Annotated in this window: 48 protein-coding genes and 1 pseudogene; 25 read left to right on the forward strand and 24 right to left on the reverse strand. The window is 73.5% G+C overall.

The window, feature by feature from the left end; translation table 11 throughout:
- Window positions 1-79 precede the first annotated feature (79 nt).
- Together AB0B58_RS38645 and AB0B58_RS38650 are read right to left on the reverse strand one after the other, a co-directional pair.
- Window positions 80-1,084: a right-handed parallel beta-helix repeat-containing protein gene (locus AB0B58_RS38645; protein ID WP_360234989.1), complete on the reverse strand. Its 1,005-nt coding sequence runs from the start codon at window positions 1,082-1,084 to the stop codon at window positions 80-82.
- A gap of 245 nt (window positions 1,085-1,329) precedes the next feature.
- Window positions 1,330-2,364 (reverse strand): arabinan endo-1,5-alpha-L-arabinosidase, encoded by a 1,035-nt coding sequence (locus tag AB0B58_RS38650; protein WP_360234992.1) that lies wholly within the window; start codon window positions 2,362-2,364, stop codon window positions 1,330-1,332.
- A gap of 296 nt (window positions 2,365-2,660) precedes the next feature.
- Between AB0B58_RS38650 and AB0B58_RS38655 the strand changes: the two are divergent.
- From AB0B58_RS38655 to AB0B58_RS38665, 3 genes and pseudogenes are all read left to right on the forward strand, one after another.
- Window positions 2,661-3,761: pseudogene (locus AB0B58_RS38655) on the forward strand (family 43 glycosylhydrolase); the annotation flags it as partial.
- Window positions 3,762-3,864: 103 nt separating this feature from the next.
- Window positions 3,865-3,987, forward strand: a complete 123-nt coding sequence (locus AB0B58_RS38660; RefSeq protein ID WP_360235187.1) for an RICIN domain-containing protein — start codon at window positions 3,865-3,867, stop codon at window positions 3,985-3,987.
- A 51-nt stretch (window positions 3,988-4,038) separates the two neighbouring features.
- Window positions 4,039-4,803: a class I SAM-dependent methyltransferase gene (locus AB0B58_RS38665; protein ID WP_360234995.1), complete on the forward strand. Its 765-nt coding sequence runs from the start codon at window positions 4,039-4,041 to the stop codon at window positions 4,801-4,803.
- A gap of 7 nt (window positions 4,804-4,810) precedes the next feature.
- Here AB0B58_RS38665 and AB0B58_RS38670 read toward each other — a convergent pair whose 3' ends face one another.
- The 4 genes from AB0B58_RS38670 to AB0B58_RS38685 form a co-directional block, all read right to left on the reverse strand.
- Complete coding sequence (locus tag AB0B58_RS38670) at window positions 4,811-5,032, reverse strand: hypothetical protein (protein WP_360234998.1); 222 nt, start codon at window positions 5,030-5,032, stop codon at window positions 4,811-4,813.
- A 117-nt stretch (window positions 5,033-5,149) separates the two neighbouring features.
- Window positions 5,150-5,887, reverse strand: coding sequence for a peptidylprolyl isomerase (locus AB0B58_RS38675; RefSeq protein ID WP_360235001.1), 738 nt, complete (start codon window positions 5,885-5,887; stop codon window positions 5,150-5,152).
- Window positions 5,888-5,969: 82 nt separating this feature from the next.
- Window positions 5,970-7,688, reverse strand: a complete 1,719-nt coding sequence (locus tag AB0B58_RS38680) for a substrate-binding domain-containing protein (protein WP_360235004.1) — start codon at window positions 7,686-7,688, stop codon at window positions 5,970-5,972.
- A gap of 263 nt (window positions 7,689-7,951) precedes the next feature.
- Window positions 7,952-8,260, reverse strand: coding sequence for an alpha-galactosidase (locus AB0B58_RS38685; protein WP_360235007.1), 309 nt, complete (start codon window positions 8,258-8,260; stop codon window positions 7,952-7,954).
- Window positions 8,261-8,436: 176 nt separating this feature from the next.
- Here AB0B58_RS38685 and AB0B58_RS38690 point away from each other — a divergent pair, with 176 nt between their 5' ends.
- Window positions 8,437-9,456, forward strand: coding sequence for a LacI family DNA-binding transcriptional regulator (locus AB0B58_RS38690; protein WP_360235010.1), 1,020 nt, complete (start codon window positions 8,437-8,439; stop codon window positions 9,454-9,456).
- A gap of 158 nt (window positions 9,457-9,614) precedes the next feature.
- Here the strand turns inward: AB0B58_RS38690 and AB0B58_RS38695 are convergent, their stop codons facing one another.
- Window positions 9,615-10,325, reverse strand: a complete 711-nt coding sequence (locus AB0B58_RS38695; RefSeq protein ID WP_360235013.1) for an AbfB domain-containing protein — start codon at window positions 10,323-10,325, stop codon at window positions 9,615-9,617.
- A gap of 409 nt (window positions 10,326-10,734) precedes the next feature.
- Between AB0B58_RS38695 and AB0B58_RS38700 the strand changes: the two genes are divergently transcribed.
- On the forward strand, window positions 10,735-11,733 hold the full coding sequence (locus AB0B58_RS38700) for a hypothetical protein (protein ID WP_360235016.1): 999 nt from the start codon (window positions 10,735-10,737) through the stop codon (window positions 11,731-11,733).
- Between the two features lie 76 nt (window positions 11,734-11,809).
- Here AB0B58_RS38700 and AB0B58_RS38705 read toward each other — a convergent pair whose 3' ends face one another.
- Entirely contained in the window at window positions 11,810-12,070 is a 261-nt protein-coding gene (locus AB0B58_RS38705) for a hypothetical protein (RefSeq protein ID WP_360235019.1), read from the reverse strand.
- 251 nt (window positions 12,071-12,321) lie between these two features.
- Between AB0B58_RS38705 and AB0B58_RS38710 the strand changes: the two genes are divergently transcribed.
- Window positions 12,322-14,343, forward strand: coding sequence for a bifunctional diguanylate cyclase/phosphodiesterase (locus AB0B58_RS38710; RefSeq protein ID WP_360235022.1), 2,022 nt, complete (start codon window positions 12,322-12,324; stop codon window positions 14,341-14,343).
- The gene (locus AB0B58_RS38715; protein ID WP_360235025.1) at window positions 14,340-15,266 is read left to right on the forward strand and encodes an ABC transporter substrate-binding protein; all 927 of its coding nucleotides are present in this window, start codon (window positions 14,340-14,342) and stop codon (window positions 15,264-15,266) included. The genes AB0B58_RS38710 and AB0B58_RS38715 overlap by 4 nt, the downstream gene beginning before the upstream one ends.
- 12 nt (window positions 15,267-15,278) lie before the next feature.
- Here the strand turns inward: AB0B58_RS38715 and AB0B58_RS38720 are convergent, their stop codons facing one another.
- The 3 genes from AB0B58_RS38720 to AB0B58_RS38730 all read right to left on the reverse strand — a co-directional run bounded on the left by AB0B58_RS38720 (window position 15,279) and on the right by AB0B58_RS38730 (window position 17,325).
- A complete protein-coding gene (locus AB0B58_RS38720; protein WP_360235028.1) occupies window positions 15,279-15,527 on the reverse strand; it encodes a hypothetical protein in 249 nt (82 codons plus the stop codon).
- A 180-nt stretch (window positions 15,528-15,707) separates the two neighbouring features.
- Window positions 15,708-16,592 (reverse strand): helix-turn-helix transcriptional regulator, encoded by an 885-nt coding sequence (locus AB0B58_RS38725; RefSeq protein ID WP_360235031.1) that lies wholly within the window; start codon window positions 16,590-16,592, stop codon window positions 15,708-15,710.
- Between the two features lie 142 nt (window positions 16,593-16,734).
- Window positions 16,735-17,325, reverse strand: a complete 591-nt coding sequence (locus tag AB0B58_RS38730) for a dihydrofolate reductase family protein (protein ID WP_360235034.1) — start codon at window positions 17,323-17,325, stop codon at window positions 16,735-16,737.
- Between the two features lie 107 nt (window positions 17,326-17,432).
- On the opposite strand from AB0B58_RS38730, the gene AB0B58_RS38735 reads away from it, so the two are divergent.
- Window positions 17,433-17,759, forward strand: a complete 327-nt coding sequence (locus tag AB0B58_RS38735; protein WP_360235037.1) for an STAS domain-containing protein — start codon at window positions 17,433-17,435, stop codon at window positions 17,757-17,759.
- Window positions 17,760-17,845: 86 nt separating this feature from the next.
- On the forward strand, window positions 17,846-18,469 hold the full coding sequence (locus AB0B58_RS38740) for a maleylpyruvate isomerase N-terminal domain-containing protein (protein WP_360235040.1): 624 nt from the start codon (window positions 17,846-17,848) through the stop codon (window positions 18,467-18,469).
- A gap of 31 nt (window positions 18,470-18,500) precedes the next feature.
- On the opposite strand, the gene AB0B58_RS38745 is transcribed toward AB0B58_RS38740, so the two are convergent.
- Window positions 18,501-19,475, reverse strand: a complete 975-nt coding sequence (locus tag AB0B58_RS38745; protein WP_360235043.1) for a lamin tail domain-containing protein — start codon at window positions 19,473-19,475, stop codon at window positions 18,501-18,503.
- A gap of 124 nt (window positions 19,476-19,599) precedes the next feature.
- Here AB0B58_RS38745 and AB0B58_RS38750 point away from each other — a divergent pair, with 124 nt between their 5' ends.
- A complete protein-coding gene (locus AB0B58_RS38750) occupies window positions 19,600-21,225 on the forward strand; it encodes a serine/threonine-protein kinase (protein ID WP_360235046.1) in 1,626 nt (541 codons plus the stop codon).
- On the opposite strand, the gene AB0B58_RS38755 is transcribed toward AB0B58_RS38750, so the two are convergent.
- The 6 genes from AB0B58_RS38755 to AB0B58_RS38780 form a co-directional block, all read right to left on the reverse strand.
- Complete coding sequence (locus tag AB0B58_RS38755) at window positions 21,107-21,841, reverse strand: ABC transporter ATP-binding protein (protein WP_360235049.1); 735 nt, start codon at window positions 21,839-21,841, stop codon at window positions 21,107-21,109. The genes AB0B58_RS38750 and AB0B58_RS38755 overlap by 119 nt on opposite strands.
- Complete coding sequence (locus tag AB0B58_RS38760) at window positions 21,838-23,637, reverse strand: branched-chain amino acid ABC transporter ATP-binding protein/permease (RefSeq protein WP_360235052.1); 1,800 nt, start codon at window positions 23,635-23,637, stop codon at window positions 21,838-21,840. Before AB0B58_RS38760 ends, AB0B58_RS38755 begins: the two co-directional genes overlap by 4 nt.
- The gene (locus AB0B58_RS38765; protein WP_360235055.1) at window positions 23,634-24,503 is read right to left on the reverse strand and encodes a branched-chain amino acid ABC transporter permease; all 870 of its coding nucleotides are present in this window, start codon (window positions 24,501-24,503) and stop codon (window positions 23,634-23,636) included. Before AB0B58_RS38765 ends, AB0B58_RS38760 begins: the two co-directional genes overlap by 4 nt.
- Before the next feature lie 62 nt (window positions 24,504-24,565).
- Window positions 24,566-25,708, reverse strand: a complete 1,143-nt coding sequence (locus AB0B58_RS38770; protein WP_360235058.1) for an ABC transporter substrate-binding protein — start codon at window positions 25,706-25,708, stop codon at window positions 24,566-24,568.
- Window positions 25,709-25,744: 36 nt separating this feature from the next.
- The gene (locus AB0B58_RS38775; protein WP_360235061.1) at window positions 25,745-27,487 is read right to left on the reverse strand and encodes a thiamine pyrophosphate-binding protein; all 1,743 of its coding nucleotides are present in this window, start codon (window positions 27,485-27,487) and stop codon (window positions 25,745-25,747) included.
- Window positions 27,484-28,989, reverse strand: coding sequence for an aldehyde dehydrogenase family protein (locus tag AB0B58_RS38780; protein ID WP_360235064.1), 1,506 nt, complete (start codon window positions 28,987-28,989; stop codon window positions 27,484-27,486). The genes AB0B58_RS38775 and AB0B58_RS38780 overlap by 4 nt, the downstream gene beginning before the upstream one ends.
- A 188-nt stretch (window positions 28,990-29,177) precedes the next feature.
- On the opposite strand from AB0B58_RS38780, the gene AB0B58_RS38785 reads away from it, so the two are divergent.
- From AB0B58_RS38785 to AB0B58_RS38795, 3 genes are read left to right on the forward strand one after another with little or no spacing between them, the layout of a single operon-like run.
- The gene (locus AB0B58_RS38785) at window positions 29,178-29,966 is read left to right on the forward strand and encodes an IclR family transcriptional regulator (protein WP_360235067.1); all 789 of its coding nucleotides are present in this window, start codon (window positions 29,178-29,180) and stop codon (window positions 29,964-29,966) included.
- Window positions 29,967-29,996: 30 nt separating this feature from the next.
- Entirely contained in the window at window positions 29,997-31,199 is a 1,203-nt protein-coding gene (locus AB0B58_RS38790; RefSeq protein WP_360235070.1) for a CoA transferase, read from the forward strand.
- The gene (locus tag AB0B58_RS38795) at window positions 31,196-31,981 is read left to right on the forward strand and encodes a citryl-CoA lyase (RefSeq protein WP_360235073.1); all 786 of its coding nucleotides are present in this window, start codon (window positions 31,196-31,198) and stop codon (window positions 31,979-31,981) included. Before AB0B58_RS38790 ends, AB0B58_RS38795 begins: the two co-directional genes overlap by 4 nt.
- A gap of 7 nt (window positions 31,982-31,988) precedes the next feature.
- Here the strand turns inward: AB0B58_RS38795 and AB0B58_RS38800 are convergent, their stop codons facing one another.
- Window positions 31,989-32,870 (reverse strand): shikimate dehydrogenase, encoded by an 882-nt coding sequence (locus AB0B58_RS38800; protein ID WP_360235076.1) that lies wholly within the window; start codon window positions 32,868-32,870, stop codon window positions 31,989-31,991.
- Window positions 32,871-32,990: 120 nt separating this feature from the next.
- Between AB0B58_RS38800 and AB0B58_RS38805 the strand changes: the two genes are divergently transcribed.
- A complete protein-coding gene (locus AB0B58_RS38805; protein ID WP_360235079.1) occupies window positions 32,991-33,647 on the forward strand; it encodes a TetR/AcrR family transcriptional regulator in 657 nt (218 codons plus the stop codon).
- Window positions 33,648-33,653: 6 nt separating this feature from the next.
- Here the strand turns inward: AB0B58_RS38805 and AB0B58_RS38810 are convergent, their stop codons facing one another.
- Window positions 33,654-33,935 (reverse strand): hypothetical protein, encoded by a 282-nt coding sequence (locus tag AB0B58_RS38810; protein ID WP_360235082.1) that lies wholly within the window; start codon window positions 33,933-33,935, stop codon window positions 33,654-33,656.
- A 194-nt stretch (window positions 33,936-34,129) separates the two neighbouring features.
- On the opposite strand from AB0B58_RS38810, the gene AB0B58_RS38815 reads away from it, so the two are divergent.
- Window positions 34,130-35,137, forward strand: a complete 1,008-nt coding sequence (locus AB0B58_RS38815) for a hypothetical protein (protein ID WP_360235085.1) — start codon at window positions 34,130-34,132, stop codon at window positions 35,135-35,137.
- Between the two features lie 2 nt (window positions 35,138-35,139).
- A complete protein-coding gene (locus AB0B58_RS38820; protein WP_360235088.1) occupies window positions 35,140-36,774 on the forward strand; it encodes an amidohydrolase in 1,635 nt (544 codons plus the stop codon).
- Window positions 36,775-36,853: 79 nt separating this feature from the next.
- Here AB0B58_RS38820 and AB0B58_RS38825 read toward each other — a convergent pair whose 3' ends face one another.
- The gene (locus AB0B58_RS38825) at window positions 36,854-37,852 is read right to left on the reverse strand and encodes a polysaccharide deacetylase family protein (protein ID WP_360235091.1); all 999 of its coding nucleotides are present in this window, start codon (window positions 37,850-37,852) and stop codon (window positions 36,854-36,856) included.
- A gap of 415 nt (window positions 37,853-38,267) precedes the next feature.
- On the opposite strand from AB0B58_RS38825, the gene AB0B58_RS38830 reads away from it, so the two are divergent.
- Genes AB0B58_RS38830 through AB0B58_RS38840 form a run of 3 tightly spaced genes read left to right on the forward strand, consistent with a single transcriptional unit; the run spans window position 38,268 to window position 41,091 of the window.
- Complete coding sequence (locus AB0B58_RS38830) at window positions 38,268-38,816, forward strand: RNA polymerase sigma factor (protein ID WP_360235094.1); 549 nt, start codon at window positions 38,268-38,270, stop codon at window positions 38,814-38,816.
- Window positions 38,813-39,862, forward strand: coding sequence for a hypothetical protein (locus AB0B58_RS38835; protein WP_360235097.1), 1,050 nt, complete (start codon window positions 38,813-38,815; stop codon window positions 39,860-39,862). Before AB0B58_RS38830 ends, AB0B58_RS38835 begins: the two co-directional genes overlap by 4 nt.
- A gap of 53 nt (window positions 39,863-39,915) precedes the next feature.
- On the forward strand, window positions 39,916-41,091 hold the full coding sequence (locus tag AB0B58_RS38840) for a glycosyltransferase 87 family protein (protein WP_360235100.1): 1,176 nt from the start codon (window positions 39,916-39,918) through the stop codon (window positions 41,089-41,091).
- A 9-nt stretch (window positions 41,092-41,100) separates the two neighbouring features.
- On the opposite strand, the gene AB0B58_RS38845 is transcribed toward AB0B58_RS38840, so the two are convergent.
- The gene (locus AB0B58_RS38845) at window positions 41,101-41,955 is read right to left on the reverse strand and encodes a P1 family peptidase (RefSeq protein WP_360235103.1); all 855 of its coding nucleotides are present in this window, start codon (window positions 41,953-41,955) and stop codon (window positions 41,101-41,103) included.
- 137 nt (window positions 41,956-42,092) lie between these two features.
- On the opposite strand from AB0B58_RS38845, the gene AB0B58_RS38850 reads away from it, so the two are divergent.
- From AB0B58_RS38850 to AB0B58_RS38860, 3 genes are read left to right on the forward strand one after another with little or no spacing between them, the layout of a single operon-like run.
- Entirely contained in the window at window positions 42,093-43,760 is a 1,668-nt protein-coding gene (locus AB0B58_RS38850; RefSeq protein ID WP_360235106.1) for a DUF4331 domain-containing protein, read from the forward strand.
- 56 nt (window positions 43,761-43,816) lie between these two features.
- Window positions 43,817-45,124 (forward strand): hypothetical protein, encoded by a 1,308-nt coding sequence (locus AB0B58_RS38855; RefSeq protein ID WP_360235109.1) that lies wholly within the window; start codon window positions 43,817-43,819, stop codon window positions 45,122-45,124.
- Window positions 45,121-46,596 (forward strand): sulfite exporter TauE/SafE family protein, encoded by a 1,476-nt coding sequence (locus AB0B58_RS38860; protein WP_360235112.1) that lies wholly within the window; start codon window positions 45,121-45,123, stop codon window positions 46,594-46,596. Before AB0B58_RS38855 ends, AB0B58_RS38860 begins: the two co-directional genes overlap by 4 nt.
- Before the next feature lie 18 nt (window positions 46,597-46,614).
- On the opposite strand, the gene AB0B58_RS38865 is transcribed toward AB0B58_RS38860, so the two are convergent.
- Window positions 46,615-46,899 (reverse strand): hypothetical protein, encoded by a 285-nt coding sequence (locus AB0B58_RS38865; RefSeq protein WP_360235115.1) that lies wholly within the window; start codon window positions 46,897-46,899, stop codon window positions 46,615-46,617.
- 149 nt (window positions 46,900-47,048) lie between these two features.
- On the opposite strand from AB0B58_RS38865, the gene AB0B58_RS38870 reads away from it, so the two are divergent.
- From AB0B58_RS38870 to AB0B58_RS38880, 3 genes are all read left to right on the forward strand, one after another.
- A complete protein-coding gene (locus tag AB0B58_RS38870) occupies window positions 47,049-48,434 on the forward strand; it encodes a transaminase (protein ID WP_360235118.1) in 1,386 nt (461 codons plus the stop codon).
- 24 nt (window positions 48,435-48,458) lie between these two features.
- Window positions 48,459-49,481, forward strand: coding sequence for a 5'-3' exonuclease H3TH domain-containing protein (locus AB0B58_RS38875; RefSeq protein WP_360235121.1), 1,023 nt, complete (start codon window positions 48,459-48,461; stop codon window positions 49,479-49,481).
- Between the two features lie 99 nt (window positions 49,482-49,580).
- On the forward strand, window positions 49,581-51,170 hold the full coding sequence (locus tag AB0B58_RS38880; protein WP_360235124.1) for a DUF6194 family protein: 1,590 nt from the start codon (window positions 49,581-49,583) through the stop codon (window positions 51,168-51,170).
- Between the two features lie 15 nt (window positions 51,171-51,185).
- Here AB0B58_RS38880 and AB0B58_RS38885 read toward each other — a convergent pair whose 3' ends face one another.
- Complete coding sequence (locus AB0B58_RS38885; protein ID WP_360235127.1) at window positions 51,186-51,323, reverse strand: hypothetical protein; 138 nt, start codon at window positions 51,321-51,323, stop codon at window positions 51,186-51,188.
- Window positions 51,324-51,427 lie beyond the last annotated feature (104 nt).

The raw sequence follows: 51,427 nt of genomic DNA on the forward strand, positions 1-51,427 counted from the left end.
ATGTCGGCCCAGGCGGCCACCGGCTCCGCGCCGTAGCTCCCGCGACAGCGCGGGGCGGGGGACCGGGCCGTCGACCGGATCAGAGCGAGATCCGGCCCGCACCCGCGTTCGCGGTCACGATCGACTTGACGCTGCTCGCGGCGTCCAGCGGGTAGGCGTACGGGATGCTCTTGACGCTGCCGCCGGTCTGGCCCGAGCCGGAGCCGACCAGCTGGTTGCCGCGGGCAACCAGCGTGCCGGGTCCGGAGTCGCCCTCGCCCAGGTGGAACGGGTCGGAGACGCTCTCGAAGGAGTTGTTCTCGACCAGCACGCCGGCACCCTCGGTGGAGGCGACGCCGTAGCCGGAGTTCCGGTAGTAGTAGTTGTTGTACACGTGCACCGGGTTGCCGAAGCGGACCCGCGGGTGACGCTGTGTCGACGCGTCGAACCAGTTGTGGTGGTAGGTCACCCGCAGGTGCCCGGTGTCCTGGCCGGCGTTGTCGTCGCTGTGGCCCAGCAGCATGGACTTGTCGTGGCTGAAGACGCGGTTCCACGACACGGTCACGAAGTCGGAGCCGCGCTTGATGTCCACCGCGCCGTCGTAGCCGTTGCTGAAGCTGTTGTGGTCGATCCAGATGTTGGTGGCCGACGTCTGCACGTTTATCGCGTCGTCATTCCAGTTCCGGAAGCTGAGATTGCGGATGATGACGTTGCGGTCGCCGTTGATGTTCAGCCCGCAGCCGACGATCGCGGCGCCGGAGTTGCCGATGATGGTCTTGTTGGACCGCACCCGCAGCATGCCGGAGCAGGAGATCGTGCCGGAGACCCGGATGACCGCCGCGGAGGTCGAGCCGACCGCCGAGGTCAGCGCCGAGGCGCTGGTGACCGTTGTCGTCGCGGCGCTGCCGCCGCCGGTGGTGCCGCCGTTCTGGGTGGCCCAGCCGACCAGCTGGTCGACGGCCGCGAGCGGGCTCACCGGTGCCGCGGCGGCGCCGGTCTCGGCGGCGGACGCCGCGTTGGTCGCGACGAGGCCGGCACCGGCGAGGGCGAGGGCGGTCGCGCCGGCGGAAGCGCCCAGCACGATGTGGCGCAACTTCTTGCGCATGGTTGTCTCCTTGGAATTCTGTGGTCACCGCGTGATGGATCGCGGCGCCCGAGGACGGTTGGGGTGCCGCCCGGACCGGCACCGGCAGCCCGCCGGCCGTCTGCCGGCGGAGCCGCGCTTCTGCAGGTGTTGCTGGCTCCCGCGCCCGCTTTGCCCGAAGCAAGCGCTTTCCTGTTACAGAACAACACAGACGGATGTCAATGTGAAGACAAATGTGTTTGCAGGTTATTTGCAGCGCCGCCCGGTCAGTAGACGAACGGCCAGCCGGCCTGGTCGTAGCCGATCAGGTTGATGCCGAGGTACGCCGCACCGCTGTTCGCGTAGTAGTGGTACACCAGCACCTCGCTGTCGGTGTCGGCGAAGACGGCCTGATGGCCGGGCCCGTGTATGCCGCCGTGGGTGGCGAGCAGCTGGGTGCCGCCGCCCGCCGTCATCGCCGTACCGTTGCGGTCCACGTAGGGCCCGGTGACGCCGGCCGACCGGCCGACCATGATCCGGTAGGTGCTGGACGCGCCCCGGCAGCAGAGGTCGAAGGAGACCCACAGGTAGTAGTACGAGCCGTGCCGGAAGATGTACGGCGCCTCGATCGCCCCGCCGTTGCGCCCGGCGATGGCCCGGATCGTGCCGTCGGAGCGCTTGCCGGTGGCCGGGTTGAGCGCGATGAGCTTGATCCCGGACCAGAACGACCCGAAGCTCAGGAACCACCGGCCCTGTGCGTCCACCACCAGGTTCGGGTCGATCGCGTTGTAGTCGTCCGCGGTGTTCGACTCGATGACCAGGCCCTGGCTGGTCCACGAGCCGGACGCGCCGGTGGTGCTGGTGGCCAGGAAGATGGCCGAGTGGTTCGAGCCGAACGTGGACGCCGAGTAGTACAGGTGATACCGGCCGTTGCGGTATGAGATGTCGGGCGCCCACAGGTTCCGGCCGCCCCCGGTGTACGGCAGCGTCCAGGCGGCGCCGCCCGGGAAGACCGCGCCGGCGTTGCGGAACGCCCTGCGGTCCGAAGAGGTCTTCAGCAGCAGGTTGTCGCCGGTGTAGGCGGCGAGGTATCCGCCGGCGGGGGTCTTCACGATGGACGGATCGTGCGCGCCGGTGTCACCGGTGATCACCCCCGGGTTCGGGTAGGCCGCCGGCGGGGTGGTCGGCGTGGCCGCGGCGGCGAGCGGCACGGCCGCGGCGGCGGACATGGACGCGACCGCGGCCACCGCGAGCAGGGCGGACGTTGCGACACCGACCCACAGGCCTCGTCGGCGGGTGCGGCCGGTCCAGACTCCGGACATGGGAACCTCCTGACGAATTGGTCGACATCAGTCGATGTCGAGCCGCAGTGTTAGCGGTCACAAGTTCTACGTCAAGGTTTCGCGGTTGTTTCGGGCGAATGATGTCAAGGTATTGACCCCCGTGAGTGTGAACGTTCACAATCGCCGCCATGAAGCGACCCTCGATCCTGTCTGCCGCGATGGCGCTGCTACTGAGCGCCATCGCGATCGTGGCACCGCCGTCGCAGGACCGGGCGGCGGCCGCCACCACGTTCACCAATCCCGTGGCCGCGGCGCCATACGGCGCCGACCCCTGGATGGGGTACTACAACGGCAACTACTACCTCGCCGCGACCACCTGGAACTCCCAGCTGGTGATCAAGAAGGCGGCGTCGGTCGCCGCGCTCGCCGGCGCGAGCGAGACGGTGGTCCACACCGGATCGGGCTCCGTCAACTGCTGCAACATGTGGGCGCCCTCGCTGCACCTGCTCGACGGCCCGAACGGCAGGCGCTGGTACTACTACTACTCGGCCGGCCCGCCCGCCTGCTGCGACGGGCAGCGCTCGTACGTGCTGGAGAGCAGCGGCACCGACCCGATGGGCCCCTACCATTTCGCCGCGCAGCTACAGGTGCAGTCCGGCAACGGCTGGGCCATCGACGGCAGCGTCGCGACAATCAACGGCGCGAACTACTACCTGTACTCGTCCTGGGTCGGCAACCTGCAGAGCCTGTTCATCGCCCCGATGAGCAACCCGTGGACCGTGAGCGCGTACGGCACCAGGATCTCCTCGCCGTCGTACTCGTGGGAGACGTCCGGGGGCAACACCCAGGAGGCGCCGTTCGTCCTGCAGCGCGGCGGCCGGACGTTCCTGACGTACTCGGCGAGCTCCTGCAACACGCCGGACTACAAGCTGGGCATGCTGACGCTGACCGGCGGCAACCCACTGAGCGCGGCATCGTGGACGAAGAAGAGCACCCCGATCTTCCAGCGCGCCGACGGCAACGGCGTCTACGGCCCCGGCGGCCAGGGCTTCTTCACCTCGCCGGACGGCTCGGAGACGTGGCTGGTCTACCACGCCAACGAGACCACCGGCCAGGGCTGCGGCGGCACCCGGACCACCCGGATCCAGAAGATCACCTGGAACTCGGACGGCACGCCGAACCTCGGCACCCCGGCGTCGCTCGGCAGCACGCTGACGGCGCCGGCCGGCGATCCGGGCGGCAGCGTCACGTTCCCGGCGACCGGCACCCGCTACCGCCTGATCAACCAGAACAGCGGCGCGGTGCTGGACGCGGTGAACTGCGGCACGGCCAACGGCACGGCCATCGACCAGTGGGCCTCGCTCGGCAACGCCTGCCAGCAGTGGACGTTCGCCAGGGCGGGCAGCGGCTACTACACGATCACCAACGCCAACAGCGGCACCGTGCTCGACTCGGTCAACTGCGGCGCCGCGGACGGCACCGCGCTCAACCTGTGGGCGCCAGCAGTGGAGCCTCACGCCGGTCAACGGCCGCTATCTGATCGCGAACCGGGCCAACGGCAAGGTCCTGGACGTGACGAACTGCGGCACGGCCAACGGCACCGCGGTCCGGCAGTGGGCGGCGCTGGGCAACACCTGCCAGGAATGGCGGATCACGCCGTAAGCGCCGTTCAGCTCTGGACCCCGGTCCCGAGGTGTAAGTACCGTGATGGACATGAATCATTACCTCGCCGACGTGGCCGAAGCGTGGCAAGAGAGCTGGAACCGGCAACAGGAGGCCTATCTGCCGGATCGGGAGCACCGCTTCGCGACAATGCTGGATGCGGTGGAAGCCATCGGGGTCGAGGGCCCGCCCCGGGTCCTCGACCTGGCCGGCGGCACGGGCACCATCGCCCTGCGCACGCTCGCCCGGTTCCCCCGCGCCGAGGTCACCGTCGTCGACCAGGACCCGGTGCTGCTCGCCCTGGCCGGTGCGGCGCTGGACGGCCGGGCGCAGATCGTCCCGGCCGACCTCGGCGACCCGTCCTGGACGACGGCGCTGCCGCACCGCCGCTACGACGCGGTGCTCACCGCGACGGCGCTGCACTGGCTGGCGCCCACCCGCCTGACGACGCTCTACGCCGAGATCCGGGACGTGCTGCGCCCCGGCGGGCTCTTCGCCAACGCCGACCACATGCCCGACGAGGGACTTCCCGCCCTGACGAAGCGACTGATCACCACAGCGGACACCCGCCGCGAGACGCGCTACGCGACGGGTGCCGCACTGTCCTGGCGCGACTGGTGGAGCCGAGTGGCGGCGGACCCGAGCCTCTCGCCGCTCTACGCCGAGCGGCAGCGGATCTACCCCGCCGAGCACGGCGGCGCGGAGTGGACCCCACCGGCGGCCTGGCACCTCGGCGCCCTGCGCGCCGCCGGCTTCGCCGAGACCGGCCTGCTCTGGCGCGGCGCGACCGACGCTACGGTCGCCGCCGTCCGCTGACGGCTTCTCAGCCGCTGCGGCGGTTGCCGTACTGCCGGGGGCTCTGCACCGAGCCCCGGCCGACCGGGCTCTGGCTCTTGCCGAACGACTCGGGGCCGGAGCCGCCCTTCTTGCCCTTGGCCCGACGGGCCGCCCGGTTCACGAAAACCTCGGCCTGCTGTTCTTCCCCGTGCTCAGCGTCGGGCTGCGCCCCGGCGGTGGCATCGGAACCTGCGGTGGACTCGGACATCGGTGTCTCCCTGATCGCTTGCCGCCGCGCGGATCGTCCCCGACCCGGGAAACGCGACGGCCCGCCCGCAAAGACGGTAGCGCAGAGCCGGCGGGTCCCGGTGCACCGTCGCCGTGATCAGAACCAGACTCGTGCCCTGCGGATCTCGGTGCGCCGCGCGGGCGGCCCGTCCAGTGGCGCCGGGTCGGCCTCGGTCGGCGTGACTCCCCCGGCGGCGACCCGGTCCACGGTACGCAGCCCGGCGGGCGTGACGCCGCCGAAGATGGAGTAGTTCGGGCGCAGCGCGGAGTCGCCGTACACGAGGAAGAACTGGCTGCCGTTGGTGTCCGGCCCGGCGTTGGCCATGGCCAGGACGCCCCGGGCGTACACCCGCCGGGCGCCGGTCGGATCCGTCGGCGCGGGCGGCAGGTCCGTCGGCAGTTCGTCGCGGTAGCGGTAACCCGGCCCGCCCTCACCGGTGCCGGACGGGTCGCCGCACTGCAGCACCAGCAGCGTGGGGTACGCCGTGAGCCGGTGGCAGATGGTCCGGTCGTAGAACCGGTGCCGGACGAGATGCACGAAGCTCTGCACGGTGCAGGGGGCGGCGGCGCGGTCCAGGACCAGCGGGATCGGCCCGAGGTTGGTGTGCAGCAGCACCGTCACGTGGCCGCGGCTGGGCGTGCGCCGGGGATCGCGGGGCAGCGGCACCGGCCGGGCGGCGGGCTCGTCGGGCGTGGGCGTGTAGGCGCACGGGCCGCTGGTCGGTTCGGTCGGGTCGGCTCCGGCCGCGGCGGCGGGTGCCGCACCGGCGAAACCGAGCGACCCGGCGACCAGCACCGCGGCGAGGACTCCCCGACACCAACGATCAATGACCATTTTCGTACCCCCGCAGGCTCGCCCGGTTGTCACCCAACGGTCTAATCGATATCAATCGATACGTCAAGGACCCGCGCCGCGGTCAGCGGGGCGCGGTGGTCCGCAGCGAGAGCGCGTCGAGGAAGACGGCGCCGATCTGGGCCGGGTCCTCGGCCACGAAGACACCGCCGCCGGTGACCTCGGTGATCTGCTCCAGGGGCGGCCGGTCGACCGCGCCGCCGATGCCGAGCACGATGACCTGTACCGGCCGGTCGGGGACCTTGACCTCCTCCAGCTGGCCGAGCAGGTCGCGCAGGGCGAGGTCGCCGGCGCCGATCCCGACGCCGTCGGTGAGGACGAGCACGGAGTTGACCCGTCCCGCCTGCCAGCCGTTCTGCACGGCGCGGTATCCGTCGAGGATGGTGCGGTACAGCCCGGCCTCGCCGCCGGCCGGCTCGATGCCGCCGAGCGCGGCCGCCACCGCACCGCGGTTGCTGGTCAGGGCGCGGATCCCCACGAGCTCGCGGCGTCCGCCGCCCGGCCCGCCGGCGGAGGCCCAGAGACCGACCGACCAGTCGTCGCTGAACAGGCCGAGCCCGCCGCGGGCGGCGGCGAGGGTCAGCCCCATGCGGGTGGCGTTGCGTGCCTCCGGCACTGGCGTGCGCATGCTGTCCGAGGCGTCGACGATCGCGAGGATCCGGGCCGGTGCCACGACGGCCGACCAGCCGGCGAGGGCCCGGTCGATGGTCGCGCCGTCGGCCTCCGAGGCCGCCGCCGTGCCGCTGTCCTCGGCCGCGCCCGTCTCGATCCGGTCCGGCGCCCCTTCGGGGGCGTCGAAGCCGGCGGGCGAGCTGCCGTCCGGTGCACGGAAACCGGCCTGGGCGAGCCGCCCGCGGAAGTCGCCGTCGGCGGTCAGCCTGCCGTAGAACTGGTGCGCGGCCTCGGCCTGATCCGTCGAGAGCTCGGGCATCACCGCGAACGGGTGGTCCAGCGGCACCGGCGACGGCTCGAGATAGAGCGCCGCGAGCGGGACCGGCGGCCTCGAGTCGTTGAACCTGACGACATCGCTCTCCGACATCGCGGCGAGGCTGAGGCCGGCGGCCAGCGAAGCGGCGTCGTCCGCCTGGGGAAGCTGGGCCATCAGGTCGTCGCGCAGCACCGAGGTGTCCGTGGCCAGGGCCCGGAGCAGGCCGTTGGTGGTGCCGGGGCGGCGCTGGTCGGCGGCGTTCGCGGCGGCGCCGAGCGCCAGCAGCCCGGACAGCGCGGCGGCGTCCCGCGCCGGGTCGACCGTCCCGGTCCGGGTAGTGGTGCTGGTGGTGATCAGGTTGAGCAGGTCGGCGTAGGCCGGTTGCCGGCGGGGCCAGCCGAGCTTCTCCGCGGTCGGCTCGGGCATCGCGATGACGACCGGGCTGAGCGCGATCGATCCCTCCTCGGTGAAGGCGAGGGAGGGCGCGGCCGAGCGCAGCCGCTGCAGCCAGGTGCCGGAGTCGGAGATCCAGACGTCCGGCACGTTCACGCCCGTCCGGCCCGCGCCGGTCAGGGCGGCCCGCTGCTTCGTGCTCAGCAGGGCGGTCACGTCCGCCGGGTCCGCGGCCTCCACGTCGATCCGCACGCAGACGCCGTCGACCTCGGCCTTCTCGCTGGTCCAGGCCTCGGCCTCGGCACGCACCGCCGGGGCGACGTCCGGCGCCGCCGCGACGGCGAGGCGCACCTCGCCGGAGCACTCGGCGCCGCTCAACCCGCTGATCCCGAGGCGCACGCCCGCCACCACCGCCACGACGGCGACCGTCGTGAGGGCAGCGGTAGCTGCGCGAAATCGCATTCGTCGACGATGCCGGCCTGTCACGTAGACATCATCGACAAGAACACCTGCCGCCGCTAGGCCTGGAAGGCACGGATATCAACGGGGCGGTCCCTTTCCGCCGGAACCCGGCCGCCGGGGGCGGCACCCACCCCGATCCAGGCGGGCAAATCCGTCAATGCGACCGTGGGCGGCCGGCCCGTTCGACGGTGAAGAGCGCCGCCTGCCCCGGGTGAGCAACGGCGCCGGCAGACCCACCTCGGCGAGGATCCGGCCCGGCAGCGTCACCGCGCCCGTACGCAGCCAGGCCGGCGCCGCGTCCTGCACCACCCGCGGCGCCGGACCGATCGTGAGGTGGACGCACCGGGTAGCGACCATCCGGGTCGAGTCCGGCGAAACGGATCGGCTCGGGAACCGCGGACTCCGTGGCCCGCAGCGTGACCAGGGCGTAGACCGCGCTGCCGGCGTCGGCGCCGACGACACCGTGCACCAGGCGGTCCGGTGTCGCCGCCGAGCACCCACTCGGGGTGCGCGCGGGCCAGCGCCGAATCCGGGCTGACCATCTCGGGCTCGACCCGGAGCCCGAAGTCCATGCCGCGTCTGCTCGGAGAGCTCGATCTCGGTGATAAGCAGGAGCCGCCCGCCAGCCTCCGCCAGGTCGAACCGCACCGCGCGCGGCCGCGACGTTGGAACGATGACGGATGTGTGAACGTGCACACGCGGGCACGGCCTGCGCGCCTGGTCAATAGGCCGGCGCTACAGTGCTGACGTGGCCCCGCCCAGCAAGCCGAGACGCGCGACGGTGCACGACGTCGCCGCGGCGGCCGGCATCTCCCGGGGCACGGTGAGCCGCGTGTTGAACGGCGGCTACGTCTCCGCGGAGGCCCGTGCGGCCATCGAGGCGGCCATCGCCGAGGTCGGCTACGTGCCCAACACCGCGGCCCGCAACCTGGTGAGGCGCCGCTCGCAGGCGGTGGGGTTCCTCGCCCTGGAACCGCACTCCCTGCTGCTGGAGGACCCCAACATCGGGGCCATCATGCTGGGCGCCAACGAGGTGCTGTCGGTCGCGGACCACCAGATGGTCAACCTGGTGGTCGACTCCGCCCGCGACACCGAGCGGGTGACCCGGTACCTCAGCGGGGGCTTCGTCGACGGCGCCATCATCGTGTCCGCGCGTACCCACGATCCGATCACCCGGGTGATCGCCGAGCTGAAGCTTCCGGCGACGTTCGTCGGGCACCCTCCGGACCTGCACCGCAGCATCCCGTTCGTCGGCATCGACAACGCCGGCTCCGCCCGGGCGATCACCGAACGGCTGGCCGCCACCGGCCGGCGGCACATCGGCATGATCGCCGCGGCCCTCGACCGCGACTCCGGCGCCGACCGCCTCACCGGTTTCCGCGCGGCGCTGGGCGAGCGTTTCGACCCACGGCTCGTCGCCGAGGTGCCGCTATACGACTACGCGTCCGGGGTCAATGGCATGCGGGAACTGCTCGAGAGCGAGCCCGGCATCGACGGGGTGTTCGCCGCGTCGGACGCCGTCGCCGCGGGCGCGATGGAGGTGCTGCGCGACGCCGGCCGCGGCGTGCCCTCCGACGTCGGCATCGTGGGCTTCGACGACAGTTCCTGGGCGACCCGCACCCAGCCGCCGCTGTCCACGGTGCACCAGCCGGCCCGCGAGATCGGCCGCAACGCGGCGGAACTGGTGCTGCGGCAGCTCCGCGACGACGAGCCGGCGCCGGCCAACGTGCTGCTGCCGACGCCCATCGTCTGGCGCGCGTCGGCCTAGGGGTGTCTCGCGGATCACGGCGGCCTGCGCCGGGCCCAGCTTCCGGCTCGCGGCGCGGGGTGGAAGGCCGGATACAACAGCGGTATTCGACCTTCCAGCCCGCTTGCGACGCGAAACCTGGACCTCGGCTCGGCGACGCCGTGATCCGCGAGGCACCCCTAGGACCTTTGCGGACGCCGGGTGACGAAGGCCTTCGCGTCCGCGGCGGACGTCCGGGTCAGTAGCAGCAGCGAATCACTCTCGGTGAGGTAGCGGTCCGGATAATTGTGCGAGCGGAGCACGAATCCCCCGCCCGCCACGCGCACCGGGCAGAACGTCGCGTCGGCGTCGAACAGCGCGGAGCCGTCGGCCCGGTCGAGGCGCAGCGCGAAGCCGCGGTGCCGCAGGAAATGGCCGGGATAATTGTCCGACTCGAAGGAGACACACGACCGGCGCGCACGACCGGCTCGCACGGTGAAACGCGAGTCGGCCCGGTCCAGCGCCGAGCTGCCCGGTCCGATCGGATCGATGCGGGCCCGGAAGTCACGGTGCCGCACCCGGCGGCCCGGCTCGCCGACCGGCTCGAGCCCGATCTCGGCGCCGGCCACCGGGAGCGCGGCCCGGGACTCCGGCGGCGACGCGGGCGTCCGGTTGCGGGCAGGCTCGGCCGGTGGCCGCAGCGGCCGGCTCAGGTCGGTGGTCACCAGCCCGGTGGACCGGCTCGGCGTCGGCCCGTCGGCCGGCGCGGACGGCACCGCGGGCAGGACCGGCACGACCGGGCCGGTCGGCAGCGAGACGAACGCGGGCGCGGCCCGGCGCTCCTTCCCACCCGGTGCCAGGGCGAGCCCGGCGGCGACCAGGGCGCTGAGCACCGCGGCACCGACGAGCACGGTCCGCGCCCGGGGCCGCGGCGGCCTCCGATGTGGCCACCCGAGCGGGGTGACGGCGGGCGGCGCCGCGGGGGCCTCCGCGGCCGGGCTCCGCCTCGGGTCGGGCGGGGCGAAATGCTGAATCGGGGGAATCCAGCCGCCGACCCGTAGTTCGGGCCGACCACCATCCTCTGGGGACATCCGGTTCCGTTCCCTGAATAGCAAACAAAGCTTGTCTATACCCCCGCGAACGGGCGCGCAGCAGCAATATTCGGGGCAGAACCCGCCGATGGCAAGGGGCAATCTCGCGGGCACCGTATGTGATCGATCCGATCGGCTCCCTCATCCGTAGTCACGAGGGACTCACCACGCGCTGATGCCCGCAGCGATCCCGCGGGCGGTGGCGCTTGCCCTCGAGGGAGCACGTGCCGTGGACAACCCAGCCTCCACCGACCCCGATGCGATCTACCGTCGCCCCGAAGCCCTGACTCCACCCACTCTTCCCTCGATCTCCGACTACTGGCCCGACGCGCCACACCGGATCGGCCCGCAGCCCGACCACTACAGCGACGAGCCGACCGCCGCGGCGGTCGACGCCCTACTGCGCTCCGGCCGGCGCGAGCGGACCGCCCGCCCCGCACCCGTCGAACCGCCGCCCGGCCGGCCCGGGCGGTTCCGCACCGGGCTCGTGATCACCCTCTCCGCGCTGGTGCTCGCCGGCGCCGGCCTCGCTCTGGTGTCGGTGGCCCGGGACCGGGCGCGCGCGACCGCGGCCACCCCGGTCGCGCCGCCGGCGCCGTCCGCCACGGCCGCCGCCGGGACCGGCCCGCTCTCCACGCCGGCGCGGGGACGCACGGACGCGAGCTTCGAACTGGTCAGCGACACCGCGACGATCGACCTGCGCACAGCCGCGCTGGGCGGCGACCTCTACCGGATCACGACGCCGGACGGCAGCGGCGTGGTGCCGCGGGCCGCGATCGGCGACGACGGGGTGCGTCTCTTCCTGGACGACAACGGCGAACGCGGCGACGCGGCCGTCACGGTGGTGCTCAGCGCGGAGGTGCGGTGGCGCTTGCGCATCACCGGCGGGGTCAAGCGGGGCGTCTTCGACCTGAGCGGGGCCGAAGTGGACGGGGTCGAGCTCGCCGGCGGCGCCACCCGCATCGACCTCACGCTGCCGAAGCCGGACGGCACGCTGCCGATCCGGATGTCGGGCGGGGTCAACCGATTCGAGGTCCGCACCGGAGGGAGGGTGCCGGTGCGGGTGCGTACCCGGGAGGGCGCGGGCCAGGTGCGGCTCGACGGCCGTACCGACGACGGCGTGGCCCGCGGCGCCTCGTTCCTCTCCCCGGACTGGGAGGACAGCACGGACCGCATCGACCTGGACGCGGTGGCCGGCGTCGGCACCCTCCGGGTGGGCCGCGGCTGAGAAAGAAGTCGGTGGCAGGTGCCGTCGCGGGCGACGAGGCACCTGCCACCGCAGGTTTCTTCTGGGTACTGCCGGATCAGTTACAGGCGGCCTGAGTTGCGCTGACGCCGAGAAGCGAGACGCTGTTGCCGCAGATGTTCACGGGAACGTTGGCGTAGCCGCCGTAGCCGAGTCCGTAGTACGGGTAGTAGCCGCCGTAGTAGCTGCCGTAGTAGCCACCGTAACCGCCGCAGCCGCCGTATCCGCAGGTCCCGCCCGCGTTCGCGGGACCCGCCGAGAGGGCCAGGGTAGCGGCAGCCATACCGAACATGACCAATGCGCCTCGAACGAGCTTCATGACATACCTTTCCTTTGCGGACACTTACTTGCAGGACTTACGTTAGCGGCGCCTTTCGACCCATTTGCCCGTTTTGCCAAACTTATTCCACGATGGTGTCAAGAAATCCGACCCCACTCGCACCACCCCTCCTCCCGACCTACCCGGCCGGTCGAAACATGGCAACCGGTCGAGTGGTTTTCGACTAGTTGCCCCATTTTCGGCGTGGAAGTACTACTTCAGAACGCGGCAGGCCCGTCGATAGGTGGGCCATGCGGCGGCGAAGCACGGGCAGACGTGGCGCGACCGGCTCGCGCCTGTTCCTGGCCTATGCCGCCGCGAGCCTCGTGCTTGTCGTGCTGCTCGGCGCCATGCTGGTACGCAGCTACCGCGAGGACGCGGAGCGCCAGGGCCGCAATCAGGGCCGCGCACAGGCCGCGGTCATCGAAGAGATGGCCGTGGCGCCCGCGCTGGACGGCGCCGAGCTGTCCGCCGGCCTGACCGCGACGCAGCGTGAACGCCTGCAGGGCGCGACGGACCTGGCGATCTTCCACGGCTCGGTCGTCCGGATGCGGGTACGCAGCTTCACCGGCCAGGTGGTGTTCTCCGACGACGGCTCGACCGCCGGCGGCATCCTCGTCTCCAGCCCCGCCTTCCGGACGGCCGCGACCGGCGGCACCGACGTGGCCGTGGTGGCCGACGGCCAGCGCAGCGTCGGAAAGATAATCCGGGTGCTCCAGCCGGTGATCGCGGGCGCGTCCGGCCAGGCGATCGGCGTCCTGGAGGTCTACCTGCCGTACGACGCCATCGACGCGCAGCTACAGCACCAGATGACCGCGACGTACTGGCGGCTCGGCATCACCCTGGCGGCCCTCTACCTGATGCTCGCGCTGATCGCCTGGTCGACCACCCGCTCGCTGCGCCGCCACGCCGCACGCCAGGAGCACGAGGCGCTGCACGACGGCCTCACCGGCCTGCCCAACCGGGCGGCCTTCCGGGCGCGGGCGAAGAGCACGATCGACGCGGCCGCGGACGCGGGCCTCGAGGGCGCCATCGTGCTCGTCGACCTGAACCGCTTCAAGGAGGTCAACGACACCCTGGGCCACCACGCCGGCGACGAGCTGCTGAAGCTGGTCGGATCCCGGCTCACGCAGGCGATGCGCCCCGGCGACACGGTGGCCCGCCTCGGCGGCGACGAGTTCGGCCTGGTCATCCCCGAGCTGTCCGAACCCGCCGTGCTCGACCTGATCGAGGCCGCCCGCCGCGAGCTGGTCCGCGAGACCGTGCTCGACGGCGTGCCGCTGAGCATCGAGGCCAGCTTCGGCGTCGCGCTCTACCCGCGGCACGGTGCGGAGATCGAGGAGCTGCTCCAGCGCGCGGACGCCGCGATGTACCAGGGCAAGCGCGGCGCCGCCGACATCGTGCTCTACGCCGGGGACAGCGTCGCCGGCCCGACGCACTGGCTGACCGTGCAGGCCGAGCTGCGCCACGCGATCGAGCGCGACGAACTGGTGCTGCACTACCAGCCGAAGGTCCGCCTCTCGGACGACGAGATCGACGGGCTGGAGGCGCTGGTGCGCTGGCAGCACCCGCAGCGTGGCCTGCTCCCGCCGTCGGAGTTCCTGCCGGCCGCGGAGCAATCCGGCGTCATCGAGCTGCTCACCGGGTGGGTGCTGCGCCGGGCCCTGGCCGACCAGGCGGGCTGGACGGCATTGGGCCAGCCGTGGCCGGTCGCCGTCAACGTCTCCGCGCGCAACCTCGAGACGCCCGGCTTCGCGAAGGTCGTCGCCGAGCTGCTCGCCGAGCACGGCACGCCGCCCGGGCGGTTGCTGCTCGAGGTCACCGAGACCGCGCTAGCCGGCGACGCCGGCACCGTGGAGCGGGCCGTCGTCGAGCTGGCCGGGCTCGGCGTCGGCGTCGCGGTCGACGACTTCGGCATCGGCTACACCAGCATGTCGCAGCTGCGCTCCGTACCGGTGTCCGAGATCAAGATCGACCGGCTCTTCGTCACCGATCTCGACCGGGACCCGCAGAACCAGGCAATCGTGCGCTCAGTGATCGAACTGGCGCACGGCCTCGGCTGCCGGGTCACCGCCGAGGGTGTGGAGACGGCGCAGGTGAGCGACTGGCTCGCCCGGACCGGCTGCGACGCCGCGCAGGGCTATCTGTACTCGCGGCCGGTCGTCTGGCCACACCTGCTGGATCTGTTCCTCAACCCCCGCGGCACCGGGCGCCACGCCCGGCCCGATCCCGTCGAGCCCGAACACCTGACCACCGGAGGTACCCGCGCATGAAGCACCTCACCAGCCGCCGCCTGCGCCTCGCCGTAGCGGGCGTCGTGCTCACCCTGGCAGCCACCGGCTGCGGCACCACCACCGCCGCCGACGAGACCGGCGACGACGGCACCGCGAGCGGTGCCGCCGAATTCTCCCAGGAGATCCACGACCGTTTGCCGGAAGCCGTCCGGCGGCGCGGGGCCATCCGGTTCGCGACGGACCCCAGCTACGCGCCGATGGAGTCCTACGGCGCCGACGGCCGCACGATCATCGGCTTCGAGCCCGACCTGGCCGCCGCGCTGGGCGCGGTGACCGGCATCAAGATCGAGATGACGGCCGCCGACTTCGGCACCATGATCGAGGAGACGAACAAGGGCACCTTCGACGGCGTGCTCTCCTCGATGACCGACACCCCCGACCGGCAGAAGAAGATCGACTTCATCGACTACTTCTCCGCCGGGCTGGCCCTGGTCGTGCAGCGCGGCAACCCGCAGGGCATCACCGACCTCAAGGACCTCTGCGGTCAGGTGGTGGCCGCCGAGCAGGGCACGGTCCAGGTGGACCTGGTGCGCCGCACCCAGCCCGCCTGCGGCGACCGCCCGATCACCATCCACACCTTCAAGACGAACGCGGACGCGCTGCTCCAGGTGCGTACCGGCCGCGCGGTCGCCATCCTCAACGACTACCCGCCGGCGGCACACCTGGCGACCGACCCGCGCACCCGCTCGCAGTACCAGCTGGCCTCGACCGTGCAGTACGAGCCGGGGCTGTTCGGCATCGCCGTGGCCAAGAACAACCCGGAGCTGCGCGACGCCCTGCGCGACGCCCTCGACCAGCTGATCCGCTCGGGCCGGTACGCCGACCTGCTGGAGCGCTGGGGCCTGACCAGCGGCGCGGTGGCGACATCGTCGATCAACGCGGGCGCCGGGGCGGACGGATAAACCCGGGACACCCTAGGCCCGCCGGCCGGCGGGCGGGCCGTTCAGCCGGCGGCCCCGGACCAGCGCCTGGCGGCGGCCGATCTCCCGGCCGTCCATGGCGACCTCCATGCCCTCGACCTCGTACCAGTTCTCGCCGTCGTAGAGCACCGGACGGGACCAGTCGACCCGATCGACCTTGATCGTCAGCGTTCCCGTGCCGTAGCAGTAGTCCGACTCGGCGAACTGACTCACGGGCCGGGCCGGGCCGCGGTTGCTGTCCATAGTCACTCCTCGGCCGCCGGGCCGGCCGTCGTCCCATGGGGAGGGTCTAGGCGGCTGCTGCACGTGCTCAAGCATGACCGTTTGCGCATGGCATACGCAAGCTCAGATGCACGTGCAGATGCACAAGGGTGGGAAAGTGGTAGATCCGACAGGTCCGTGATGCCCGTTCGGCCGATGTGGTCATCGGCTCCGGCTCACGGCGTCGGCCAGGACCCCGGCGAGGATGTCCGCCGTGCGCTCGGGCGGCTCGGCCTCCAGGCACGCCCGCTCCATGGCGAGCGCGTAGTGGTCGACGTCGCCGGGCTTGTCGAGATAGGTCGCGCCGGTCAACCGCTCGACGTAGACCACGTCGGGCAGTTCCGCCTCGAAGAAGCGCAGGATGGTGAAGGGGAAGCCGGGCGCGGACGGCGTACCGGACTGGAAGGGCGCGACCTGCAGCCGGATGTTGGGCCGGGCGGCCGCCTCGATCAGCGCCTCGATCTGTTCCCGCATGACCTCGCACCCGCCGATCGGCCGGCGCAGCACCGCCTCGTCCAGCACCGCCCAGACCTGCGGCGGGTCCGGCCGGTCGAGCACCTGCTGGCGGCCGCGGCGCACCTCGACGCGCCGGTCGATCTCGGACGGTGTCGCGCCGGAGCAGGACCTGGCGATGAGCGCCCGGGCGTAGCCCTCGGTCTGCAGCAGCCCGGGCACGAACCGGGTCTCGTACGCCCGGATCAGCGTCGCCGCCTCCTCCAGGCCCAGAAAGGACAGGAACCACGGCGGCACGACCTCGCCGAACTGCTGCCACCACGGCGCCGCGTTGGCCCGCCGGGTCAGCGACATCAGCGCGACGCGTTCGTCGTCGTCCACCCCGTACAGGGTGAGCAGGTCCTCGACGTCGCGCTCCTTGAACGGGACGCGCCCGAGCTCCATCCGGCTGATCTTCGAGCCGGACCCGCGGATCTCCCAGCCGGCGGTGTCCCGCCCGATCCCGCGGGCCTGGCGCAGCCGCCGCAGCCGGGCGCCCAGCCTGATCCGCAGCGCCGTCGGCCCGACGGCGTGGTCCGGACGAGCTGAGATCATCTGTCCCTCCCGATCGGCGAACGCTTCCGGTCGCCCAGATGCACGTGCATACAACCGTGCAGGTTCCCCGGCCGATGCGCAACCGCCCGGCCGATCGATGACGGGTGCCACCCCCGGGACGCCGCGGCCCCGGCCCGACCGCTCAGCCGGCCGGGCGGTAGGTCGCGATCATGACGCCGGTCGTCGTGGTCACGGTCCCGGTCAGCCGCAGCCTCCGGTACGCCGCGGCGCCGTCGGCGAACAGCCTCGTACCCGTGCCGAGGATCAGCGGGTGGATCGACAGCAGGTAGACGTCGACCAGGCCCGCCGCGGCGAGCGAGCGCACGAGCTCCCCGCTGCCCAACACCACCAGGTCGCCCGCGACCTCCCGCTTGAGCGCGGCCACCGCCGCGGTGGCCTCCCCGGCCAGCGGCGACGAGTTCGCCCAGGGCAGCGGCCCGGCCGGGCCGCGCGAGGCGACGTACTTGTGCTTGCGGTTGAGCACCTCGGTGTACGGGTTCCCATCGGTCTGCCCCGCCCAGAAGCCGTGGAACTGCTCGTAGGTGCGCCGACCGAAGAGCATCGCGCCGTCCGCGCCCATGCCCCCGCCCATCGTCTCGGCGGCGACGTGGTCCGCGTACGGGCGCGCCCACCCGCCGTGGCGGAAGCCTCCCCGCAGATCCTCGTCGGCACCGCCGGGCGCCTGCATGACCCCGTCCAGGGTCAGGTTCTCCACGACTACGACCTCGCCCATGAGGGCCTCCTCCACCAGCGGACCGGCACCTCGCCGGTCCCTCACCGGCTACACGATCGGGTGGCCCACGAATCGACATCCCGCGTCGGCCGACTATCGTCTGATGGATGCCCAACGACGCCGTGGTCACATATGAGCAGGTAGACGCCGACGGACTGGTGGTCGCCTCGCTCTGCGGAGACCTCGACCTCGACCGGGCCGACGCCATCCGGGACAGCCTGGCCGCCGCCGCGACGGCCGAGGAGTGCCGCTACCTGCACGTCGACGTGGCGGCGGTGACGTTCATCGACTCGTACGCCCTCGGCGCCCTGGTCAGCGCCCGCAACTCCGCGGCGAGCCAGGGCGTGACGTTCACGCTGGCCAACCCGTCGCGGCAGGTGCGCAAGGCCGTGCAGGTGACCGGCCTGAGCCACGTGTTCGGCCTGCCCGCCTGACGCACTCCCCCGCCCGGCCGGGCCCTCTCACCACCCCTCGAGCGTCCTAGGCTGGTGGGCTGACGGCCTGTGACAGATTGGTGGGCATGGACTATCGCCGGACGTACCGCGCCGCCGCCGTCTCCTTCGCCGACCTGGTCTCCCGCCTGCCGGACGACCGCTGGGGCTCCCCCGGCCTGGGCGATTGGACCCTGCGCGAACTGGTCGGCCACACGGTCAGCTCCGCGCTGCGCCAGGTGCCGGACGTGCTCGCCGCCACCGGCGACACCGTGACCGTCGACTCGCCGCAGGGCTACTGGGCGTTCGCCCGCTCGGCCCCGCCCGAGCTGGTCGCCGCCGCCGTCGCGGCCTCGTCGGACGACGCCCGCGAGTGCGGCGCATGGCTGGGCGACGAGGCCGCCGGCCGGGTGAGCGAACTGACCGGCCTGGCCACCACCGCGCTGGCCGCCGTCCGCGACGACGATGTGATCACCACCCCGGCCGGGGCCATGCGGGTCCGCGACTGGCTGCCCACCCGGACGTTCGAACTCGTGGTGCACGGCACCGACATCGCCGAGGCCGCCGGGGTGCCGTTCGAGGTCGTGCCGGAGGCCGTCGCCGAGGCCGTGACCCAGGCCGCACAGATCGCCGCCGCCGTCGGCGACGCCACCCCGGTCCTACGGGCCCTTACCGGCCGCACCCCGCTCCCAAAGAACTTCTCCGTCATCTGACCACGACGGGAGCGGGCGGTTCCGGTGTGGCTCACGCCGGGTCGCCGCAGTTCAGCACGCACGGGTACAGCATCCAGGCGCGCAGGTCGCCCTGCGGGTCGAACAGGTATGCCCCGTCGCCGTGTGCCTGTTTGTCGAAGGTGGGGTTGTCGAAGATCGGCGCGGTCAGGCCCCAGTACTTCTGCGTCGCCGTCGCCTTGCCCCGGCCGACGTGGACCTGGACCGACCCGTGCGCCGGCACCTCCGTGCCCGCCGGGAAGGTGTAGCGCCGCAGGCCGGAGTCCCGGATCCACCAGTTCCCGACGGCGAGGGGGGTGTCGCGGCCGTTGTCCACGCGGACCCACTCGCCGTTGAGGTTCTCGTCGTCGCGGCCGGGGGCGTCGTAGTTGACGACGACGCCGATCGGCCCGCTCTGTGCGGGGCCGGCCCCGCAGAAGTCGGTGTCGAAGAGGCCCTGCCGGTCCCGGGCGGCGCGCGCCTCGGCGAGCCGGTAATGCGCGTTCCAGGCCCACTCGGTGCCGAACGGCTGCCACAACGCCAGCCCGCGGCCCAGCAGGTCGAGACCGATGTCCCGCCAGACTCCATTGATCTTGACGGAGACGCTGCGCAGCGGGCGTGACCTGCTGCTGCTGGAGGCATGCTGCGCGGTGAGGCGGACGACGCCACCGCCGGCGCGGACCAGTTGCTCGACGCGGGCGGTGGCGACCAGGCTGTGGCACTCGCCGCGGCGGCGGCTCGCGATCGGCGAGTAGACGGTCTGCTCCATCGCCTGGACGTTGATGAGCCGGATCGAGCGGGGGGTGCTCGTGCCGTCGCCGGTGATGTCGACCGAGAGGGTGTCGCCGTCGTTCACCGCGGTCACCCGGCCGGTCCAGGACCGGCAGACCGGGCTGCCGGCCTCGGGGAGGCAGGGCGCGGAGGCCGCGGCCGCCGGCGCGGCCGGAACGGCGGCGAGACCGCCGGCGACCGCCATGGTGGCGGCGAGGGCGACGAGACGAAGGCGCATGGTGTGTCCATCGACCGGACCGTGGGCCGGATGAGACTTCGCCGCCGTTTCCACCAACCCGCCGGGCGGCCGGCGGCGAATCCCGCATGTCGTTGTTCGTCGCGGACAGGTGTGGTGATGACAGGTGAAGATCGCCGAGCGGTACCGGCTGATCGCGCTCATCGGCTCGGGCGGCATGGGCCGGGTCTGGCGCGCACACGATGACCTGCTGGACCGTGACGTCGCCGTCAAGGAGATCACGAGCCCCGGCGACCAGGACCGGACGGTACGCGAGGCGCGGGCCGCCGCCCGGCTCGACCATCCCAACGTCGTGCGCATCTACGACGTGGTGCGCACGCCCGGCCGCTCGTGGATCGTGATGGAGTACGTCGCGGGCCGCTCGCTGCACGAGGCCGTGCGCGAGGACGGGCCGCTGAGCCATCGCGAGGCCGCCCGGATCGGCGCGGCCGTGCTCGCCGCCCTGCGTAACGCGCACGCCGCGGGGGTCCTGCACCGGGACGTGAAGCCGCACAACGTGCTGATCGGCACCGACGGCCGGGTGGTGCTCACCGACTTCGGGCTCGCCGCGATCTGGGACGCCGGCGACGGCACCGCCGGCGAGAACAGCACCGGCGTGCTGGTCGGTTCGCCGAACTTCATGGCGCCGGAGCGGATCCGCACGCACGCGTCCGGCGCGCCGGGTGACCTGTGGTCGCTCGGCGCGACCCTGTACGCGGCGGTCGAGGGGCGGGCGCCGTTCATGCGGCCGACGCTGGCGGCGACGCTGGCGGCGGCGCTGACCGAGGACCCCGACCCACCGGCGCGCCCGGGTCCGCTGCATGCGGCGATCGGCGCCCTGCTGGTCCGCGACCCGGCGCGGCGGCCGAGCCCGGACGACGCCTCCGCGATGCTGGAGTCGGCCGCGGCAGCGGCGACCCCCGGCCGGGCCGTCGGCGTGGCCCGGGTCCCGCCCGCCCGGCCGGCGGACGAGGTCGTCCGGTACCGGCCCGCCGCGGTGCGGCCGCCGGTCGCCGCGGCCGTCGAGGGCGGGCCCGGGCCGTGGCGCGGGATGCGGCGGGTCCAGATCGTGATCGCCTCCGTCATGGTGATGCTGCTCGGCGCCGCCGGGGTCGCGGTGGCGGCGGGCGGCGACGACCGGCCGGGCGCCACGGCACCGGCCGCCGGCGTGGTGACCGGGCCGCCCGCGGCGGGCGGCTGGGTCGGCCACCGCGACCCCGCCGGGTTCCGGCTCGAGCTTCCCGCCGGCTGGCGCCGGTCCGCCGCCGGTAACGCCGTCGAGTTCCGGGACCCGGCCGGTGTCCGCGCCCTCACCGTCGACACCGGCGAGCCGGCGACCTCGGATCCGCTGGGTTACTGGCGCGCGGCGGAGCGGACCGCGCTCGCCGCCGGTTCGCTGCCCGGCTACGCGCGGATCAGCATGGGCAACCTGACCTTCCGCGGCGGCGGCGCCGACTGGGAGTACACCCTGGCAGCCGCCCGAGGGGCCCCGGCTGCACACCCGGCGGGTCCTGCTGTCCTATCTCGCCGACTGGACCACCCCCGAGCGGGACTGGGTGGGCGCGGTGGCGACCCAGCAGCGCATCCTGGCCGGACTCACGGTGCCGTAGGCGAGCCGTCCCGGGGCGCCGTTCTCACAACCCGAGGTAGATCCGCCGCACCCGCGGGTCGTGCCGCAGCTGCTCCGACGTGCCGGTCATCGCCACCTCCCCGTTCTCCACGACGAGGCAGGTGGCGGTGGCCTCGAAGGTGAGCTTCGCGTTCTGCTCGACCAGCAGCATGCTCAGCCCCTCCCGGCCGAGGCGCTGCAGCACGGCGAGGATGTCCTCGACCAGCTTCGGCGACAGCCCCATGGACGGCTCGTCCAGCAGCAGCAACCGGGGCCGCGACATCAGCGCCCGGCCGATCGACAGCATCTGCTGCTGGCCGCCGGAGAGCGCACCGGCGAGCCGGCCCCGCATCTCGGCGAGGACCGGAAACAGCTCGTAGACCTCGTCCAGCCCGGAGCGGACCCCGGCGTCCCAGCGCCGGGCGTACGCGCCGAGCAGCAGGTTCTTCTCGACGGTCAGGCCGGGGAAGACGTGCCGGCCCTCGGGCACGTACCCGATGCCGTGCCGGACCATGTCGCGGGCCGCGACCCGGCTCAGGTCGGCCCCGCCGAGCCGCAGCGCCGACACGGTACGCGGCACCAGCCCCATGATCGCCTTCAGCGTGGACGTCTTGCCCGCGCCGTTCGCGCCGATGACGCCGACCGCCTGGCCGGCCGGAACCTCGAAGCTGACGTCGCGGACCGCGCAGACGCCGCCGTAGTGCACGGTCAGGCCGCCGACGGTCAGGGCCGCCGCGCCGGTCGTGGTGGCGGCGCTCACCGGTTCACCTCCGTGGGAAGCTCGATGTCGTCGGTGGACATGGAGTCGCCGAGGTAGGCCTCGATGACGGCGGGCGCCGCGGCGACCTCCGCCGGGGTGCCCTCGGCGATAACGCCGCCGCCGGCGAGCACGGTGACCCGCTCGCAGAGCGACATCACCAGGCCCATGTTGTGCTCGATGACGACCACCGTGACGCCGCTGTCGCGGATCGACCGGACCATCTCGCCGAGCCGGCGCACCTCGTCGCCGTTGAGGCCGGCGGCGGGCTCGTCGAGCAGCAGCAGCCTCGGCCGGGCGGCCACGGCCCGGGCGATCTCGACGCGGCGCTGGGTGCCGTACGGCAGCGACCGCGGCGGCTGATCGGCGAAGCCGGTGAGGCCGTACCGGTCGAGCACCTCGTCGGCCCGCGCCCGCAGCCTGCGGTCGGCGCGCAGCACGCTCAGCGGACGCAGCAGGTAGCGCCAGCCGTCGACGGTGCGGCTGTGGTCCAGCGCGACCAGGACGTTCTCCCGGACGGTGAGGTCGCCGAAGAGCCGCAGATTCTGGAAGGTGCGCGCGATGCCGGCCCGGGCCAGCCGGTACGGCGGCAGCCCGGTCACGTCGCGCCCGCCGAACTCGACCCGGCCGCCGGTCGGCCGGTACAGCCCGCTGATCACGTTGAACAACGTGGTCTTGCCGGACCCGTTGGGGCCGACGATGCCGCGGATCTCGCCCTGCCGCACGGTCAGGGACACGCCGTCGAGCGCCTTGAGGCCCCGGAACCGCATGTGCACGTCGTCGACGCTCAGCACGGCCGGTGCGTCCGCGGGCGGTGCGTCGCCCCGCTCGTACGGCCGGAACGGTTCGAGCCGGGCCGCGACGGCGCCGCGACGGCCGACGGCGGCGCGGACGCGCCCGGGCAGCCCGGCCAGGCCGGTGGGTGCGAAGACCACGGTCAGCACGACGACCGTGCCGTAGGCGACCTGGGCGTAGGTCGGATGGTCGACCAGCAGCTCGCGGACCACGCAGAGCCCGACCGCGCCGACGACGCAGCCGATCAGGCTCTGCCTGCCCCCGATGATGACCATCGCGAGCAGCAGGAACATGTTCGCGATGCCGAACGACTCCGGTGCCACGTAGCGGATCAGGCCCGCGTAGAGCACGCCCGCGACGCCGCCGTAGACGCTGGCCAGCAGGAACGCGGTCATCCGTAGCATCGGCACCTCGGCGCCGAGCGCGCCGGCGGCCAGGGCGTCGTCGCGCATCGCCCGCAGCCGCCGGCCCAGCCCGGTCCGGACCACGAACAGCCCGAAGAGGAGCCCGCAGGCCAGGACGACCAGTTCGAGGTAGTAGAAGAGGTACTCGTTGGACAGGTCGATGCCCGGCAGCGTCGGCACCGGGATGTTGGAGATGCCCTCCGCGCCGCCGGCCACCTGGGCGTTGGTCACCCAGTTGGTGAAGGCCAGGGCCAGGCCGAGCGTGACGATGCCCAGGTAGTGGGACTGGATCCGCAGGGCGGGCGTGCCGACGAGCAGCCCGATCGCGGCGGTCGCCGCGATCGCCAGCGCCGCGGACACCCAGAATCCGAGGCCGGCCTCGGTGGTGAGGATGGCCGTCGCGTACGCGCCGACGCCGAAGAACGCCACCTGGGCGAGGTTGACCTGCCCGCCGATGCCCATGGCCAGGCCCAGCCCGACGGCGAGCAGCGCGAAGATGATGATCACGTTGACGACGTGGATGGCGTAGGAGTCCAGCCCGTACGGCAGCAGCCAGGCCGCCACGCCGAGCGCCGCGAACGCCGCGATCCGGTACCTCATGCCCGGTTCACCGTCCGCTCGCCGAAGATCCCGGTCGGCCGGATCATGATGATCATCGTGAAGACCAGGAAGGTGACCAGCTCCGAGTAGCCCTGGAAGTGCCCGGCGGTGAAGCCGTCGAGCACCCCGATCGCGAGCCCGCCGATGACGGCGCCCGGGATGCTGCCGAAGCCGCCGAGGATCGCGGCGGCGAAGCCCTTGATGCCCAGGGCGCCGCCCATCGCCGGGCTGACGTAGAGCAGCGGCCCGACCAGGCCGCCGGCCAGCGCCGCCAGCCCGGCGCCGATCATGAACGCGGTCGCGTTGCTGCGGCCGACGTGGATGCCGACCGCGGTGGCCGCCTCGTGGTCCATGGCGACGGCCTGCATCGCCGCGCCGCGCTTGGTGCGGGACAGGAAGAAGACCAGCAGGACCGTCGCGGTCGCGGCGATCGCCAGCACCACCAGGTCGTACGTGCGGATCCGGACGCCGAAGATGTCCAGCGGGGCGCCCGGCACCGGCGAGGGAACCGCGCGCCCGGTCGCGCCCCAGATCATGATGATCAGCGCCTCGAGCACGATGCCGAAGCCGATGGTGCCGATCAGCATGAGGTCGAAGTCCTTGTTCTCCAGCGGGCGCAGGACCCGCTCGATCACCAGGCCGATGGCGCCGGTCAGCAGGATCGCGACGGTCATCGCCGGCACGAACGGCATCCTGGTCGACAGGTAGAAGGTGGAGGCGAGGTACGCGCCGACCGTGACGACGTTGCCGTGCGCGAAGTTGACCAGGCCCATGGTGCGGTAGACGAGCGAGAAGCCCAGCGCCACCAGTGCGTAGATGGCGCCGAGGCTCAGCCCGCCGATGAACGTTTGCAGAAAGACCTGCATGGCTCTCCTGTAGGGACGCGAGCCCCGCGGCCGGGTGGCCGGCCGCCGGGAGACGTGGCCGGTCAGCCCGCGGCGGCGACCAGTTTTCCGCCGGTGATGGTGCCGATCGAGGTGGCGAAGATGCCGACGCCGGTCTCGTCGAACTCGAAGCTGCCGAGCAGCCCCTCGTACCGGGTGGCCCGGATGGCGTCGGCGAGTTCCCGGCCCGAGGCCACGTCGCTGGTCTTCATGGCGGTGAGCATGATCTGGGCGCCGTCGTAGGCCTTCGCACCGTGCATCTCGGCCTCCTCGTTGTAGGCCGCCCGGTAGGCCGCGGCGAACTTGCGGGAGGCGTCGCTGATGTCGTTGCTCAGGTACGGCGAGCTGACGATGGTGCCCTCGGCGTTGGCGGCGCCGGCGGTGTCCAGGAAGACCGGGGTGCCCTGCGGCGCGGCGCCCGCGAACGGCGCCGTGATGCCCAGGTCGCGGGCCTGCTTGACGATCAGGCCGGACTGCACCTCCTCGGCGCCCAGGAAGATCACCTTCGGGTTCCGCTGCCGGATGGTGGTGAGTGCGGCGCTGAAGTCCTTCTGATCGGTGGTGACGACCTGGTCCGCGACCGGGGTGACGCCGCGGGCGGCCAGCGCCTTGGTGAACGCGTCGTGTTCGCCCTTGCCGTACGAACCGTTGTTGGTGATCAGGGCGATGCTCTTGATGCCCTGCGTGTCCACGATGTGCTTGGCGAGCGTCTCGTCGTACGTGGTGCTGGTCGGGCCGTTCAGGAACAGGAACTCGCTCTTGACCGCCACCAGGCCCGGCGACTGGCCGGAGGTGATGTTCGGGATGCCCTCCTGCTTGAGGATGGGCGCCATCGCGATCGTCACCGCGCTCTCGGCCGTGCCGATCATCGCGATGTAGTCCTCGCTGGCGATCTTCCGGGCCAGGTTGGTGCCGACGGTCGGGTCGGCCTGATCGTCGAAGACGCCCAGCTCGATCTGGCGGCCGTTGATGCCACCGGCCCGGTTCCATTCGTCGACGGCGAGCCGGGCGCCCTTGAGCTCCCAGGCGCCGAGCGAGCTCAGCTGGCCGCTCTGCGCGTCGACGACTGCGATCTTGATGGGTCCGGAGTCGTCACCGGAGGAGTCCTTGTCACCGCCGGGAGCGCTGCATCCGGTGGCCAGGACGGCGGCCAGGACGGCGACCGCGGCGGTGCGGAGTCGGGTCATGTGCATCTCACCTCTGTCTGTGGAGTTGCGCTCTGATCACTCGAAGACCCCTCGATAGATGTCCTTGATGTTCCAGTGCCCGGGGGTCGGCACCGGCTCGTTGACCATCGGTACGTCCAGCACCGCCGGCCGGCGGCGCCGTAACGCGTTGCGCAGCGCGGCGGCGAGGTCCCGCGGTTCCGCGATGAGATAGCCGTCCGCGCCGCAGGCCCGGCCGTACGCGGCGAAGTCGGGGCTGTACGGCCGCCCGTCGGGATCGGTGAAGTCGCAGCCGTAGCTGCGGCCGAAGTAGGTCGACTGGAGGTCGGAGATGGTGCCGTGTGACCGGTTGTTCATCACCAGGAAGATCACCGGAAGGCCCCGCTCGACCGCCATCGGCACGGCCGGCAGCTGCGCGCTCATCCCCCCGTCACCGATGAGCGCGACCACCACCCGCCCGGGCTCGGCGATCTGCACGCCCAGCGCGGCCGCCGGGCCGAAGCCCATGGTGGACGCGCCGCCGGGCGTGATGAACCGGCCCCGCTCGGGCAGCGGGTAGCACTGCGCGACGCCGTTCTTGTTCCAGCCGACGTCGGTCACCAGCACCGCGTCCGCCGGCAGGGCGGCGCGCACGTCGGCGAGGATCCGCTCGGGGCGCAGCGGGAACGCCTCGCTGCGGCCGCGCTCGGCGCCGGCCGCGAACAGCTCCGCCCGGGCCTGGTGTATCCGCTCGCGCACGCCGGGCCGGGAGACCGGCTCGGGGTGCCGGCGGCGGACGGCCTCCCCGATCGCGGGGACGGCGAGCCCGGCGTCGGCCACCACACCGATCTCGACCGGGTAGTTGCGGCCGATCTCGGCCGGGTCGATGTCGATCTGGATCAGGCGCGAGGGCGGGAAGCTCCACGTGTACGCCGGATTCCACGAGCTCGCGTCGGTCTCGGCGAACCGGGTCGCGACGGCCAGCACCACGTCGGCCTCGCGGGCGTAGTCGTTGGTGACCCCGAGGCCCCAGAAGCCCGTCATGCCGAGGACGAGGGGGTGCTCGTCGGGCAGCACGCCCTTGGCCATCAGCGAGTGCGCGACCGGGATGTCGAGATGTTCGGCCAGGTCCCGCAGCGCCCGTCGGCCCGCGTCGCCGCCGAGGCCGCCGCCGAGGTAGATCAGCGGGCGCTCGGCCCCGGTCAGCAGCGCGGCGATCCGGTCCGCCTCGGCCGCCGGCAGGCCGGGGCGGGTGGCGTGGCCGGCGAGCGGGAAGGCGTCGGCGCGCTCGGCGGGCAGCGGCCGGGAGAACAGGTCCATCGGCACGTTGAGCAGGACCGCACCCGGCCGGCCCGAGGTGGCGGTCCAGAAGGCCCGCTCGGTGAACCGGGGCAGGTCCGCCACCCGCCGCACGTGCCAGGCGCGCTTGACGAACGGGCGGTAGACGGCCGTCTGGTCCGCGTCGGCGTGGAGGTTGATCTCCTGATGCGGGTGGCGGCCGTACAGGTGGGACGGGACGTCGCCGGCGATGGCGACCAGCGGCACCGAGTCCAGCGCGGCCGTGGCCACGCCGGTCACCGCGTTCAGCATGCCGGGTCCGACGTGGGTCAGCAGCACGCCGGGCCGGCCGGTGGCGCGGGCGTATCCGTCCGCGGCGTGCGCCGCGGTCTGCTCGTGGCGGGCGATGACGAACTCGATGCCGCCGCGGCCGATGGCGTCCAGCAGGGCGATGTTGGTGTGCCCGCAGGTGCCGAAGACGTACTCGACGCCGTACGACGCGAGCTGCCGGACGAGAACGTCGGCGGCGGTGCTCCCGCTCATTGGTCACCCCAGACGGAGAGACCGCGCAGCAGCAGGGTCTTGACCACGGTGTACTCGTCGACCATGTGCCGCGGCGACTCGCGGCCGAAGCCGGAGTCCTTGACGCCGCCGAACGGCACGTGGTCGAGCCGGAAGTTGGACGAGCCGTTGACGATCAGGCCGCCGACCTCGAGCTCCCGCCAGGCCGTGAGGATCCGGCCGATGTCGCGGGTGAACAGCCCGGCCTGCAGCCCGTACCGGCTGGTGTTGCACGCGGCGAGCACCGCGTCGAAGGAGTCGTACGGCAGCACCGAGACCAGCGCGCCGAAGACCTCCCGGGTGACCACGTCGGCGTCCTCGCGCGGGCCGGCCACCACGGTCGGCGCGACCGTGGCGCCGTCGCGGGTGCCGCCGAGGGTGATGACCGCCCCACCGGCGACGGCCGCGGCGGCCCAGGCGACGACGCGCTCGGCGGCCCGCTCGTCGACCATCGTGCCGACGTCGGTGGCCGGATCGAGCGGATCGCCGACCCTCAGCGCGGCCGCCTCGGCGGTGAACGCCGCGACGAACTCGTCGAAGCGCGAGGAGTGCACGTAGACGCGCTGCACCGAGATGCAGCTCTGCCCGGAGTTGCTGTAGCCGGTGCGTGCGCACACCCGGGCGGCCGCGCCGAGGTCCGCGTCCTCGCAGACGATGGTGGCGGCGTTGCCGCCGAGCTCGAGCACGAGGCGCTTGGCGCCGGCCGCGCGGGCGACGGCGGCACCGGTGACGGCGCTGCCGGTGAAGCTGACGACGCTGATCTCCGGTGCCGCGCAGAGCGCCGCGCCGACCTCTCCCCCGCCGTGCAGCAGCTGCACCGCCTCGACGGGCGCCCCCGCCGCGAGCAGCAGGGCCACCACCGCGGCGGTGACCGCGGGCGCCTGCGGCGGCGCCTTGACGATCGTGGTGTTGCCGGCGGCGAACGAGGCGCCGAGCTTGTGGGCGAGCAGGTTGGCCGGCGCGTTGAACGGGGTGATGGCCAGCGCGACGCCGGCCGGCGCGCGGTAGGTGACGGCGGTGTTGCCGACGCCGCGCTCCCAGCCGGCGACCGGGAGCATGTCGCCGCCGATCCGGCGGGCCTCCGCGGCGCAGACGGCGAAGGTGTCGGCCACCCGGTCGAGCTCGCCGAGCCCGTCACGCACCGGCTTGCCCAGCTCGAGGGCGATCAGGTTGGCGAACTCGGCGCGGCGCCCGGCCGCCAGCCGGGACGCGCCCTCCAGGATTCCGGCCCGGGTCGCGGGGGCGAGCCGGCCGACGGCTCTCGCGTTCTGGTGGGCGTATTGAACCGCTGTACGGACCTCGGACGGGCTCGCGGTCCGGGCCCTGCTGACCACGGTCCGCGCGTACGGGCCGATCCGCTCCGCGGTGCATCCTTCGTTGATCCAGACACCTCCGAGCAGCGCGGGAGCCTCGGCGACCGCGCCGGATCCCGCTGCCTTGAGTATCGCGTCGAGCATCGCCGGAACCCCCTCGGGGCGATCCATCTGGTGGACCATCAGACGGTCTCTTGGACCGCTGTGCGGACTAGGTGTAACGTACGGGCGACCGCTGCTTCCTGGCAATAGGGCGGGTCGGAGAAGTTACCGCCCGATGAACCGGGTGGCCGGGCGGCAGAATCGGGCTGCCCGCGAACCGCGTCGGCGCCGCGCCCGGCGCCAGGAAGTGAGGAACCGTGCAGCCCTCCGGGACCCGGCCGGCCGAGACGCCGGAGACGCAGGGCGTCCGCAGCGTGCAGCGCGCGCTGGACATCCTGTCGCTGCTCACCGAGGAACGGCCGCTGATCACCATCCGGGACGCCGTGGCGGCCACCGGGCTCGCCAAGACGACCGTCATCCGTCTCATCCAGACCCTGGAGCAGATCGGCCTGCTCTGGGCCACCAGCACCGGCTACATGGCCGGCCCCGGGCTCTGGCGCTGGGCGCACCTCGCGCGCAGCAGCTGGGAGCTGCCGCCCGAGACCAAGCGGATGATGCGCGACCTCGCCGCCCGTGACCGGGAGACGGTGAACGTCTACGTCGCGCGCGACATCGTCCGGGTCTGCATCGCACAGCAGGAGAGCCCGCAGCCGCTGCGGCACGTCGTCCACATCGGCGACGAGCTGCCCCTCTGGGCCGGCGCGTCCGCCAAGGTGCTGCTGCGCAACGCGAGCCCGGGCCTGCTCGCCCGGGTCGCGCGCTCCTCCCCGTACGGCGAGGGCCACGTCCACCGCCTGCGGGAGTGGATCGACGAGGCCGCCCTGCGCGGCCACGCGGTCAGCCACGGCGAGCGCGAAGAGGGCCTGACCGCCGTCGCGGTGCCGATCCTCGGGCGCTCCGGCACGGTCGTTGCGGCGTTGAGCCTGAGCGGGCCGACCCTGCGCTTCACCGACGAACGGATCGACACCTTCGCGCGCGACCTGAAGGAGGTGGCCCAGCGGATGGCCGAGCGCGGCTTCGACCACCCGCTCGGCTCGTCGTTCTGATCGCCGCGCCTCGCGGAAGGAACCATGGGAATGCACGAGCGACCACTGTCCGGCGTCCGCGTGCTCGACTTGACGAACGTGCTCGCCGGGCCGTACTGCAGCTACCACCTGATGCTGCTCGGCGCGGAGGTCGTCAAGGTGGAGCTGCCCGGCCAGGGCGACCTGGCCCGGCGCCTCGGCCCCGACCCGGCACTGAACGCCGCCGGCCTGGGCGCCTCCTTCCTGGCACAGAACGCCGGCAAGAAGTCGATCGAGCTGGACCTCAAGGACGACGCCGGCCGGGAGGCCTTCGCCGGGCTCGTCTCGGGCGCCGACGTGCTGCTGGAGAACTTCCGGGCCGGGGTGCTCGAGCGCCTCGGCTACGACGTGGAGCGGCTGCGGGCGCTGAACCCGGGGCTGATCTACTGCGCGATCACCGGCTTCGGCCAGCGGGGTCCGATGAGCCAGGCGCCCGCCTACGACCAGATCATCCAGGGGCTGTCCGGGATGATGAGCATCACCGGCACGCCCGAGTCGGCCCCGCTGCGCGTCGGCTTCCCGATCTGCGACACCGTCGGCGGGCTCACCGCCGCGCTCGCCGTCTGCGCCGCCCTCGCCGGGCGCGGGCGCGACGGGCACGGGTGCTTCCTCGACGTGTCCATGCTGGAGGCGTCCGTCTCCGCGATGGGCTGGGCGGTCTCCAACTACCTGGTGAGCGGCATCGCGCCGGAACCGACGGGGGATCAAAACGCCACCGCCGCTCCGTCGGGGACCTTCGACGCCGCCGACGGCCCGCTGAACATCGCCGCGAACCGCCAGGAGCAGTTCGAGACCCTGTGCGCCCTGATCGGGCGTCCCGGGCTGTGCGCCGATCCGCGGTTCGCCGACCGAGAGTCGCGCAAGGAGCATCGCGACGCGCTGAACCGCGAGATCAACGACGCGCTCGCCGCCCGGCCGGCGGCCGACTGGGAGCGGATCCTCGCCGCGGCGGGCGTGCCCGCCGCCCGCATCCTCACCGTGCCGCAGGCGATCGGGTCCGCGCAGGCCGCCGGCCGCGGGTTCATCAGCGAGCTGCCCTTCCCCGAGGGCGCGGCGGCCGCCGCGCCGGGGCCCCTGCGGGTGACCGGCAACGGCGTGCAGTTCGACGGTGAACAGTTCGCGCCGCCCGCGCCGCCGCCCGCGCTGGGCGAGCACAACGCCGACCTGCCCGGCCTGCTGACCCGGTGGCGCGCGGCGGCCGGGGCACCCCGATGACCGCCGACCGCACCCGCGACGAGGTCGCCGGCTGGTGGGCGACGGCGGTCAGCCGCATCGAGCCGGGCGTCATCGAGCTGCGCGGCCGCCCGGTGCAGGACCTCATCGGCACGACCGGGCTGACCGGCATGATCTGGCTGATGCTGCGCGGCGACACGCCGACGCCGCGCGAATCCGCCCTGCTGGAGGCCGCCCTCGTCGCCGGGGTCGACCACGGCCCGCAGGCGCCGTCGATCGCGATCGCGCGGATGGCGGCCACCTGCGGCGTCGGGCTGAACAACGCCGTCGCCACCGGGGTCAACGTGCTGGGCGACGTGCACGGCGGCGCCGGCGAGCAGTGCGTCGCGCTGCTCGACGAGATCTGCGACACCGGCGACGCCGCCGCGGTGGTCGCCCGGTGGCGGGCCGGCTCGCCGTATCTGCCGGGGTTCGGCCACCGCTTCCACCCGGTCGACCCGCGCCGGGCGCCGCTGCTGGCGCTCGTTGACGACGCGGTGCGCGACGGCGTCGTCGCCGGCCGGCACCTCGCCGCCGCCCGCGCGGTCGAGGAGCTGCTGAACGCGCGGGCGGGCCGGCACGTACCGATGAACATCGACGGCGCCACCGCGGTCATCTACGCCGAGCTCGGCTTCCCCGCGCCGCTGGCCCGGGGCCTGTTCGTGCTCAGCCGCAGCGTCGGCATCCTCGCCCACGCGTGGGAGGAGACCCAGCAGGGCCGCCGGATCAAGGGACCGATCCCGCCGTCGATCCTGCCCGCCTACCTCGGGCCGGACGCCGGCTGAGGCGGCCCTACGCACGGGTGCCGCCGTCGGCCGGTGCCGTCAGGGCCGCGAAGTGCCGGAGCATCCGGCCGACCCGCGGCGCGCGGCCGGTGAAGAGCCGGAACGCCTCCGCGGCCTGATGGACGACCATGCCGCCGCCGTCGAGCGTGCGGCAGCCGGCCGCCCGCGCCGCACGCAGCAGGCCGGTCTCCAGCGGCCGGTAGATGACGTCGGCGACCCAGAGCCGCGGGCTCAGCACCTCGGCCGGCACGGGCAGGCCGGGGTGGTGCTCCATGCCAACCGGGGTCGCGTTGATCAGGCCGTCGGCGCCGGCCAGCCGCTCGGCGACGTGCCCGGCGCCGACGCCGTCGGCGGGGGTACCGGCCGCGACGAGGGACCCGGCCAGCCGGCGCGCACGGTCCGGGTCGGCGTCGATGACGGTGAGGTGGCCGGCGCCGAGCCGGGCCATCGCGTGCGCCACCGCCGCCCCCGCGCCGCCCGCGCCGACCAGGACCACCCGCCCGGTGGCGGCGCCGGGCAGCCCGCGCCGGAAGCTCTCGGCGAATCCGTACCGGTCGGTGTTGTGCCCGATCGAGCGGCCGCCGGCGAAGACGACGGTGTTGACCGCGCCGAGCTCCGCCGCCTCGGGCGAGAGCTCGTCGAGGTGCCCGAGGACCTCCTGCTTGCACGGGTGGGTGACGTTGAGGCCGCGAAAGCCGACCTGCCGCGTGGTACGCACCAGCTCGCCGACGTCGGCGGCCGCCAGCCCGAGCGCGGTGATGTCGATCAGCTGGTAGATGAGGCGAAGTCCCTGGTCGTCGGCCTCGCGCTCGTGCAGCGGCGGGCTCAGCGAGGAGCCGATGCCGGCACCGATCAGCCCGACGATGAAGTGGTCGTCCGCACCGCCCACGGGCTGACCTCCGCCGCTAATGTACGAACCGGTACGTTAGTTATCGGCCCTCGACGGATCGATGTCAAGGGCCGTGTGCGAACCTTGCCGAGCGCTCGAGACGCCCCGCGAAGGAGCCCGATGAATGCGACACGCGCCCCGTCCGATCCCTCGGAACGCCGCCGCGACGCGGAACGCACCCGCGCGGAGATCCTGGCCGTCGCCACCGCGGAGTTCGCCGATCGCGGCTACGACGGCGCCCGGGTGGACGAGATCGCGGACCGCACACGCACCACCAAGCGGATGATCTACTACTACTTCGGCGGCAAGAGACAGCTGTACGTCGAGGCCCTCGAGCAGGCGTACGCCCGGATCCGCGCCGCCGAGCAGGAGGTCAACGTCGACCACCTCGAGCCCGCCGCGGCGATCCGGCGGATCGCCGAGGTGACCTTCGACCACCACGAGGCCAACCCGGACTTCATCCGCCTGGTCAGCATCGAGAACATCCACCGCGGCGAGCACATCGCGCAGCTGCCGGACCTGATCGACCTCAACACCCCGGCCGTACGGCTGCTGACCGACCTGCTGCGGCGCGGCCAGGAGCAGGGCGTCTTCCGCACCGATGTGGACGCCGTCGACGTGCACATGGCGATCAGCGCGTTCTGCTTCTTCCGGGTCGCCAACCAGTACACCTTCGGCACCATCTTCGGCCGCGACCTGCTCGACCCGGGCCTGCGCGAGCACTACCGCACGATGCTGGGCGACATGGTCGTCGCCCATCTCACCACCGTCGGCTGAAGGGCCTCAGACCACCGTGCGGCGGGCCCGCTCCCGGGCCTTGGCGATCGCCGGCATCGGCGAACGCAGCCACTGCTCCTCGTCGGCAGCGCTCACGGCCACCTGGTGCGTGGTGTAGCGCACGGTCGAGTACGACTTCTCGTCGCCGACCCGCAGCTCGGGGTTGCGCGGCGCGCCGGCGTAGGGGCCCATCTCGGCGTGCGAGACCGCGTCTGCCACCCCGCCCAGGAACCGGAACCGGCGGCGCAGCCGGCTCATGAAGGTCGATCGGCGTTCCGTCCCGGTCATCGGCACAGCATAGGGCCGGGCGGCGACCTCCGGCGAGATCGGCGCGGCCCTCCGCCGTCGCCGGCGGGGCCCGCGGGAAGGCCTGGCTATCATGGCGTCGCCGCAACGCCAGGGGAGGTGATGGCATCAGCACCTCACGATGGCCCTCGCTGGGGCTGTGCGCCGCGCTCGCCGCCGGCGCCGCCCTGCTGGCGATGCCGGCGTCGGGATCGAGCACGCCGCCGACCGCCCTGGTGTCCGCCGCCACGGCCTGGCCGCAGGCAGAGCGCGGCACGGTGCAGCCGAGGCTGGCGGACGGCACCGAGTACAAGCCGGGGATCTTCCTCGACGCCCGCACCTCGGCCGGCACCGCCGAGACCCCGGACGGCCGGTTCCTGCGACTCGTCCTGCTCGGCGCCGGCGACTCGGTGCGTGAGCTCCGGCGCCTGCCCCGGCCGCGGCATCCGTCGTTCCAGACCTTCGCCGTCGCCGGCGACGAGCTGGTCTGGGTCGAGGGCACCGGCGGCGGCCGGCCGGCGCTGTGGGCGGCCGGCCTGAAGCCGGGCCGCCCCGCCCGGCTGCTCTCCGCCGACGTCGGCCGCGCCACGTTCTACCAGTCGCAGTACGACCTCGTGGTCACCGGCGGCCGGGTCTACTGGGCCGCGGCCGGCGCCGCGGACTCCACCGAGGTCCGCTCGGTCGCCCTGACCGGCGGTCCGGTGCGCATACAGCCGCAGGCCGGCACCTGGAAGCTGTCGGCGTACCCGTGGCTGGTCGACGGCGTCAACCAGGCGGCGGGCGCGACCCGGCTGCGCGACCTGACCACCGGGCGCGAGGTCGCGGTGGCGCGGGCCGGCCGGCGCGCCACGACGGCCTGCGGCCCGGCGTGGTGCCGGGTGGCGGCGCTGGCGGGCGACGGCACCAACCGGATCGAGCTGATGCACCCGGACGGCAGCGGCCGCGAGCGCATCGCGGGCGACGTGGCGGCCACGGTGATCACCGATGTGGCGCCGCTCGACCGCTTCGAGGTCCTCGCCCAGGTCGGACCGAACTCGGAGCTCACCGGGAACAGCCAGCTGGTCGTCTTCGAGATGGCCACCCGGCAGACCATCGAGATCAGCCCGGACGCCGGCTCGGTGTCGTACCGCGACGGCGTGCTCTGGTGGACGACGGGGAACCTCGACGGCGTCGTCTGGCACTCGCTCGACCTGCGTACCGTCTAGCCATGCCGACCGCCGCCGCCGATCTGCTGTTCACCGGCGGCCCGGTGCTGGCCGCCGGGCGCGCCACCGCGCTCGCCGTGCGCGGCGGGCGGATCCTGGCCGTCGGCGGCCCGGAGGTGACCGCGCTAGCAGGGCCCCGGACCGAGGTCGTCGAGCTGCGCGGGCGGCTGCTGCTGCCCGGCTTCCAGGACGCACACGTCCACGCGGTGATGGGCGGCCTCGAACTCGGCCAGTGCGACCTCACCGGCACCACCGACGTCGGCGACTACCTCGACCGGGTCGGCGCGTACGCGGCCGCGAACCCCGGCGCCGCCTGGATCGTCGGCAGCGGCTGGTCGATGGAGAGCTTTCCCGGCGGCACCCCCGCCCGCGGCCTGCTCGATCGGGTCGTCGCCGACCGGCCGGTCTTCCTGACCAACCGCGACCACCACGGCGCCTGGGTCAACAGCCGCGCGCTGGCCCTGGCCGGGATCGACGCGGGCACCGCGGATCCGGCGGACGGGCGGATCGACCGCGAGCCCGGCGGCGGCCCGAGCGGCGGGCTCCAGGAGGGCGCGATGTCCCTGGTCGCCGGCCTGCTCCCGCCGGTAACGCCGGCGGACCGGCTCGCCGGGCTGCTCCGCGCCCAGCGCCTGCTGCATTCGCTGGGCGTCACCGCCTGGCAGGACGCGATGCTGTGCGCGGGCAACGGCTACCCCGACATCTCCGACGCCTACCTCACCGCGGCGGGCGACGGGTCGCTGATCTCCTCGGTCGCCGGGGCCCTGTGGTGGGACCGGGACCGCGACGCCGCCCAGATCCCGGAGCTCGTGGAGAAGCGGGAGCGGTTCACCGTCGGCCGGCTGCGCAGCGGGACGGTCAAGTTCATGCTCGACGGCGTCGCGGAGAACTTCACCGCCGCGATGACCGTGCCGTACACCGACGCGCACGGTCATCCGACGACCAACCGTGGGCTCTCCTTCGTCGACCCGGCGGCGCTGCCGGGGTACGTGACCGCGCTGGACGCGCTGGGCTTCCAGGTGCACTTCCACGCGCTCGGCGACCGTGCCGTGCGCGACGCGCTCGACGCCGTCGCCGCTGCCCGCACCGCCAACGGGTTCCGCGACACCCGGCCGCACCTCGCACACCTGCAGGTCGTGCACCCCGACGACGTGCCACGCTTCCGCGCCCTGGGTGCGACCGCGAACCTGCAGCCGCTCTGGGCCGCACACGAGCCGCAGATGGACGACCTGACCCTGCCGTTCCTCGAGCCGGGCCCCGCCGGGTGGCAGTACCCCTTCGGCGATCTGGAGCGGGCCGGCGCCACCCTGGCCGCCGGCAGCGACTGGCCGGTCAGCAGCCCCGACCCGCTGCTCGGCATCCACGTCGCGGTCAACCGAGCGCACCTCGGCGGCGGCCTGCCGCCGTTCCTGCCCGGTCAGCGGCTCACCCTCGGCACGGCGCTGGCCGCGTACACCGCGGGCTCCGCCCATGTGAACCATCGCGACGACACCGGGCACCTGCGGCCCGGCTACCGCGCCGACCTCGTGGTGCTCGACCGCGATCCGTTCGACGGGCCGCCGGAGCGGATCGGCGAGAGCACGGTCGCGCTCACCTACATCGACGGCGCGCGGGTCCACGCGGCGGCCGGCGCCTGAGGCCGGTAGCGCCGGACACGCCGGCGTCGCGGGGTGCGGCCGCCGCCGCACCCCGCGACCGGTCACCGGCCGGGCTGGGCTACCCGGCGCGGCAGGACAGCGACGGCCAGGCCCAGTTGCCACCGTGCTGGACGGTGAAGCCGAACGTGTTCCCGCTGCCGTTGGGCCGCGCGGTCATCACGGTGGCGCTGGACCAGCTGACCGAGGCGTTCCAGGTTGCGATGATCCGCTGTGGTGACTGCAGCGTGACCGTCACGATCCAGTTGTTCGCACCGGAGACCGTCACCTGGCCGTTGAAGCGGTCGCTCCACTTCTGGCCCTCGGTGTAGGTCGTCGTACAGCCGCCCCCGGGCGGCGGGGTGGTCGGGCCGGTGGTGGGCGGGGTGGTCGGGCCCGTCGTCGGCGGCGTGCCGTCGGGCGCGACCGCCCGGCCGGTCGACGGCGAGATCATGCCGGCGCAGAGGCCGCGGTTGCGCAGGCCGGAGGCGATCTGCGGGATCGCTGCGACGGTGGTCGCGTACTGGTCGTGCATGAGGATGGTCTGTCCGTTGGTGAGGGTGGACGCGGCCTGCACGATCTGCGCGGTGCCGGCGCCGTTCCAGTCCTGCGAGTCGACGTCCCAGGTCAGCGTCCGCAGACCGAGGGCGGAGGCCGCCGACTGCAGCGTGGCGTTGGTCTCCCCGTACGGCGGGCGGAACAGCCTCGGGGTGCCGCCGCCGGCGTTCTGGATGGCGGACTGGGTCCTGGACAGCTCGGACGACATCTGGGCCGCGCTCAGGTTGAGCATGTGCGGGTGGGTGTAGCTGTGATTGGCGATCCACATGCCCGCGCCCGCCTCGGCGGCGACGAGACCCGGGTTGGCGGCGGCGTTCTGGCCGGTGTTGAACATCGTGGCCCGCAGGCCCGCCGAACGCAGCGCGTTGAGCAGGTTTGTGGTGTTCGACGGGTTGGGCCCGTCGTCGTAGGTCAACCCCACATAGCCGTTGGCGCAGTCGGCGGCCGCATCGGCCGCCGGGGTCAGTACCAGGACGCCGGCCGCGGCGAGCAGGCCGGCCGCGCCGGCAAGACCGGCCCTCAACAGTCTCGTTCTCGGCCGTCCGCCGGGTTTTCCGATCATGGGGTCACCTTCTCTGTGATGCGGAACGTGGCGTGGGGGGTGCCGGCCGGGCCTCGGCACCACCGTCAGTTCGACATGCGACACCCGGCGGCCGGGGCCCGCCGGAGGCGATCGACATCCGTCGTTGTCACCATTGTTGAGAGGTGATGACACATTCGTCAACAACGAATTTCCGGAAGTTTTCCGGTACGTCTCACGGACGCTCAGCAGCGCCACGAACAGCGCGATTCCACTCGGGATGATCATCATCACCGCGTAGACGAAGTGGAATTCCGAAACTTCCGGAGCCCGGGTTGCCGGCGTGGAAAAGAATCGACCCGCGCGGTAACCGTCAGCCGCTGTCCGGACCTACAGCGATGACGGACGAGGAGGGCGCGTGACGGACGAGGAGTTGTTCACGGCGATGTTCCGCCGGTGCTACCCCCGCGTGCTCGCGTTCGTGGCGCGCCGCACCGACCCGGCGCGCGCACACGACGTCGTCGCCGACACGTTCGCCACCGCCTGGCGCCACTTCGCGCGGCTGCCCGAGGAGCCGCTGCCCTGGCTCTACCGCGTCGCCCGCAACAGCCTCGCCAACGAGGAGCGCGCCGCCCGGCGCCGGCTGCGCCTCGCCGAGCGGATCGCACGCCGCGGCGTGCCGCAGACCCCGGACCACGCGGTCGCGGTGGTCGCGGACGCGGGCCTGCGCGACGCGCTGCTCGGGCTCTCCGCGGCCGACCGCGAGGCCCTGCTGCTGATCGGCTGGGAGGGCCTCGACCACGACGACGCCGCCCGGGTGCTGGGCTGCTCGGCGGTCGCGTTCAAGGTGCGGGTGCACCGGGCCCGGCGGCGGCTCGCCCGGCTGCTCGAGGCCGCCGACCAGGAACGGCCGGCGCCCACGTATCCCTTGCGCACCACCGCCGGCCCGAGGGGAAGATCGGCATGAACGACCAGGACGCCATGACGCGGTTGGCCGCGGCCGACCCGGTACCCGACGCCGACGTCCGTGACGCCGCGGACTCGGCCCGGGCCCGGCTGCTGCTCCGCGCCGTGCTGGCCCGGCCGCGACCGCGCTTCACCCTCGGCACCCGTCCGAGGTGGGGCTCCGGCCTGGTCGCCGCCGGGCTGGCCGCCGCGGCCATCGCCGCGGTCGCGGTGGTGCAGGCGCCACCCGCGCCGCCACGCCCGCCCGTCGCCGGCCGCGCGACGCCGCGGGCGATCCTGTACGAGGCCGCCGAGCTGGCCGAGCGCGACGGCCGGCGGGGCCGGTTCGTGCACGTCACGGGCACCACGGGCCGGGTCGTGCACCTCGATTCCGCCGGTGGCTACGACGTCATCCGGGTCGACGTGGTGCGCGGCGTCCGGCCCGCGGACGGGCTGCCAGGCGAGGGGTGGCTCACCATCGGCGACGCCGGATCGAGCGTGCGGCCGCTGACGGCCGCCGACGCCGCCGCCTACGCCCGCGACGGCACGCCGGACGCGAGCGAGATCGCCGGCCCTCCGTACCCCGGCCTCTACCCGGACCTGGCCGGCGACCACGGCTTCGACGGCGACGTGGCGGCGCTGCCCGACGATCCCGCCGAGACCGGCGCCGCGATGATCGCCTGGCTGGCCACGAAGGGCCTGGCCGTGCCGGCGGACCCGCAGGGCTGGCTCTTCCGCACGGGCACCAGGCTGCTCGACACCTTCACCGACTCCGGCGGCGGCGAGCGCGCGAAGATCTACCGCATGCTGGCCGGCCTGACCGGCGTCAGCACGCTGGACGCCGACGTGGACCCGCTGGGGCGCCCGGCGCGCGGCCTGGCGTACACCGGGATCACCCCGCGCCACGGCCTGGTCGAATGGCAGGTCTATCTCGGCTCCGGCTCCGGCCGGATCACCTACAGCCAGGCGGTGGTGCGCCGGCCCGGCCCGGCGAACGCGAGCCTGCCGCCCGGTGCCGTGCAGTACAGCACGGCCGTCACGTCGGTCACCTGGAGCGACAAGCCTTGACCCCCACCGGCGATCGTCGCCTCAGGACGGCCGCGGCCGGTCTCCTGATCATCGTGACCCTGCTCGTGATCCGGGTCTTCGACGAGCACTACCGGTTCTTCGACATGGTCATCTACCACGACGCGATCCGCTGGTGGACACACGGCGGCGACCTGTACGACTACGCCGCGCCCGTGCGAGGCCACCTCGGCTTCACCTACCCGCCGTTCGCCGCGCTGGTGCTGATGCCGGTCGCCTCGACCTCCGCGGCGACGGCGGGCTGGCTCAACGCCGCCGGCAGCATCGTGGCCCTCGCCGTCGTCCTCGCCGTGCTGATCGCCCCGATCGCCGAGGCGCACGGCCGCTCCCGGCGCTCGGTGCTCGCCGTGGCGCTGCCGCTGGCGCTCTGCACCGAACCGGTGCGGCAGACCCTCGGCCTCGGCCAGGTGAACCTGTGGCTGTTCGCCCTCGTCGTCCTGGACCTGATCGTGGTGCGCCGGCACGCCTCCCGCTGGACCGGCGTCGGCGTCGGCGTCGCCACCGCGGTCAAGCTCACCCCCGGGCTGTTCATCGTCTACCTGCTGGTGACCCGGCAGTGGCGCGCGGCCCGCACGGCGTGCCTGACCGTCGCCGCCCTGACCGTCGGCGCCTTCCTGGCGGCGCCCGCCGAGTCGGTGCGCTACTTCGGCGACCTGATGTGGCGGCCGGACCGGGTCGGCGCGCCGGACGCCCTCACCAACCAGGCGCTGACCGGCCTCTTCGCCCGCCTGGACGCGCCGGCCGGGTGGTGGACGATCGCCGGCCTGCTCGTCCTGGCGATCGGGCTGCACCGGGCCCGGCGGGCAAACGCCGGCGGCGACGAGGTGACGGCGCTGACCCTGACCGGCCTCACGGCGAACCTGATCAGCCCGATGTCGTGGACCCACCACCTGGTGTTCCTGCCGGTCGCGGTGCTCCTGCTGGCGGACCGCGGGCTCCGGCGGCGCGACCCGCTGCCGGCCCTCGCCGCGCTCGCCGGGTACGCGCTGAGCGTCGCGTCGCCGATCTGGCTCGCACCCGGCAACGCGCTGCTGGAGAACGCCTACACGCTGATGCTGATCGCGCTGGTCGTCGCGCTCCCGGCGACCGGCGACGACCCGCCGTTGCCGGTCGGATCGGCGCACCGGAGCCGGGTCCGGGTCGTCTCCTCGGCGAGCAGCACCGTTCGCGCCCTGGACCGGTCCTCGCCGGCCGCGCCCAGGGGCCGTTGACGAACCCGCTCAGGCGACCGCCGACCGGATGGCGTCACCGACCACGTCGGCGGTGACCGCCCGCAGCAGGTCGAGGTCCGCCTCCACCCCGGCCTCGCCGGTGGCGAGCGCGACCACCGCGTCGCCGTCGTACCGCGAATGGGCGGGATGCAGGGTCCGCGCGAACCCGGCGTGGCCGCTCTGCGCGAGCAGGAAGCAGTCGGACTTGGACAGCCGCGCATTCGTCAGCACCACGGCCACGGTGGTGTTCTCCATGCCGGCGGCGGCCGGCGGCCGCACGTAGCCGGCGTCGCCGCCGAAGAGCGGTTCGCCGTCGCGGCCGAGGACGTCGCCCCAGGCGTTGACCACGACGACGGCCTCGACCTGTACGCCGCCGGCGTCGCGCCGGGCCCGGCCCAGGCCGCCGGGGTCGAGGCGCCCGCGCCACTTCCCCGTCGACGCGCCGGTGCCCGCGCCGACCCGGCCCGAGGAGAGGTCACCGCCGGCGAGGGCCGCGAGCGCGGCCGCCCGGCCGCTCTGCGCGTCGGGCGGGCCGGTACGCACCGAGGCGTCGAAGATCGACATGCCGACCACGATCGGCACGGGCCCGGCCGGGGTCGGGAAGCCGGCTCCGCGCTCGCGCAGCAGGCTCATCACCCCGTCGGCCGCGGAGAGCCCGAACGCCGAGCCTCCCGACAGGACCACGGCGTCGACGCGGTCGACCAGCCGGACCGGATCCAGCAGGGCGAACTCGCGGGTCGCCGGCGCGCCTCCGCGCACCTCCCCGGAGCCGACCGTGCCGGCGGGCGGCAGGATCACCGTCACCCCGGTTCCGGCGCCGGTCCAGTGCCCGGCCCGAACCGACGAGAACTGCGCGGTAGTCATGCGCCCATTCTGCCGAGAAGCGGTGTTCGGAGCCGCCGGCGCCGCGGATGGGTTGCTGACGGGAACCCGACCGATACCGAGCCGGCTGCCCGCCCGGTCCGAAGTCCTCTCGCACGCACCCCATCGGGAGGACAGAGATGACCACGCAACCGTTGAAGAAGAGGCGCAGGGTCGTGGCGGCAGTCGCCGCGGCCGGCACCGTCCTCGTCGGCTCCCTCGCCGGCCTGGGACCGTCGGCGTCGGTGGCTTCCAGCCACCGCGAGGCGCCGCTGATCGCGAGCGATCCGGCCGCCGACAACACGGACCTGTACGCCTTCGTCAGCCCCGAACGCCCCGGCTACGTCAACCTCATCGCCAACTGGATCCCGTTCGAGGAGCCGGACGGCGGCCCGAACTTCTATCCGTTCGCCACCGACGCCGCCTACAACATCAACGTGGACAGCGACGGCGACGCCAAGGCCGACGCCGTGTTCCGCTGGACGTTCAAGAACGTCGACCGCCGCGGCGGCGCCACCTTCCTGTACAACAACGGCCCGGTCACCTCGTTCGGCGACAAGAACCTGCTGTTCAAGCAGACCTACACGCTGGAGTCGTCGTTCGGCGGCGCGCCGTTCAAGACCCGGATCAAGGACGCGCCCGTCGCGCCGTCGCGGATCGGCCCGGCCTCGATGCCGGACTACCAGAAGCTGCGCGACGAGGCCACCATCGGGCTGCAGGGCGGCTGGAAGCTGTTCGCCGGCCAGGCCGACGACCCGTTCTTCCTCGACCTGCGGGTCTTCGACCTGCTCTACGGCGGCGACCTGAGCGAGACCGGCCAGGACACGCTCGCCGGCTACAACGTCAACACCCTGGCGCTGCAGGTGCCGTTCAAGGACGTGGCGCTGGGCGGCGACGCCAAGCGCAACCCGGTGATCGGCGTCTGGACCACCACCGACCGCAACCGGGTACGCGTCACCGGACAGAGCAACCCGAAGCTCACCGACGACCGCGTGCAGGTGTCCCGTCTCGGCAACCCGCTGGTCAACGAGGTGGTCGTGCCGGCGAACCTGAAGGACGCCTTCAACTCGATCTCGCCCGACAAGGACGCCGGCATCCCGGCGGTCGTCAAGCGGGTCACCGACCCCGAGCTGCCGAAGCTGATCGAGGGCATCTACGGCGTGCCCGCGCCGGCCACCCCGCGAAACGACCTGGTCGAGATCTTCCTGACCGGGATCACCACCAAGGCCGGCGGCCCGATCAAGGCCGACCTCAACTCGCAGCTCAACAACAAGGACGTCGACCCGAAGCGCTTCCGCCCGTCGGAGATGCTGCGGCTCAACCTGAACGTCCCGGTCACGGCCCAGCCGAACCGGCTCGGAGTGCTCGCCGGTGACCTGCAGGGCTTCCCGAACGGGCGGCGCCTGAGCGACGACGCCGTCGACATCGCCGTACAGGCCGTCGAGGGCGCCGCGCAGACCGGTAAGCTGGTCGACGCGCTCGCCGCGGGCGACAAGGTCGACAGCAACGACAACGCGTTCGGCGGCGTCTTCCCCTACGTCGCCCTGCCGAACCAGGGCGCCGTCAACGCCCGGTCCGGAGCCGGATCCGGTACCGGCGCGGCGATCACCGGCAGCGGCGCGGCGATCGAGAAGCCGGCGCCGTCGCTGAGCCCCGCGGCGGCCGCGGCCTCCGACGGCCGGGGCACCTCGGCGCTGGTCCTGGCGTCCGTGATCGGCGGAGGCGCCCTGCTGGCCCTGCTCGGGGCGTCGTGGATGTGGCGCCGCCGGGCCGTACCGTCGCGCGCCGACGACACCGTCGCCTTCTGACCGACACCGGATACGGGCGCGTCCACCGGGCGCGCCCGTACGGAAGGGAGCCTCCCATGCGTCATCCACTTCGCACGGTCCTGGTGGTGTCGGTCTCCGCGCTCGCGCTGCTCGCCGCCGGCGCCGTCTTCGGCCTCCGCGAGAAGCCGGCTCCGGCGCCGGCCGCCGCGACCGCGCGGGTGCACACCGATCGCCTCGCCGACGGCATCGCCCGCGCACAGGACCGGCTCCGCAAGCTACCCCGCGACCACGAGACGTGGGCCGCGCTCGGGCTCGCCTACGTCGAGCAGGCCCGGATCACCGCGGATCCCGGCCTCTACCCGAAGGCCGAGGGCGCGCTGCGCCGCTCGCTCGCGGTGCGCGGCAAGGACAACCCGGCCGCGCTGGCCGGGCTCGGCGCCCTCGCCAACGCCCGCCACGACTTCGCCGCCGCACGCAGGTTCGCCACGGACGCGCTGCGCGGCAACCCCTACGACGCTTCCGCGTACGGCGTGCTGGCCGACGCGCGCACCCAGCTCGGCGACGCGGCCGGCGCCACGGCCGCCGTACAGCGCATGCTCGATCTGCGGCCCGGCCTCGCCGCCTACGCCCGCGCCTCGTACGACCTGGAGCAGCGCGGCCGGCTCACCGAGGCGGCCGACCTGATGCGGCGGGCGCTGTCCGCGGCCGTCGACCCCGCCGACATCGCCTTCTGCCGCGCCCAGCTCGGCGACCTGGCCCTCTTCGCCGGCGACCTGCCGGGCGCCGCGGCCGAATACGCCGCCGGCCTCGCCGCGGACCCGGGCTACCAGCCGCTGCTGCGCGGCCGGGCCCGCGTCGCGGCCGCCACCGGCGACCTGGCCTCGGCCGTGGCGGACGCCGCGTCGGTCGCGGCCCGCACGCCGTCCCCGGACACCCTGATGGAGTACGCCGAACTGCTGCGCCTCGCCGGCCGGCGCGCCGAGGCCGACCAGCAGCTGGCCCTCGCCCGCGCCGCCCACCGGATCTTCCTGGCGAACGGCGGCCGCGACGACCTGACCGGCGCCCTGCTCGCCCTCGCCGCCGGCGACGCGCCCGCCGCGGTCAGGGCCGCCCGGGCCGAGTGGCGCCGCCGCCCGTTCGCCGAGGTCGCCGACGTGCTGGGCCGGGCCCTGCACGCCGCCGGCCGCGACGCCGAGGCCCTGCCGTACGCCCGCAAGGCCGTCGAACTGGGCCCCCGCAACGCCGCATACGCCTTCCACCTCGCGATGGTGTCGCTGAGCACCGGCGACCTGGCGCACGCACGCACCGAACTGCGGCGGGTCCGCGACCTCAACCCACACTTCTCCCCCGCCGACGGCCCCACGGCCGCCCGGGCGCTGTCCGCATTGGAGGCACAGCCGTGAGACGCCTGCTGATGATCATCGTCCTCACGGCGCTCGGGTTCGTCGCGCTGCCGACCGGCCCGGCCGCCGCCCACCCGCTGGGCAACTTCACGGTCAACCGCTACGCGGGGCTCACCCTGTACCCCGACCGCATCGACGCCGTCGTGGTCGCCGATCTCGCGGAGCTGCCGACCCTGCAGGACGCGCCGCCGTCGTGCGCCGAGGCGGCGTCCGCGTTGCCGGTGACGGTCGGCGGTGCCGGCGTGCGGTGGTCCGTCGTGGCCTCGTCGCTCGTCTACTCCGACGGCGCGGGCGGGCTGCGGACCAGCCGGCTGGACTGCCGGCTGTCCGCACCGGCCGGGCTGGGACGCCCCGCCGAGGTGACGGTGGCCAACCGGTTCCGCGACGACCGGATCGGCTGGCGCGAGCTCGCCGCCGCCGGGTCGGGGATCACACTCGCCGGCTCGTCCCTGCCGACGGCGAGCGAGAGCGACGAGCTGCGGGCGTATCCGGAGGATCTGCTCGCGTCCCCCTCGGACGTGCGGTCGGCCACGTTCACCGCGGCTCCGGGTACGGGCTCGGCACCCGCGGCCGGTGCGCTGCGGCCGGCGTCCGGCGTCCGCCCGTCCGGCCTGAGCGGGCCCCTCGCCGGCGCCGAGCGCTGGCTGGAGGATGCGGTCGGCGGCCGGCGGCTCACCCCGTTCGTGGGGCTGCTGGCGGTGCTGCTGGCGCTCGTGCTGGGTGCGGGCCATGCCGCATTGCCCGGGCACGGCAAGACGGTGATGGCCGCCTACCTGGCGGGCAGCCGGGGCCGCACCCGCGACGCGGTGGCGGTCGGCGCGACGGTGACGCTGACCCACACGGGGGGCGTGCTGCTGCTCGGCCTGCTGCTGACCACGGTCGCGGGTGTCGCCGGGGAGGCGGTGCTGGGCTGGCTCGGCTTCGCCAGCGGGGCCCTGGTCACGGTGATCGGCGCGGGCGCCCTGGTGTCGGCGGTCCGCCGCCGCTCCCGCCGCCCGGCACCGGCCGCCGACCACACGCACTCACACGACCACGACCACGACCACGCACACGCACACGCACACGCACACGCACACGCACACGCACACGCACACGGCCACTCGCACGGGCACGGCCACTCACACGACCATGGGCACTCGCATACGCATGATCATGGGCCCGGAAGGTGGGGTATCGCCGGGCTGGGGATCGCCGGCGGGCTGGTACCGAGCCCGTCCGCCCTGATCGTGCTGCTCGGCGCGGCGGCGCTCGGGCGCACCGTGTTCGGCGTCCTGCTGGTCGTCGCCTACGGCCTCGGGATGGCCGCGACCCTGACCGCGGCGGGCCTGCTCCTGATCCGCCTGCGTGACCGCCTCGAGGGCCGCCTGCGGCTCTTCGACCGGTGGCGCTCCGTGGCGCCGTCGGCGACCGCGGCGCTCATCCTCGTGGTCGGGCTCGGCCTCGCCGGGCGCGCGCTGGCCACCGTCGCCTGAAGCCGCGCGGCCGCCCGGTCAGTTGCCGCGGTCCGACGCGAAGTGGCTCGCCGGGAAGTAGGCGGCGCGGAACTCCACGGGCGGGGGCTTGAAGGCCACGGGGGTGACGACCGTGGGGTTCACGGGCGGGGGTTTGACGGCCGGGACGTTCTGGCCGGGCGGGGAATCCGGCTGGAAGACCGGGGCGAGCAACCTGCCGAAGATCAGCAGCAGCGTCGCCGCCCAGGCCCACCACGGCACGACCGAACCGGGGCCGAACAGGTCGTCCACCACGGTGTATGCCACGTCCATGGCGATGTCCATCTCTCGGCTCCCTTCCGGCGCTCGGTGTCCCCGTGGTCAGAGCCCGATGATCGGCAGGCCCCGCCCGAACCTGAGGACTTTTCGCCGAGGCGACGGAATCAGTCGTCCGGCGGGGCGCCGAACCGCCGGTTCGTTGGTAGCGTCGCGCCATGCCGACGGGTTCCGGAGCCGACGACGTCATCGACCGTGACCGCCTCCGCACCCTGACGGAGCGCGAGCGGGCCGCCTTCGCGCGGCGGAATCCCCGGTCGGCCGCCGCCTACGCGCGGGCCGGCAATCTCTTCGGCCGGGTGCCGATGACCTGGATGAACAAGAGCGCCGCCGGCTTCCCGGTCCACCTCGACCGGGCCCGCGGCGCCCGCCTGACCGACATCGACGGTCACGAGTACGTCGACTTCTGCCTCGGCGACACCGCGGCGATGGCCGGGCACTCCCCCGCGCCCGTTGTCGCGGCGGTCACCCGGCGCCTCGGCGACCTGGGCGGGGCCAGCACGATGCTGCCGACAGAGGACGCGGCGGCGGTAGGCGCCGAACTGAGCCGGCGGTTCGGCGTGCCGGCGTGGAGTTTCGCGCTCACCGCCACCGACGCCAACCGCTGGGCCGTCCGGCTGCTGCGCGCCGTCACCGGCCGGCCGCGCATCCTGGTCAACAGCTACTGCTACCACGGCACCGTCGACGAGTCGCTGATCGTGACCGGTGCCGACGGGCGCCCGCGCAGCCGCGAAGGCAACGTCGGCGCGCCCGGCGACGTGACCCTGACCAGCAGGGTCGCCGAGTTCAACGACCTCGGCGGGCTGGCCCGCGAGCTGGCGCACGGCGACGTCGCGGCCGTGCTGATGGAGCCCGCGCTGACCAACATCGGCATCGTGCTGCCCGAGCCCGGCTACCTCGCCGGGGTGCGGGAGCTGACCCGCGGGCACGGCACCTACCTCATCAACGACGAGACCCACACGTTCTCGGCCGGGCCCGGCGGCGCGACCGCGGCCTGGGAGCTGGCGCCGGACGTCGTCACGATCGGCAAGGCCATCGGCGGCGGCATACCCGTCGGCGCGTACGGGCTGTCGGCCGAACTGGCGGCGGCGCTGCTCGGCCGCGCCGACCTCGACCTGGTCGACATGGGCGGGGTCGGCGGCACCCTCTCCGGCAACCCGGTGTCGATGGCGGCCGCTCGGGCCACGCTCGAGGAGGTGCTGACCGACGCCGCGTTCGCCACGATGATCGAGGTGGCCACCGCGTTCGCCGACGGCGTCCGGAAGATCATCGAGGGATACGCGCTGCCGTGGTCGGTCAGCCGGCTCGGCGCCCGGGTCGAGTACCGCTTCGCCTCGCCCGCGCCACGGACCGGCACCGAGTCCGCCGCCCGCGGCGATGCCGGCCTCGAGGACTTCCTGCACACCTATCTGCTGAACCGGGGTGTGCTGCTGACCCCGTTCCACAACATGGCGCTGATGTGCCCGGACACCACCGGGGACGACGTCGCCCGGCACCACGAGGTGTTCGCGGCGGCGCTCGGCGAACTGCTCGGCCACTCCTGAGGCAGGCCGGAATAAGCTGTGCCGGTGCCACCCCCCGCACCCCTGCTCCTCGTCCTGGACGGCAACAGCCTCGTACACCGCGCGTACCACGCCGCGGCCCTCGACGGGCTGCTGGACCGCGCCGGCCGGCCGGTGTGGGCGCTGCGGGGCCTGATCGGCTACATCGCCCGGGCCGCCGCGCACCTGCGGCCGGCCGCCGTGGTGGTCGGCTTCGACTGTCCCGACGACTCCGCGCGCCGGACTGACTACCCGGCGTACAAGGCGCACCGGCCGGCGAAGTCGGCGGACCTCGCCGAACAGATCGCCGGCGCGCCGGAGCTGCTGCGCGCGGCCGGGATCTGCACGGTCGTGCCACCGTCCTACGAGGCCGATGACGTGCTCGCCAGCTCGGCCGAGCTCGCCCGCAGCCGCGGCTGGCGCTCGGTCCTCATGACCAGCGACCGCGACGCCTTCGCCCTGATCGACGACACCACGTCGGTGCTGCGGGTACGCAACGGCGGCTTCGACGAGGCGGTCCTGGTGGATTCGGCGGGCCTGGTCGAGCTCTGCGGAGTGCAGTCGTGGCAGTACCGGGACTATGCGGCCCTGCGCGGCGACCCGTCGGACAACCTGCCCGGGGTCCGGCGGTTCGGCTCCGCCCGGGCGGCCCGGCTGCTGGCGGCCTTCGGCACGGTGGACGCGGCGTGGGCCGCGATCGACAACGGCGACGCATCGTCGGTGCGCGAGGCGGTGGGCGAGCAGGCCGCCGAGCAGCTGGCCGCGCCGGCGACCCGGGAGATCGTCGAACGCAACCGCCGGCTCATGCGGATGCGCGCCGACCTGCCGATGCCCGACCTGAGCGCGGCCCGGCTGCCGCTGCGCCGCTCGGTGATCCGGTGGGCGCTCTCGGGCCGGGGCATACACCTCGGGCCGTCGCTGTGGGCCCTGACCGGCGAGCCGGTGCCGGCCGGCGCCGAGGACCCGACCCCCGAGCTGCGGCCGTGGATCTTCCGGCGCGGGCTGACCAGCCCCCGCGAGCCCACGCCGGGCCAGCTCTCCCTGTTCTGAGGCCCGAGCAGGTGGCCCCCTGTTTGAGGGTTTTCCGGCCGTTGTCACGCTCGAACGCTTGCGAGTCTCAAAGGGTGGTTCAACGATACGGTTGATGGAATGACATCCTTGCTCGACCTGCTCCCCGTGCCGCCGGCCCTGCTCGCGCTGGGCGAGCCGACGCATGGCGAATCCGCCTTCCTCCAGCTGCGCAACGAGGCCTTCGCGTCGCTGGCCGAGCGCGGCTACCGGTCGATCGCGCTGGAGAGCGACCGGGCGGCCGGGCTGATCGCCGACGAGTTCGTCCAGGGCTCCGCCACCGTCACCCTCGACCGCGCCCTCGCCGAGGGCTTCAGCCACGGATTCGGTACCGCCCCGGCCAACCGCGACCTGCTCGTCCGGATGCGCGACTGGAACGCCGGCCGGCCGGACTCCGAGCGCCTGACATTCCACGGCTTCGACGCCCCGCTGGAGCTCGACCACGCACCGAGCCCGCGGCATCACCTGGCCCACCTCTGCGACTTCCTCGGCTCCGACCGCTCGGCCGAGATCGACGAGCTGATCGGCGACGAGGCGCGGTGGAGCGATCCCGCCGCGATCTGGGAGCCGGGCAGGTCGATCGGGCGCTCGGCCGGCGCCGAACGCCTGCGGGTCATCGCCGACGACCTGCTGACCGAGCTGTACCTGCAGGCGCCCCGGCGGACCGAGGGCTGGCAGGCGGCGTTCGTACGGGCGACGACCGCGGTCGCCCTGCTGCGCTACCACGCCCGGGCCGCCGCGCCGCTGCCGCAGCGGGAACGCGTCGCCCTCCTGGTCGGTGTCCGGGACGCGCTGATGGCCGAGAACCTACTGGCGATCCGCGCGGCCGAGGCGCACCGCGGGCCGACCCTGGCCTTCGCGCACAACCGGCACCTGCAGCGCAACCCGAGCACGATGACGATGGCCGGGATGGACCTGTCCTGGTTCAGCGCCGGCGCGATCGCCGGATCGCTGCTCGGCGACCGGTACGCGGTGATCGTCGGCAGCCTGGGCGCGAGCCCCTCGCTCGGCATCGGGGCGCCCGCCGCCTCGACCTACGAGGGAAGGCTGCAGGATCGGACCGGCCTCCCCCGGTACGTCCGCGCGTCCGAGGTGGAGGCCGCCGGGCAGCGGACCCACGACCACCGCTACTTCCCGCTGGACCGGGCCACCGTCGAGCACGCGGACGCGGTGCTGCACATCCCGACCGGCACCGGCCCGGCAATGCTCGCCGAGCGGATCCTTGCGCTTCCCGGCACCGAACAGCTCGTGGCGGGCGAGGAGAGCGGAGCGCCGGAGGGCGCCTGGGGCGACCGCTTCTACTACGTCGGCCCGGACCGCCGCCAGCCGTTCGCCACCATCGTCGAGCACGACGTGCCCGGCTTCGACGAGGCCTCCCGGCTCGACCGCCCCGGCGTCTTCCGGCTCAACCTGGACCTCGGCCGCGCCGCCTTCGAGAGCCTGTTCGGCTTCCCGCCCAAGGACTTCGAGGACCACCGCGAAGATTTCGACTTCGCCCGGCTGGACACCTGGATTCCGCACCCGGGCTACGCGCTCTACGGCTTCGCCAGCATCGTCATGCCCGGCCCCCAGCTGCTGCCCGAGCTCGACCGGCTGCTCGCGATCGCACACGCCCGGGCGGTCGACCGCCACGAGCGCGCATCGCGCCGCGCGACCGACCACCAGGACTGAGCCGCGACCAGCCCGTCACGACCACCGCCACAGCCACGACCACCACCACGGCCACCACCGGCCACCGCCACCACCACCGGCCACCGCCACCACCACCGGCCACCGGCCACCGGCCACCGCCACCGCCACCGCCACCGCCACAGCCACAGCCACAGCCACAGCCACAGCCACAGCCACAGCCACAGCCACCGTCCACCGCCACCACCCCGACCCCGACCCCGGCCCCGACCACCGCCACCGCCACCGCCACCGGCCAC

The sequence above is a fragment of the Actinoplanes sp. NPDC049118 genome, from assembly GCF_040648555.1.
Taxonomy (GTDB): domain Bacteria; phylum Actinomycetota; class Actinomycetes; order Mycobacteriales; family Micromonosporaceae; genus Actinoplanes.

What these genes read in the sequence shown, in the direction of transcription:
- AB0B58_RS38645 (WP_360234989.1), bottom strand. Translation starts at nt 1,084, where the DNA reads ATGCGCAAGAAGTTGCGCCACATCGTGCTGGGCGCTTCCGCCGGCGCG.
- AB0B58_RS38770 (WP_360235058.1), bottom strand. Translation starts at nt 25,708, where the DNA reads ATGACCCGACTCCGCACCGCCGCGGTCGCCGTCCTGGCCGCCGTCCTG.
- AB0B58_RS38710 (WP_360235022.1), top strand. Translation starts at nt 12,322, where the DNA reads ATGCGGCGGCGAAGCACGGGCAGACGTGGCGCGACCGGCTCGCGCCTG.
- AB0B58_RS38650 (WP_360234992.1), bottom strand. Translation starts at nt 2,364, where the DNA reads ATGTCCGGAGTCTGGACCGGCCGCACCCGCCGACGAGGCCTGTGGGTC.
- AB0B58_RS38760 (WP_360235052.1), bottom strand. Translation starts at nt 23,637, where the DNA reads ATGAGGTACCGGATCGCGGCGTTCGCGGCGCTCGGCGTGGCGGCCTGG.
- AB0B58_RS38665 (WP_360234995.1), top strand. Translation starts at nt 4,039, where the DNA reads ATGAATCATTACCTCGCCGACGTGGCCGAAGCGTGGCAAGAGAGCTGG.
- AB0B58_RS38730 (WP_360235034.1), bottom strand. Translation starts at nt 17,325, where the DNA reads ATGGGCGAGGTCGTAGTCGTGGAGAACCTGACCCTGGACGGGGTCATG.
- AB0B58_RS38845 (WP_360235103.1), bottom strand. Translation starts at nt 41,955, where the DNA reads ATGACTACCGCGCAGTTCTCGTCGGTTCGGGCCGGGCACTGGACCGGC.
- AB0B58_RS38815 (WP_360235085.1), top strand. Translation starts at nt 34,130, where the DNA reads ATGCCGGCGTCGGGATCGAGCACGCCGCCGACCGCCCTGGTGTCCGCC.
- AB0B58_RS38855 (WP_360235109.1), top strand. Translation starts at nt 43,817, where the DNA reads ATGCGTCATCCACTTCGCACGGTCCTGGTGGTGTCGGTCTCCGCGCTC.
- AB0B58_RS38835 (WP_360235097.1), top strand. Translation starts at nt 38,813, where the DNA reads ATGAACGACCAGGACGCCATGACGCGGTTGGCCGCGGCCGACCCGGTA.
- AB0B58_RS38765 (WP_360235055.1), bottom strand. Translation starts at nt 24,503, where the DNA reads ATGCAGGTCTTTCTGCAAACGTTCATCGGCGGGCTGAGCCTCGGCGCC.
- AB0B58_RS38795 (WP_360235073.1), top strand. Translation starts at nt 31,196, where the DNA reads ATGACCGCCGACCGCACCCGCGACGAGGTCGCCGGCTGGTGGGCGACG.
- AB0B58_RS38720 (WP_360235028.1), bottom strand. Translation starts at nt 15,527, where the DNA reads ATGGACAGCAACCGCGGCCCGGCCCGGCCCGTGAGTCAGTTCGCCGAG.
- AB0B58_RS38725 (WP_360235031.1), bottom strand. Translation starts at nt 16,592, where the DNA reads ATGATCTCAGCTCGTCCGGACCACGCCGTCGGGCCGACGGCGCTGCGG.
- AB0B58_RS38810 (WP_360235082.1), bottom strand. Translation starts at nt 33,935, where the DNA reads ATGACCGGGACGGAACGCCGATCGACCTTCATGAGCCGGCTGCGCCGC.
- AB0B58_RS38705 (WP_360235019.1), bottom strand. Translation starts at nt 12,070, where the DNA reads ATGAAGCTCGTTCGAGGCGCATTGGTCATGTTCGGTATGGCTGCCGCT.
- AB0B58_RS38780 (WP_360235064.1), bottom strand. Translation starts at nt 28,989, where the DNA reads ATGGATCGCCCCGAGGGGGTTCCGGCGATGCTCGACGCGATACTCAAG.
- AB0B58_RS38820 (WP_360235088.1), top strand. Translation starts at nt 35,140, where the DNA reads ATGCCGACCGCCGCCGCCGATCTGCTGTTCACCGGCGGCCCGGTGCTG.
- AB0B58_RS38870 (WP_360235118.1), top strand. Translation starts at nt 47,049, where the DNA reads ATGCCGACGGGTTCCGGAGCCGACGACGTCATCGACCGTGACCGCCTC.
- AB0B58_RS38740 (WP_360235040.1), top strand. Translation starts at nt 17,846, where the DNA reads ATGGACTATCGCCGGACGTACCGCGCCGCCGCCGTCTCCTTCGCCGAC.
- AB0B58_RS38685 (WP_360235007.1), bottom strand. Translation starts at nt 8,260, where the DNA reads ATGGACTTCGGGCTCCGGGTCGAGCCCGAGATGGTCAGCCCGGATTCG.
- AB0B58_RS38735 (WP_360235037.1), top strand. Translation starts at nt 17,433, where the DNA reads ATGCCCAACGACGCCGTGGTCACATATGAGCAGGTAGACGCCGACGGA.
- AB0B58_RS38850 (WP_360235106.1), top strand. Translation starts at nt 42,093, where the DNA reads ATGACCACGCAACCGTTGAAGAAGAGGCGCAGGGTCGTGGCGGCAGTC.
- AB0B58_RS38680 (WP_360235004.1), bottom strand. Translation starts at nt 7,688, where the DNA reads ATGCGATTTCGCGCAGCTACCGCTGCCCTCACGACGGTCGCCGTCGTG.
- AB0B58_RS38880 (WP_360235124.1), top strand. Translation starts at nt 49,581, where the DNA reads ATGACATCCTTGCTCGACCTGCTCCCCGTGCCGCCGGCCCTGCTCGCG.
- AB0B58_RS38745 (WP_360235043.1), bottom strand. Translation starts at nt 19,475, where the DNA reads ATGCGCCTTCGTCTCGTCGCCCTCGCCGCCACCATGGCGGTCGCCGGC.
- AB0B58_RS38865 (WP_360235115.1), bottom strand. Translation starts at nt 46,899, where the DNA reads ATGGACATCGCCATGGACGTGGCATACACCGTGGTGGACGACCTGTTC.
- AB0B58_RS38805 (WP_360235079.1), top strand. Translation starts at nt 32,991, where the DNA reads ATGAATGCGACACGCGCCCCGTCCGATCCCTCGGAACGCCGCCGCGAC.
- AB0B58_RS38675 (WP_360235001.1), bottom strand. Translation starts at nt 5,887, where the DNA reads ATGGTCATTGATCGTTGGTGTCGGGGAGTCCTCGCCGCGGTGCTGGTC.
- AB0B58_RS38790 (WP_360235070.1), top strand. Translation starts at nt 29,997, where the DNA reads ATGCACGAGCGACCACTGTCCGGCGTCCGCGTGCTCGACTTGACGAAC.
- AB0B58_RS38670 (WP_360234998.1), bottom strand. Translation starts at nt 5,032, where the DNA reads ATGTCCGAGTCCACCGCAGGTTCCGATGCCACCGCCGGGGCGCAGCCC.
- AB0B58_RS38775 (WP_360235061.1), bottom strand. Translation starts at nt 27,487, where the DNA reads ATGAGCGGGAGCACCGCCGCCGACGTTCTCGTCCGGCAGCTCGCGTCG.
- AB0B58_RS38715 (WP_360235025.1), top strand. Translation starts at nt 14,340, where the DNA reads ATGAAGCACCTCACCAGCCGCCGCCTGCGCCTCGCCGTAGCGGGCGTC.